Raw genomic sequence first — 52,546 nt, 5'->3', positions numbered from 1 at the left:
CGCTGTTTCACCAATCTCAGGTGATGTTGCGCTAATTGTTGGTGTTTCAACAATTTCAGGCGATGTTGTCGGAAGTGGTGCGATCGCTGTTTCACGAATCTCAGGCGATGTTGTCGGAAGTGGTGTGATCGCAGTTTCACCAATCTCAGGTGATGTAGCGGTAATTGTTGGTGTTTCGCCAATCTCAGATGATGTGGCGGTAATTGTTGGTGTTTCACCAATTTCAGGCGATGTTGTGGGAAGTGGTGCGATCGCTGTTTCACCAATTTCAGGTGATGTTGCGCTAATTGTTGGTGTTTCAACAATTTCAGGCGATGTTGTCGGAAGTGGTGCGATCGCTGTTTCACCAATTTCAGGTGATGTTGCGCTAATTGTTGGTGTTTCAACAATTTCAGGCGATGTTGTGGGAAGTGGTGCGATCGCTGTGTCACCAATTTCAGGTGATGTTGCGCTAATTGTTGGTGTTTCACCAATTTCAGGCGATGTTGTGGGAAGTGGTGCGATCGCTGTTTCACCAATCTCAGGTGATGTAGCAGTAATTGATGGTATTTCACCAATCTCAGATGATATAGGCGTAATTTTTGGTGCGATCGCAGTTTCACCAATCTCAGGCGATGTGGCAGTAATTATTGGTGTTTCACCAATTTCAGGTAATGTAGAGCGAAGTGGTGCGATCGCTGTTTCACCAATTTCAGGTGATGTAGCGCTAATTGTTGGTGTTTCACCAATCTCAGGTAATGTTGCGCGAAGTGGTGCGATCGCTGTTTCAGCAGTTTCAGGTAGTGCTAAGATGGGCTGACTTTCTGTAAACTCGCTACTACTACTCTCAAGATAGCTGTTACGTTGCAGTGAAGTCACATTTGCTGAGACATCTGAAACATTAACCGCCATAGCAGATTGTGACTCTAAAGTTACTAACTCTTCATTATTCTCAGAGTTTTTGGACAAACTAGGTGTGTCTTCAATCTCGGCTGAGGTAGGTGTTAATTTAACAGGCGTACTGGCTGGAAACTCACTCAGAACACTGGAATCAATTTCTTGTTGTATTGCAATAGGGCTTTTTGCAACTGAAGACTCAGAATTAGATACAGCAACATCCGCGACTACAGTATTTTTATCATTCGCCAAAGGAGGAAATGAACTAGGTGCATCATCAACATCAGGTGAAGTCAGTGCTGACGACAAAGTTAGAGAATTATCAACAATAGCATTATCTCTAACAAAATTATTTCCGATACTTTCTGATATTAAGTTAGGTTCAATGGCTGTAATTGCCTCAAAATTACTATTTGTATGTGGTGATTCTTCTGACTGCAATGGAGAGGTTACACTTGATGGCACCTCTTTTGCTTGGATTAAATTGGTTTGGGAAGCAGTATTTTTATTATCAACTATAGAAGCGGTTTGAGATGTTTCGATATCCTGTTCTGATCGTGTTGGGCTGACTGGGATATCTGAGATATTAACTACTTGTGATGCTTCAGGGATTACTTTATTAATCAAGTTGTTATCCGAGGTAAATATTTCCTCCACATTATTATCTAAAGGAAATTTTCTAGGCGAATTTTCGACTAATTCACTTGTATTATTCTCTAATCCAATCTTTTTTTGTAAAGGTAAAATGCTTTCTGTTAAAGAGGAATTTGCACTAGGCACCCTAGATGTCACCTCAGAATTTTCTTGTAAATCATTGTTAGCAATATTATTTAATAAACTCGATTGTTCTTCAACAATAGGCGAAGTTAATGCTGTTGTGCTAGGCATTGTACTACTAACATAATCACTATTGTTTGTAGTATTGCCTGAAGCAATATCCAGTTGTAAAATAGGGTTTTCCAAATTACCCTCAACAGACAGAGGCTCATCTGATGCTAATAAGCTATCTTCCTTACGATTAACAGTAATGTTGCTTTCATCAAAAGATTGCTCAACATTTTTAGCCGCAGATGATTTAGTAGGCTTTTTAGTTCTAGATTTTGATTTTGTTTCTGATGGCTGTTGAGATTTATTTGTTTTTTTTGATTTAGCTTTACCTTGAATCTTTGGTTTTTCTGAGATATTATTACTCGTCTTTTTATCAATACGAGTTGGCATTATCTCTGGAATACTATCTTTTACCGATTCCCTACTATTAGTATTACTATTTTCTAGTGGAGTGATTGAATCAGAAGAATCAAACTCAAGCAATGGAAACTCACTATTTATATCCTGAGTATCCCAATCTATTAATGGTTGTATCGATGGTTCCTGTTCACGAGACAAGAAAAATTTAGAGGATGTGACTAATGGTGGTTTAGTTTGTATGGGACTAATAAAATTACTTCGTGAATGCAGAGAATGAGACTCTTTTCTCAATAACATTCTCTGAGGATCGGATAAAGACGATATTACCCCAAGTGGATGAACATTATTTCCTAGTGGAGATTGATTAATTTGCATAATTATAGTTTTAAAATAGCCAATTAACTAGAAACGAAATATCCGGTTTTTTGATTTCGTTGTACAGAAATACCTCCTCCTGTAGCCCTTGCAACTTGTAAACCTTCATAAGCTAAAGTTAATTCTTCAATGACAACTGCGTTTCCATCTGCTTGGAGTGCAGGTGTTTTCCAGGCTATGGGAATAGCACCAATCAAAGTCCAACTCATCATTGTTTCACCAGCTTGATTGAAAATCAAAATATTGACATTCCATCGAGATGTCTTCTTTTTTTCATCAAAAACTGTACTCATCCAGTTCCAAAAACCTGGATGATCGGTAACTCCACGTTTAAGAGTTATATCTGCAAATTCTGTATGACCTAAATAAATTCTTTGCTGGTCGTTGACACCACCTTCATTAAAAACATTTTTCTTAATTTGAACACTTAATCCTGAACATTCAGTAAAAGATGCAGCAATAGTATTGTCTATCTCTACATAGAAACGATTAGTAGTGACATAATTTAGTTCGTGAGTAATATTGCCATTATTAGGGCTTGGAGCAACCTTGCCATTATTATTAAGGCTTGGAGCAACCTTGCTATTATTAGGACTTGGAGTAACCTTGCCATTATTAGGGCTTGGAGTAACCTTGCCATTATTAGCTTTTGGAGCCATTACAACCACCTCTGAGAAGTATAATTACCTATCCTTTCGCGCTGCGATCGCATATCTTCTAGCAAGAGTTTATACACATGCTCTGTGAGTTGGTTCAGCAGCAGTGAATCATTGAGGTATTTACTTGCTGTTTTAGCCATCTTGCTAGCATCAGATGCCGCCGAAATCCCGGCGTAGCCAGCAGTACCGCCAACATCTCCATCAAACGTGAAAAAAGTTTGTTGCTGATTTGAGTCCATAAATAAAAAAACTCTCCCTAAATCCAGGCTAAAGGTAGTGTATCAGAATCAAAAGTAGCCAAAAGTCGAACTTAGTAGGGGCGCAAGGCCTTGTGCCCCTACGTTCGCTGGAAATCCCTTACCTTAGAGGAATTGTGTTACAAGTGCGATCGCTGTATTCTAGATGTTAGTAACAGCAAAATATTCACCTAGCTACTGCTTGGGCAACAGGAGAAAAAAATGAGAGAACACGCCAGCCAAGGGAAAAAAACTACTACAGGCTTCTCAATTCCATCCCTGAAACACCCGATACGCGGCTTTGGTTTGGAGTCGTCGGCAATTTCACGCCAAGCAGTTCCTGAAATACAACCACTCCATAAATCACTTACTCACGATATCAGTCGCATACCCCTGCGTAGTCCCCAAGCAAAACTCTCAATTAGCCAGCCTGGGGATAAGTATGAACAGGAAGCTGATAGCGTTGCACAGCAGGTAATGCAAAGAATGGCGCAACCTGTAAATCGCCAGTCTATCCAACGAGAAGCATTGCCAGAGGAAGAAGAAGAATTGCAAATGAAATCTCTGGACATTAGCACATTGCAACGAGAAGTATTGCCAGAGGATGAGGAAGAATTACAAATGAAGTCGATGGTGCAGCGTCAAGGTGAGGCTTCTATGGCTGCTGCGCCAGACCTGGAAACGTCCATTAACCAAGCAAGGGGTGGAGGAGTGGCGATCGCAGACAACATCCGCGAACCGATAGAACAGGCGTTTGGCGCTGATTTTAGTGGGGTAAAGGTTCACACGGATGGTCAATCTGACCAGTTGAATCGGTCAATTCAGGCGCGTGCTTTCACAACGGGACAGGATGTGTTCTTTCGGCAGGGGGAATATAATCCTGGGAGTCGGGGTGGACAGGAGTTGTTGGCGCATGAGTTGACCCATGTGGTGCAGCAGAATGGGGGGGCGGTGATGCGATCGCCATTACCACCGCAGCCGTTACCGCAATACCCTTTATCAGGATCAGTGGGCAAAGGCTCGACCCAACCGAAAGGTAAATTACCAGGCAATAGCCAAGTCACATTCGAGGCAAACGGGCAAAATGTCGTCCAGCGCAAGATTGGTAATCCAGACAATGTAATTTTTGGTTTAGACGGGAAGAATGATAAAGCCATCAAAGATGCCGTCCAGGCAGGATACACTACATTTGACGGGGCTGACTCCTATGGGAACACCATTGAGAGTCTTGCAAACGCCATCAAAGAGGAGATGGAAAAAGGAAAATCCCGTAAGGATTTCGAGGTGATTTACAAAGTAGACGAGACAAAAGCAGAGGATTTGGAAAATCACATTAAAAAAGTCGCCAACATGTTTGGAGGTTACCTCGACCACGTTTTGATTCACAAGGTCACAGATCAGAACCAAGTTGCTGCCTACAACCCCATTTTGACCAAACTCAAAGCGGATGGTGTGGCAAGGGCTGTCGGGGCGGGCGATGTCAAGGGAGCGATGAAAGAGCAGTTTGATAGCAAGGACAGCTTTGAGGTAAATGCCATCGAACTTTTCATAGGAGACCATAAAACCCTCATTACTAATCTAAACGAAGCCGCAAAACCCGTGTTTGTATATAACGTGGTTGGAGCCTTAAAATCACTTCTTAAAATTGGCGAAGATCCCACCCAATTGGATCTCCAGGCTATGGTCGGCCTAATAAAGAACTCTGTGCCCAAAGCAGAGCCTATTCTCAGCAGCAGCAGCAGGGATAGGCAAGATTCCAATCTGAAAGTTTTTGATATAAAAGACTATAATGAGGAAGCTATGATCGGTGAAATTCGAGAAGTGATTGAAAAGGTCACTCAGGTTAATAAGGAGGGTGTGTCCATCAAAGATATACCGGATGGAGTGAAAAGCAAACTCACCGATATCCTGTTTGGCCAGTATAACTGGAATGCAGGTACAATTATATTTACTGAACCTGCAAAAATCAACAAGCTAAACAACTGCAGCAACGAAGAACTGAAGGTAGCTTATGAAACTGAAAAAATCGATAAGCTAAAGAACTTCACCAGCGAAGAACTGGCTGTAGAGTATCAGGGCGTTGGTGCCGATAAAGCAAAAACCTACAGCGTAGAACAATTAATCGGGAAGCTTTTCGACCATAGTAAGAACTGCAACCGTACCGAAGCCTCCAACTTTCTCAACCGTGGATTTGGATATTTGGAATAGATATAGATACATAAGGATTTGGTGCGTTACGGCGTAAACAACCAAATCGCCTGTCAAAATATCCAAACACGAAAGCCAAACGCACCCTACGAGATTAAAGGTGGTAGAAATTAATTGGGGTTATCGGGGAACAATACAAAAATATCGATATTGATTTTTATAACCCGTGAAATACGCGATCGCAATAAACATCATCGTCAATCGATCCGTCTTAAAGGATACGATTATGCGTCTGCTGGTGGCTATTTTATCACCATTTGCAGCCACCAACGAGAATGTTTGTTTGGTGAGGTAGTTGATGGGACAATGCAATTAAATGATTTCGGGCAAATTGTCGCAGAAGAATGGGAGCGATCGCCTAATCTCCGTCAAGAGATTAAATTGGATGCCTGGATTGTCATGCCCAACCATTTTCATGGGATTGTTTTTATTGAACCTGTCGCATACCTTGGGGCGAACAATCATGGCGTTGGGATCAATGACCACGCGGCGGTGGTAGGGGCGCAAGGCCTTGCGCCCCTACCGCGTGGTCTATTTACCTGAAAATAGCTGTAATTTATCACCCATTCATCGAGATCCTTTTGACAGAATTATTATCGCCACAGCCATTGAATATCAAGCGCGATTAACTAGCATTGATGGGTTTTTCCGTCAATATCCAGAACTGGCAACTTTGTTAATAATTTAGAATGCGTAGTGCGATCTCTAAGATATCCGCAAGGTGCGATCGCTGCTCTTGTAGAGTGAGTTAACGTGCGTGCGATCGCTGATCTTGTAGAATGCGTTAGCGATCGCCACTATTGTAGAGTGCGAAAACGTGCGTGCGATCGCTGACCTTGTAGAGACTGTCTTGAAAGTTAAGCGATCGTCATTTGCTGTAGAGTTTCCCCTTAAAGACTTCCAATTAAAAAAATATCCCATCGTTTTTATCGTAGAGGAGCAGGCTTGCCGTGAGCGTAGCCGAACGGGATCTCTTCGCAGGGGAAGAGAAAGTGATCACTGAGCGTCTTGCCTTGAGCGAACTTGTGCTGCAATGCCCTGAGCGTAGCCGAAGCAGATCAAAGGAGCCGAAGTGTCCTTTTAATCGGCGTGAAATTGGATGATTTATTTTTTGGAGTTCCCTTACTTGAAGACAGAAGTTACTTCCGGGAAGGCGGAAGTTGCTACAGACTGCGCGAAACACCCAAACGTGAAAGCAGAAGTTGCTACAGACTGCGCGAAACACCCAAACGTGAAAGCGGAAGTTATTTCCGGGAAAGCGGAAGTTGCTACAGACTGCGCGAAACACCCAAACGTGAAAGCGGAAGTTACTTCCCAGAAAGCGGAAGTTGCTACAGACTGCGCGAAACACCCAAATGTGAAGGCGGAAGTTAATTCAGGGTAGGCGGAAGTTGCTACAGACTGCGCGAAACACCCAAATGTGAAAGCGGAAGTTAATTCAGGGTAGGCAGAGTCTCTCAACAAAAACCCAAAGTTTATTAATAAGTTGCTGGCGATCGCTAATCTTATCAGTTGGGTTGAGTGCGATCACCCGATACTAGAAGTGAGTTTCCTGAAAATTTAGACTTTCGATGAATTGCTTGATGAATGCGATCGCAGTACTTTAGATGTTAGTGACAGCAAAATATTCACCTAGCTACTGCTTGGGCAACAGGAGAAGAAAATGAGAGAACACGTCAGCCAGAAAAAAACTACTACAGGCTTCTCAATTCCATCTCTGAAACACCCGATACGCGGCTTTGGTTTGGAGTCGTCGGCAATTTCACGCCAAGCGCCTCCTGAAATACAACCACTCCATAAATCACTTACTCACGATATAAGTCGCGTACCCCTGCGTAATCCCCAAGCAAAACTCTCAATTAGCCAGCCTGGGGATAAGTATGAGCAGGAAGCTGATGGCGTAGCACAGCAGGTAATGCAAAGAATGGCGCAGCCTGCAAATCCCCAGTCTCTCCAAAGAGAAGCATTGCCAGAGTCAAAAGAATTGCAAATGAAACCTCTGGCAAATTCCATCACGCCTTTGGTGCAACGAGAAGCATTGCCAGAGGATGAGGAAGAATTGCAAATGAAATCTCTGGATAATAGCACACTGCAACGAGAAGCATTGCCAGAGGATGAAGAAGAATTGCAAATGATGCCGATGGTGCAGCGTCAGGCTTCTATGCCTGCTACACCAGACCTGGAAACATCGATTAACCAAGCAAGGGGTGGAGGAGTGGCGATGGCGAACAATATCCGCCAACCGATGGAACAGGCATTTGGCGCAGATTTCAGTGGGGTGAAGGTTCACACGGATGGTCAATCTGACCAGTTGAATCGGTCAATTCAGGCGCGGGCTTTTACAACGGGACAGGATGTGTTCTTTGGGCAGGGGGAATATAATCCAGGGAGTCGGGGTGGACAGGAGTTGTTAGCACATGAGTTGACTCATGTAGTGCAACAGAATGGGGGGGCGGTGCAAAGAGAGATCAAGCTTGGAGTCAAAGAGGGGACACTTGGACTGGTGCAAAGGATGCCGAAAGAGATCGGAGGGGCAGAGTTATCATGGCAACCTGTGGTCGGGGAGAAAATGGTGCGTTATTGTGAGGGTTACGAGGTAACAGAATCTGGGAATAAGTTTACTTATAAAGGGCGGCAAGATAATAATGCAGCATGGTTCGTAGCGGCTTCGGGTAATTACGACCCTTCTATGAAGTCGTCAAGGAAATACGTAGCGACCTTGCCTGGGGGATGGACAGTGAGTCCGATGCCGCCAGGAGAAATTTTTATGAACTTTGAAGCGGGTGAGTTTAAAGGGGAAGCCAAGCATAGTAACAAAATTATAGTAAAAGAAAACGAAAGGGGAGCCTACGGGCTAGGCAAGAATGTATATGAGCCGTTGTTGAATCAGATTACCGTGAGCTTGAACCAAGAATACAAAGATCCAGGAGCTAACAAGAAAGGTAACAAAGGTAAGAAGAAATGAAATAACCCAGTGTCGAGTGCGATCGCTTGATCTTGTAGGGTGCGTTAGTGCGATCGCCCGACACTATAGAATAGGGTTCCCAAAAATTTAGACTTTGGGTTAATTGTGTTACAAGTGCGATCGCTGTACTCTAGATGTTAGTAATAGCAAAATATTCATCCACCTACTGCTTAAGCATCAGGAGAAAAAATCAGAGAACGCATAGGTCAGCTCAAAAAAGCTACCACTGCTTCCTTCTCAATACCTGCACTCAAACAACCAACACGTGGTTTTGGTTTTCAGAGTCCTCTGGTGCTTCATCCCAAGCAGCAAATGAGGTGCGATCGCAAAATTTACCTTTAATGCACGACATCAGTCGAATATCACTGCGCTCACAAACAAAACTCACGGTTAACCAGCCAGGAGATATTTACGAGCAGGAAGCTGATAAAGTAGCACAACAAGTGATGCAGACTATGAGCGAGCCTGTAAGTAAACAGTCTGTGCAACGGGAAGCATTACCAGAAGAGGAAGAAGAAGAATTACAAATGAAATCCCTGGCTGATGCCAATACTTCGCTGCAACGGGAAGCATTACCAGAGGAAGAAGAAGAATTACAAATGAAATCTCTGGCAGATGCCAATATTTTGCTGCAACGGGAAGCATCACCAGAGGAAGAAGAAGAATTACAAATGAAATCCCTGGCAGATACCAATATTTCACTACAACGTCAGGGTGGTGGGGTTGCAGCCACATCTGACTTGGAAACTTCAATCCAACAAGAACGGGGAAGTGGACAGCCACTCTCAGACGATATCCGCCAACCAATGGAGCAAGCCTTTGGGACTGACTTTAGCAGTGTCAAAATCCACACAGATAGCCGCTCTGACCAACTCAACCAATCTATCCAAGCTCGTGCCTTCACTACAGGACAGGATATATTCTTCCGTCAAGGAGAATATGCTCCTGAGAGTCATGGAGGAAAGGAATTACTTGCCCATGAGTTAACTCACGTTGTCCAACAAAATGGTAGTGCGCTTGGGCGTAAATTGCTTCCTGAACAGGAGATTAAAAAAAACAACATCCAAGCCAAACCCCTTCTTAACTCCTCTTCTGGGTATCAACCAGTAATCCAACGTAACCCTCTTGATAAGGTTAAAAAATTCTTTTCCAAAGACAGTGGCGATAAAGATAACGGTGGCGATGAAATAGAAGAAATACAGGTGAACGGGGAGGACTGGAAAAAATATATGGAGTTAGATATCTTGACGATGCAGCCTAGCGATATCATAACGGACAGGCAATTTGGGCATAATTTATATATAAATATCAGATGGTACAACAAATCGCAGAAAAGATTGCGCCTTTTGACACCGCCACCACTGGAATATTTTGAGGAAATAACAAAGATTACGACAGACAACGGCGGCAATAGAACTACGGAAACAGAATCGCTGGATCAGTACGCAAACAGACCAAATTCTAATACTTTCCGTAGCTACGCACTCGGAACTCAGGGCATGATTATAGATCCAGGTAAGTCGCTCACGGCAAGATTTCTTGATCCGCCGCAGATCACAATCACACAAGAGTATAAATCCCGCACTGTTAAGTTCAAAATCGGGTTACAGGGGTCGCAACAGTGGCTAACTGGTGTGCAGCGACTAACGTGCGAGAATAACAAGATAATAGAGCATGAGTTTATCCCAACAATACTCAGGGCTGGCTAAGAACCACAGCACAGTTAGTTTTTATAAACTATTAATTATCTTGCAAAAATCCCATCAGAAATTAAAGACTCTTGAATAATGACTAATAACGCTTAAGAAGCCGATCGCTGCTGGTCAATTTGCAGTGGGATATTTTCCTGCACGAGTTGCCAAAAGTGTTTGATGGGGGGAATTTGTAGACGGTCTTGAGTTGTTACCATAACTACCCGCCGAGTTAAACTGGAACCATCTGCTAAACCACTAGTATTATTGCTGGCTAAGGAACGAATCGCCAGGGTAGGGTCAAGACGAGCTTCCAGTAATGCTGATTGAGGTAGTAAAGCTATCAGTTCTCCCTGGCGCACCACTCCTCGGAAGGCATCTAGGGTATTTACCTCTAAAACCGACTGGAGTGTAGCCTCCATTCGCTCAAATCTATCTTGGATTAAGCGCTGCATCCCATAGCCATCTTTAAAAACCACTTGGGGATAACGAATTAGCTCCGACCAAGGGACAAATTCATATTGGGTTAGGGGATGATTGGCTGCGGTTAAAACTTCTATAGGTTCATCATAAAGTACTTCTACCACCATTTCTCTACTGGTGGTTAAAAAGCGATTATTCATCACAATTGCTAAATCCACCAATCCATCTTTGAGGACTTTCAAGGCGCGATCGCTTCCCAATGAAGTCACCCGCAATTGCACATTTGGATAATCATGACAAAATTTTTGCAACACAGGTGGTAAGTAAGATCCACATAGGGAGTGAATCACGGCAATGCAAAGTTCTGGTTGCTTTCCGGCGATTAAATCGGCTAATTCTTCTGTAGCAGTCTGCCACTCTTGGCAAATTTTGCGGACGCGGGGTAACAAACGTTCACCTCCTAGCGTCAGTTTGGCATGAGTGCTTCTGTGAAACAGTTCTATCCCCAAATCTGCTTCTAATGCTTGGATTTGGCGACTAATCGTCGATTGGGTAACACCAGATGTTCGCGCTGCTTGTTGAAAGCTGCCGGTTTGGGCGATCGCTAGAAAGGCTTGCAACTGCTCTAGGCGCATTTTTATGTAGCCTGAATTACATTTATCGGTTTCATTAAGTTAACGGATTTTTTTCCACAATTTAGTAGACTTTGTTACAGGTCTTTTTCTCTGATTTACATTTAAGTAAATCAAGTTTTACCTCGTTTGTCGTAAATTATCCGCTTTGCACCGATTTTTTCGGTAAATTTCGCCAAAAAAGAATTGACTATTTTTTGCTGAAATATATAAATTTTTAGATAATATTTTTAACGGTATCGCTCTGAGACGCTCTCCTGTGATTACAGAAGCTGATAGTTTAGCCGTAGCCAACTAATGAGTAGTTAGCTTGATCATATTATGCGACAGATTAAGTAGGTAGGCGTAAATATTTGTCGTTGGGAAAATGCAGGAGGCAGGAGCGAAGAGGGTTTTAGCCTCGTTCATTTTTGCTAACATAGTTTGGTTTTATTCTGCCGACCTACTTATATAGTAGTTTCCAAGTGCATGAAGTAATCATATCAAAACCTTCACCCCCAAGCCCTCTTTGTGAGTTTAAAAAGGGCTTGGGGGTGAGGTACAGTTTAACCTAACTCTTATTAAGAAACGCTATTAGGTCTGAGCAAGACAAAATTTTGTACAACTTACAGATACGGCTGCGATCGCATCAGATTTGTAAAAGATACAGAGGGCATTAACTACGGCTGTACCCTCCTAGAGTGTTGTGAATACTATTTTATGGGGCGAGAACCTGTGACTTCATCAGGATCGCGATAAGCCCGGACTTTTTCGCGATTACGTAGTCCTGCTAAACCGGCTAGACCAAGCAAACCTAGCCAACCCCAATCGAAACCGCGATCGCTAGTTCTTTCGGAAGTTGTGACCCCTGTATTCCTGTTAGTACCTGTGGCATCAGTGCCCGTGCCTGTGGAATCAGTGCCTGTTGTGCCAGTGCCTGTGGAATCAGTACCTGTAGTTCCAGTACCTGTAGTTCCAGTACCTGTAGTTCCAGTACCTGTAGTTCCAGTACCCGTTGTGCCAGTACCTGTAGTTCCAGTACCTGTGGAATCAGTGCCTGTTGTACCACCACCGCCTGTGATTCCAGTACCTGTGGAATCAGTGCCTGTAGTTCCAGTGCCTGTAGTTCCAGTTCCTGTGGAATCAGTGCCTGTTGTACCACCAGTGCCTGTGCTTCCAGTGCCTGTTGTACCACCAGTGCCTGTGCTTCCAGTTCCTGTTGTACCACCAGTGCCTGTGCTTCCAGTTCCTGTGCTTCCAGTTCCTGTGCTTCCAGTGCCTGTGCTTCCAGTGCCTGTGCTTCCAGTGCCTGTGCTTCCAGTGCCTGTGCTTCCAGTGCCTGTGCTTCCAGTTCCTGTGCTTCCAGTTCCTGAGCCAGTGCTACCACTAGAGCTTCCACTGCCAGAGCTTCCACTGCCGGAGCTTCCACTGCCGGAGCCTCCACCGCCGGAACCTCCACTTTGGGCAAAAACTGAAGGAGGTAAGGATACAGAAGCGAAACTGATGGCAAAGACAGTAGCTAAAACAGCTTTAGATAAATTTAAAGGCTTCATGCTTATGGTTCCTATTATGTTCTAGATTTCTGTGGTTGATTGATTTTCAAAAGCGATATTGTCTCTTTAATCCACTGCTAAATTAGGTAAATTCTGGCATAGTTAAAGATTGAGGAGTGTTTTACTTGGCTTCTTCTGGAAACGTTGAAAGGATTTGAAAATACCACAACAACTTACTATTCGCCCCATTCAACAAAATAACTCATAAACAGTAATTAATTCAGGATTAAGAACCCACGAGCAAAGTCGCTTGTTCAAAATAGAAATTAAATATTAAATTTACTTTTACCTATCCCATTTTTACTTGATTATTATGACTTATTTTGTTGTTGTTATTATCTAGCGTAAGTGTTATTTTTGCGGCGGACTTCTACCATAAGAGTAAAACTATTTATATCGCAGGAAATAATTTGGCATTGAAGTTAAGTTAGTTTATAACCGTAAAACATTTTAGAGTCTAGTAATTAGATAAATCGACTTACCTAAGAGGTACAAGCGATCGCTCATTTAAGCAGGATTTTCATTTCGGTAAATATAATTACTTTATTGACATGAGTTTTTAGTTATTTGGATATAAATAAACTAAAAACTTTAAACAGCCAGATGCTGCTAGCGGTTGAAACTTATAAACAATACTTCACAATACTATTTCATTTCAGAACTTATAACTTCATACTCTAGGAGTGTCTTACTTTAGACTTAAGGAATACTTTTATTGTCAGTTAAGTAGGATGGCGTAAATAATTAGAGGTTTGTAATTAATAAGGACTTTAGTCCTCTCTTCTGTACGAGAGGCTGCGCCAACGAGATGCTACGCAATTAAAAGTTAAGACTAAAATTTACCATTCGGCTAAAGCGATCGCTATTCCTTGTTTTAAATCTGGTGTGATTGCATCATTATTTGCTAACTGCTGCAATTGTTGATGTGTGGCTTCCTCATTCAGATTTTTCAGTGCTGCGATCGCATGTAGTCTCACCGATGTATTAGAATCGCCTAACAGCGAAATCAATGGTTCAATTGCCTGCATTTCGCCTAACTGTCCTAAAGATAAGGCGATCGCACTTTTGATGCTAGCAACCTCTGTGGCTGGATGCTGCGTTAGCGAAGCTCGCCGTTCGCGTAGCGTTCCGCAGGAAAGGCATCGCAGTATTTGCAGTAATATTTCTGCGGCTGGTGTAGTTAACTGGGGTTTTTGCACTCTTCCCAAAACTGTGATAATTTCTTGCCACACTGTTTCTGATGTACTTTGATTCAGTGCTGTTTGCAAATATTCCAAACTCGATAACGTCCCTACCCAACTTAAAGCACGGATGGTTTCTAATTGCAGTGTTGTCGGTGTCTGGGGTGAAATCAGCAAATCAAATAAGTATTTGGCGGCGTCATCACTACCAATCCGAGAAAGGGTAACTGCGGCTGCACAACAAACATCAAGGTTAAAGTCGTAAAGTTTGGGTTGCAGTCTCGTTATTAAATCTAATGCTTGGTGTAAGTCGGGGCGAAAACCTAAACCAAGCACTGCTGCACGCCTCACTGTGGCGGCTGTATCATCCAAAGCTTTTAACAATACTGGCAGTACACGTTCATCATGAAAACTGCTGAGAGCTTCAATTGCGGCGGCGCGGATTGCTGCTTGTGGATCTTGCACTACACTTAACAGTGGCGTGATGGTTTCTGGTTGCCGAATACAACAAAGCGATCGCACTGCTAACAATCGTGTATTTTCATCTAATAGAAGTTCAGTTAGTGAAGCAATAGCAACAGTACCCATTTGTCCCAGTGCTGTCGCGGCGATCGCTTTGAGTTCTTCATCCTGATCGTTTTTCAATAATTCAACTATTGACGCGATCGCTTCTGGGTGTTGAAATTCGCCCAAAGTCCTTGCTGCATACCAGCGCAATTCTTCTTCTGCATCTTCATCTTCTAATATTTCAATTAGAGGTGGGATGGCAATCTTACCAAAGTGAATCAATACTTTGGTAATTTCCCATCGTTCCTGAAAATCCCCCATCTCTAACATTGAAAGCGTTAATTTCAGGATATATTCTCGATTTTTAACTATCTCTGGATCTTCCGAGTCTGTCCCTAAAATTAACTGTTGCAAATATTGAATTAGTGATGACCAATCAGCCGCATAATATGCTGCCTCGGCTTGCACCAAAAGCTGTTTGATGTTACTCACAATATCTTGCTTTAATTATCATCTTCTACTCCCTGCCTCCTGCCTCCACTAGCTTGGCTTGACTACAATCGAATTACCCTCAATCTTGGCGGCGTAAGTTTTCAGGGGGTTTGTCGCTGGGCCTTTTTGCACTTTACCATCGGCTCCATATTCCGAACCATGACAGGGACAAGCGAATTTTTTTGCATCAGCTTTCCATGCTACAGGGCAACCTGCATGAGTACAAGTAGGGTCAACAGCAGTTAGATTTCCGGCTTTAGATGTGCCGACTACCAGCACAGGCCCAGCAGGTGAGTTTTTTGCCAGCAATTGACCTGTTTTATCCAATTCTGCTGATGTACCTACTGTTTGCCAATCTTTAGATGCTGGAGTTGTTTGAGAAGAACAAGCTGCGATCGCTACAGGTAGAGAACTCGCAATCCAACCCAAACCTACCCAATTAATAAAATCACGACGTTTCATAACTGCTGAAATAATATCTAAGTTTTAACTAACATTTACTACTCAATTTTGGATTTTAGATTAATTTATGGCAATCCAAAATTGCTTCAGTCATCTCAAATACCGTTGATTGAGGGTTTTACATCGTTCATTGGTGACTTTAATGTAAAAAATGCATAGTATTCATGTATTTTTTGCAGATTTTACCAAAAAACGTAACAATTTATACGATTTTAACAAAAATCTCGCCTTAAGTTATGAGTATCGAAATTGTTACATGAACATTATCTAAACCTGCTTGACAAATTCCCAAGATGTAAATGGCCACAAATTTTCTTTAAATAACCACGGATTTGAAGTTTCGCGTTGGAATGTTCTTGAGTAAAAATAATCAGCCGTAGTTAAATATTAAGTTTTTATTCCCTAACCCTCGTAGATACAGCACCTGATGTAACTACGGATTGATTGGTATTGGTCAATTACCACCGCAGTTCCCGATTATATCAGTAATTTGCAACGAGATTCAGCCTCATGACAGACACAGCAAATACCACTAGCCTTAATAAGTTCGAGAAATTAAAAGCAGAAAAAGATGGACTCGCCATCAAGAGTGAGATAGAGAAATTTGCCGCACTGGGTTGGGAGGCGATGAACGAAACAGATCGCGATCATCGACTCAAATGGGTAGGCGTGTTTTTTCGCCCAGTTACCCCAGGCAAGTTTATGATGCGGTTGCGGATGCCTAACGGTATTCTTACCAGCAGCCAAATGCGTGTTTTGGCCCAAGTAGTGCAGCGTTACGGTGATGATGGTTGCGCTGATATTACTACCAGACAGAATATTCAATTACGGGGGATTAGGATTGAAGATTTACCAGATATCTTTAATAGATTTCACGCAGTTGGTTTAACCACTGTGCAGTCAGGGATGGATAACGTCCGCAATATTACAGGCGATCCTGTGGCGGGGTTAGATGCAGATGAGTTGTACGACACGCGAGAGTTGGTACAGCAAATTCAAGATATGCTCACCAATAAAGGGGAAGGAAACCCAGAATTTAGCAACTTACCACGGAAGTTTAATATTGCGATCGCAGGTGGAAGAGACAATTCAGTTCACGCCGAAATTAATGATTTGGCTTTTGTTCCCGCATTTCAGGAGGGGACAGGGCAAGAATTTTCCCAATCACCAATATTTGGCTTCAACGTCCTTGTGGGTGGCTTTTTCTCAGCTAAACGTTGTGACGCGGCGATTCCTCTGAATGCTTGGGTGGCTCCAGAAGATGTGGTAGCTGTATGTAGAGCGGTTTTGGAAGTCTTTCGTGATCATGGGCCGCGCGCTAATCGGCAAAAATCGCGCTTGATGTGGCTAATTGATGAATGGGGTTTAGATAAGTTTCGAGCAGAAGTAGAAAACCGTTTGGGTAAATCATTATTACCCGCAGCAACAAAAGACGAAATCGACTGGGAAAAACGCGACCACATTGGGGTATATAAACAAAAACAAGCAGGATTAAATTACGCAGGTTTAAACATTCCTGTCGGTCGGTTGTATGCCGAAGATATGTTTGAAATCGCTCGTCTAGGAGAAGTTTACGGCAGTGGCGAAATCCGCTTTACGGTTGAGCAAAACATTGTTATACCCAATATTGCTGACTCACGTTTAGCAACATTTTTAACAGAGTCTTTGCTGGAAAGGTTTTCTATTGAGCCAGGTTTGCTGACGCGATCGCTAGTATCTTGCACAGGCGCACAATTTTGCAACTTTGCCCTGATCGAAACCAAAAATCGCGCCCTGGCAATGATAAAAGCCTTAGAAGAAGATTTAACCTTCACCAATCCAGTGCGAATTCACTGGACAGGTTGCCCCAACTCTTGCGGACAGCCCCAAGTTGCAGACATCGGCTTGATGGGAACTAAAACTCGCAAAAATGGCAAAACCTTGGAAGGCGTTGACATATATATGGGTGGCAAAGTTGGCAAAGATGCCCATTTGGGAACTTGTGTTATGAAAGGCATACCATGCGAAGACTTGCAGCCAGTATTGCAAGATTTATTAATCAAAAACTTTGGGGCAAAACCCAAACAAGAAGCCTTAGTAGTTAGTAACTGTTAGTACTTATCGGAGGTATTCGCCATTGAGCAAAACTCATACTTCAAGCTTAAAGGTGCAATTTCCGAGATAAAAGGCTCAACTTCTGAGATAAAAGGCTCAACTTCCGAGTTCAAAGGCTCAACCTTCGAGATAAAAGGCTCAACCTTCGAGATAAAAGGCTCAACTTCCGAGTTCAAAGGCTCAACCTTCGAGATAAAAGGCTCAACTTCCGAGATAAAAGGCTCAACTTCCGAGATAAAAGGCTCAACTTCCGAGATAAAAGGCTCAACTTCCGAGTTCAAAGGCTCAACTTCCGAGATAAAAGGCTCAACTTCCGAGTTCAAAGGCTCAACTTCCGAGTTCAAAGGCTCAACTTCCCCTCAATATGGTTCGGATAAGATCCCCCCGCCTGTGGCGACCCCCTTAAAAAGGGGGTAATTAGAAAAAAAAGCCCCCCTTTTTAAGGGGGGTTGGGGGGATCTCCGACGAATAAACACGTTAACCGAACCGTATTGCATCTTCCTCTACCTCTTCTCCGTATTTTATTCAATTAGAAAGACTGGAATGCTTAAAAACTTATTTTCATTCAGCGATCGCTACCGCATCTTACATCAGACTTGGTTTGCTTTTTTTCTCACCTTTGTCTGTTGGTTTAACTTTGCCCCCTTCGCTACAACCATTGGCAGAGAACTACATCTAGCACCAGAGCAAATCAAAACTTTAGGCATCTGTAACCTCGCCCTCACAATTCCCGCACGACTAATTATTGGGATGCTTCTGGATCGTTTTGGCCCCAGAATTACCTACTCAATCTTGCTGATGTTTGCGGTTATTCCCTGTTTGGCGACGGCGCTAGCGCAAGATTTTAATCAACTAGTCATCAGTCGTTTGCTGATGGGAATTGTCGGATCTGGGTTTGTTGTCGGTATCCGCATGGTGGCGGAATGGTTCCAGCCCAAGGAGATGGGAATTGCCCAAGGCATTTATGGCGGTTGGGGTAACTTTGGGGCTTTTGGCGCAGAGTTTGCCTTGCCGATACTTGCAGTTTCTACTAGCTTTTTCGCTGGTGGTGCTTCTAACTGGCGGTTTGCGATCGCACTTACAGGGATTATCGCAGCTATCTACGGCGTAATTTATTACAACAGCGTCCAAGATACGCCCACAGGTAAAGTCTACAAGAAACCTCAGAAAAATGGTTCTCTAGAAGTGACCAGTATTAAAAGCTTCTGGGCGATGATTGTCTCAAATTTTGGTTTGATTTTCGCTCTAGGTTTATTAGCTTGGCGTTTAGAACAAAAGAACATTCACTTCCTAACTTTGAGCCAAATGTATCTGGCTTGGTTGCTATTAGCAGGATTGTTTGCTTACCAAAGTTACAAAGCTTGGCAGGTAAATCGAGAACTTCTAATTGGTAAAAAAACCTACGCTCCATCTGAACGCTTTCAATTTGGTCAAGTAGCTTTACTGGAATTCACTTATATAACTAGTTTTGGCAGTGAATTGGCAGTTGTTTCTATGCTGCCAGCATTCTTTGAAAAAACTTTTGCTTTAGAGCATGTTATAGCTGGGATGATTGCCGCTACCTATCCGTTTTTAAATTTGATTTCTCGTCCCAGTGGTGGCTTAATTTCTGATAAATTTAGCTCCCGTAAATGGACAATGACAATTATCAGTGCAGGTATTGGTGTTGCCTATTTGATTGCACATTTTATTAGTAGTAACTGGCCGATTCCGCTAGCGATCGCAGTTACAATGTTTGCTGCCTACTTTGCCCAAGCTGGCTGCGGTGCAACTTACAGCATCGTACCCCTAATTAAGAAAGAAGCCACTGGACAAATTGCCGGTAATGTGGGAGCTTACGGTAATTTTGGCGGCGTAGTTTACCTGACAATTTTTAGCTTAACCGACGCTCCAACACTATTTAGCACAATGGGTATAGCTGCTTTAGTCTGCGCTTTCATGTGCGCCTTCTTCCTCAAAGAACCAAAAGGTTCCTTTGCTGCTGCTTATGAAGGTGAATTACCAGAAACCGCAACTAAAAACTCTACCTTTTTAGCGGAAGAATAAACTTCTTGCATAAATCAAAAATAAGAATCCCACCCCCGTTTTTGACTTACATCAAAGTCTCCTCTCCCCGCTTGCCTACAGTATCTTTTCACCTACAATACAATGCCAATGCATCGACCTGCAATGCCAATGCATCAACCTGCAATGCCAATGCATTAACCTACAATGCCAATGCATCAACCTACAATGCCAATGCATCAACCTGCAATGCCAATGCATCAACCTGCAATGCCAATGCATCAACCTACAATGCCAATGCATCAACCTGCAATGCCAATGCATCAACCTGCAAAAATTAATCCACTTTACGCAGTAGTAAGTTGGGTTGAGGAAGAAACTCAACAATTAGCCTTTAATTTTGGGATGAGAGGAGCTAAACCCAACTTACATATCTTTACAGCTATTTTCAGGTAAATAGACCATGCGGTAGGGGCGCAAGGCCTTGCGCCCCTATAACAGATGTGGTTCAAATACTTGAATTCTGCTGTAAGTGAACCGTATGGATATCTTTGATCCAGGATTAGCGTGCAACATATAAATTTCCCAAACTGTCGCTACATCTGAGGTTGCACAATCAAAATAACAAAATGGTACAACCGCCATGAGTGAATTTACCAAAACTCTCTGTCCTTACTGTGGTGTTGGCTGCGGTTTAGAAGTTTCACCTCCAGCCCAACTTGGCAAAGCAACTAATCGAGATAGCCAAGGAAATCCAACTTGGCGGGTGCGCGGTGATAAAGCCCATCCATCTAGTCAAGGAATGGTTTGCGTTAAAGGCGCAACGATCGCAGAATCTTTAGATAAAAATAGATTACATTACCCAATGGTGCGAGACTCCTTAGATCAAGAGTTTCGGCGCGTTAGTTGGGATGAAGCTTTTAATATCATCACGCAGCGCATTCAAACAGTACGCTTTACCCAAGGGCCAGAAGCCTTATGTATGTATGGTTCTGGCCAGTTTCAAACTGAGGATTATTACATAGCCCAGAAACTGATGAAAGGCTGTCTGGGTAGTAATAATTTTGATGCCAACTCTCGCTTATGTATGTCTAGTGCTGTGGCTGGATATATTCAAAGCTTTGGCTCAGATGGGCCTCCATGCTGTTACGAAGACTTGGAGTTAACTGATTGTGCATTTTTAATTGGTACTAATACAGCCGAATGTCACCCCATCGTTTTCAACCGACTGGAAAAGTATCACAAAAAGAACCGCAAAGTCAAAATGATTGTGGTTGATCCCCGTCGCACACCAACCGCAGAAGCCGCTGATTTACATTTAGCCATTCGTCCTGGTACAGATATCGACTTGTTAAATGGCATCGCACATTTATTAATGCGTTGGAACTACATTGATACGATGTTCATGGACGACTGCACTAGCAACTTTCCCGCTTATGCTGAAGTGATTCGCCACTATCCGCCAGAAATAGTAGCTCGTCAATGTGGAATCAGCATTGAAGATTTAGAAACAGCAGCTCGTTATTGGGGTGAATCAGAGCGGGTACTATCTTTGTGGTCAATGGGTGTCAATCAATCCTCAGAAGGGACGGCTAAGGTAAGAACTATCATTAACCTGCACCTGATGACTGGACAGATTGGCAAACCTGGGGCTGGCCCTTTTTCCCTCACTGGTCAGCCAAACGCAATGGGAGGGCGGGAAGCCGGAGGTTTGGCGCATTTATTACCGGGTTATCGGACGGTGAAAAATCCTCAGCACCGCGCAGAAGTTGAGGAGTTTTGGGGACTTCAGCCAGGACAAATTTCGCCAAATCCCGGTTTGACTGCTTGGGATATGATTACTGGGTTGGAAAATGATGCTGTAGAGTTACTGTGGATTGCAGCTACCAACCCAGCTGTGAGTATGCCAGATTTGGAGCGAACTAAGAAGGCATTGTTGCGATCGCCTTTTACTATTTACCAAGACGCTTATTATCCTACAGAAACCTCTGCTTACGCTCATGTTTTGCTACCAGCAGCCCAGTGGGGTGAAAAAACTGGTGTGATGACAAACTCCGAACGGGTGGTAACTCTGTGTCAAGCATTTCGCCAACCGCCAAGAGAAGCTAAAGCAGATTGGGAAATTTTTGCCGAAGTTGGACGTAGATTAGGTTTTGAGAGAGAATTTGCCTTTGCTAACTCTGCTGAAGTTTATGCTGAGTTTGTCAAACTGACACGCGATCGCCCCTGCGATATGACGGGTATCAATCACGCGCAATTACAGACACAAGGCCCAACTCAATGGCCTCACCCCCAAGAGAGCAGAGGAGCAGGGAGAGAAACCTTTGGAAAGCGATTATATACTGATTTGCGCTTCCACACCCCTGACGGACGCGCTCGATTTGGGGCATATTACTCCAAGGGATTGGCAGAACCACCAGACCCAGATTATCCGTTTGTGCTAACTAATGGACGACTTTACGGACACTGGCATACGCAGACACGCACCGGTCGAATTGAAAAAATTTGTAAAATGCATCCCGAACCGTTTATCGAAATTCATCCCCGTGATGCTGCTCGGTTAGGTATTGTCGATAGCATGGATGTGGAAGTGCGATCGCGTCGGGGTAAGGCTAAGTTTCCAGCGAAGGTAACAAAGGCGATCGCGCCTGGTACAGTTTTTGTCCCCATGCACTGGGGTTCACTGTGGGCAGATAATGCCGAAGCCAACGCCCTCACCCATCCAGAATCTTGCCCCGATTCGCTCCAACCAGAATTAAAAGCCTGTGCTGTGCAGTTGATACCAATTTCTGTAGAAGTTCCCATCAAAGATTATCAACTCCAGTCCTCACAATGGTAAGCTGCAAAGTATAGCTCGAAGGTGGTAATTCATAACCAGCAATAGGTAATTTCGTCAATAATCAATAGTCAATAGTTATTATCATTTTTTATGACTCTCTAATTTTGACTGTTACCAATTACTATATCTAAAGAGGTTAAATCTCTCGGAAGAAGAGGTTTTACTAGCGTCGATTTTAGCTATGGATAAAGAATAAAAAACTTACAAAGCTTTGGCAAGTCCTCTTTTTTTAATCCTCTAGATTTATCTATAGGATTTTATTTTATTTGAAAATCGGGTGCAGCATTATGAGAAAGCTACTAAGGCAAATTTTAGTAACTACCAAAGATGAGAACTTCATGCACATTATCGAAAACATAGAAGTGCTAGTTTCTAAAGCTCTATCTATTTTTATGGTAATAGTGATTTTGGTAGCGATCGGGGATTTAGGAATATTTATTTTTAAAGAGTTATTTACAGCGCCTTATGCAAAGTTTAACACAACATTGTATAAAATTTTTGGGCTATTTTTGAATATTTTAATTGCTTTAGAAATTTTAGAAAATATCACAGCATATTTACGAAAACACGTTTTTCAAGTTGAATTAGTTATTGTCACATCTTTAATTGCTGTTGCCAGAAAAATTATTATTCTTGACTTAGAAAAAGTCCCAGGTATTGATATAATTGGTTTAGGAATTGCTATTCTCGCCCTCTCAATTAGTTATCTCATAATTCGTCTAAGTAATTTAAAAAATTGAAGTTAAAAAGAAAGACGTAATATGCTGTATTCGGGCATAAATTTAGTTAAATATAGATTAAGATAATTTCTTCGTCAAGCAGATGTTATACTTGATACTTAAGAATAGCCTAAACAGTATTTTGGACAAATGATTAATGTGCGATCGCTAGATAAGTCTTATTTTTAATTCATAATTTATGTAACTTAGATATAAAAATTATCGATGATTAAAAACCCTTAATTTTGAATGCTCGAATTTTGAATACTTACTTATGGCAGATTTCTTTGAATTTGAAGCAGACTTTGTTGATTCCCTGCGCTGTATCCCCATGCAGGTGCGTTGCAAATTAGATACCTGTGGCATCAAGCTAAAATTGCCTGATTGGAATAAAATGACGACAGATGAGCGTCAAGCTTTAGTCGAATTACCTTGCACTACAGAAATAGAAATTCAGTCTTACCGCGAACATATCCAGCAATTAATTTTAGAACGCACGGGTATACCAGCTACAAAATTACCTATTGAGCCTCATCCTGCATGGCTAGACTCTGCCATTGTACCAGCCAGTATCCAGGAAAAAGCTCAAGAAATAGGTGTAACCCTGACACAGCAAGATTGGACAGGTTTAACACCGTTACAGCGTTTTGCCTTGATTAAACTCAGCCGCCCAGGACATGAAAACCAAAACTTTAACAGAGCGATCGCAGAATTTGATCTGTTTTAATTAGACAATAGTCGTTAAAAGAAAAAATCTGTAGAGTGCATTACACTTTGTTAACTTGCTGCCCTAAAATGATACATTACAACACAGCTAGTGTTGTAATGTATCAAAAATTTATGTAGATACTAACGAATAAAATAGCTGACTCTAAATTAATATTTACTTTATATAGCGTTTCCTAATACAGGTGGGGTTAAGCTGTACCTCACCCGGATAAAGCTGTGCTTTATCTCTCCTCTTTGCGAGTTCCCAGAAGGGTTTTAATATGTACTTTATGCACCTGAGAACCGCTATAAACAACTATTGACTAAAAGGTGAGGGTAACAAAAATATGGCTGCAAAGAAACTTTTGATGCTTGTTGGTGACTATGTAGAAGACTATGAAGTGATGGTTCCTTTCCAGGCATTGCAAATGGTAGGACACACTGTCCACGCAGTTTGCCCCGACAAAAAAGCTGGCGACAAGGTGCGGACAGCAGTTCATGACTTTGAAGGAGACCAGACTTACAGCGAAAAACCCGGACACGATTTTACTTTAAATGCTACCTTCGCAGAAGTAGAAGCCACAAACTACCATGCCTTAGTCATTCCTGGAGGACGAGCACCAGAATATATCCGCCTCAATCAGCAGGTACTAGAAATCACCCGTCACTTTGCCCAAGCAAATAAACCGATTGCTGCCATCTGCCACGGCTTGCAGTTATTAGCGGCTGCTGATGTACTGCAAGGCAAGAGATGTACTGGCTACCCTGCTTGTAGTCCAGATATCAAGAGTGCTGGAGGGATCTATGTTAATATCCCTGTCGATCGGGCAATAGTTGATGGTAACTTGGTGACAGCACCAGCTTGGCCTGCTCACCCACATTGGCTAGCAGAATTCCTCACAATACTTGGAACTAAGATTGAACATCCAGAATTGACTACAGTTGTTTGAGACAAGATACCAGAAATTTTTTGGTTCAATCTTCATAACAGTTTCTTTCCCTACTCCCTACTCCAAAAGAGCTTTGGCAAAAACAACTGACAACAGACGACTGAAAATTATATATTTTTGAAATGAAACTAAATGCAATAAAAAATACTATTTTTTAATAAATTGCGGTGGATTTAATTTGCCGCTACGATGTCAAAAGTACAGCATCGAGACAATCTGATTTATCCGCCTAAAAAGCCAGTTTTAGGACAAACTCTCAGTAGATGGAATACTTATTTACATGAGGTGAAACAATTTGAAATTTTGCATCAATAATTTTAAATTTCTTAGCAGTAAGTGAAGCTATAGTGGATTTAGCAATGCTGCTGTTAATGTGGCTAAGGTTAGTCCTGCTGCCAAATTATGTGAAGAATTAGTTTAGAAACGCACTTCTTATCGATGACAGGCAAAAACGCAAGACATAATGCATTTCTGCGGCTAGTGTCTGGTAATGGGGCAGCTTTGGGAGCAGAATCTCGCTACTCGCTGCCCCCCAGTAAAGAGATGGTAATTGGACGCGACCCCAGCTGCCAAGTTGTCTTGGATGCCATGATGTACCGAATGGTATCTCGTCGTCATGCAGTGGTTCGTCCCCTCTCTCTATCCCCAGATAGCAAATTTAGCTGGGTGCTTTGTGACTTGAATAGTGCTAATGGCACTTATTTAAATGGACAACGCTTATATGAATGTCAAGAATTGCACGCAGGCGATCGCATTTCTCTAGGTGCTGATGGGCCGCAATACATTTTTGAATACGAGTATACCTCACTGACTCCGGCGACGACAGTGAACCAAGTTACACCACTGCCTTCGGCGACTAACTACCACAACCACACGCAATTAAAGCAGCCAGATTCTGTTAGCTTCACTCAGCTTTTTCCGATTATTTCCACTGGTAAAGATTTAACTAGCAAAGCTTACCTCGTACCGGGAATACTGACCGTAATTTTTGTGGTGCTGATGTTTGCTACAGTCGGTCGCCCCCAAGCTAATCAAGTGATCGTAGCAAGTTACATCGCCTTCGCTGCCTACTATTTTGTTTACCAACTTTGCGGGAAACAGAAGCCTTGGTGGGTGCTAATGGCTACGTCATTGGGTACAATCCTGATTTTGCTCAGTCCGCTGTTGGATCTATTTATTTTTGTATTTCGCGGCATCCTGCCTGGAAGCTTGCCCACACCCCAAGAATCTATCACCTTCACAGAGTTACTGGTGCGGATGTTTTTTGGCGCTGGGTTGATGGAGGAATTACTCAAGGCATTACCTGTACTAGGGGCTTTTGCCATCGGTAGAATGTTGTCTTCACCTTGGCGAGAACGCATCGGCATCTGGGAACCTCTAGATGGTATTCTCCTGGGAACGGCTTCTGCTGTAGGCTTCACTCTCTTGGAAACCCTCGGTCAGTATGTGCCTGATATCACTCAAAATGTCACGCAACAGGTGGGTATAGGGGCTGCTGGTCAACTGGCAGGTTTACAACTGTTAATTCCGCGAATTTTAGGCTCTGTAGCCGGACACATGGCTTATAGTGGCTACCTGGGTTATTTTATCGGGTTGGCTGTTCTTAAACCCAGTAGAAGTTGGCAAATTCTGTCTATTGGTTATCTGAGTGCCTCTGCGCTCCACGCTCTCTGGAATGCTACAGGGTCAATCAATGCCTTGCTTTTGGTAGTTGTTGGAGTGTTATCTTACGCCTTTTTGATGGCGGCAATTCTCAAGGCACGGGCGCTATCACCGACGCGATCGCAAAATTTTGCTACCCGATTTCTTGGGCCAAAATAGAGGAGTATACAACTCTTGGAGAGGCTGCGCCAACGACTACGCTCAGTAACCAGGGGAGCAGGGGAGTAGGGGGGAGAACAAGCAATGCTTGAGTATTTACCTCTTGGGATAGATGGCCTAATTTGAAAATCAGCGTATTGTTAAGTTATTATGGGGTAAAGATACTTACAAAAATAAAAATCATTAAACTTCTTCTTGCAAAAGTTTTGATTTTCGACTCTATATCTTTGCGTAAGGAAAACCAATATCTTTGCAAAAAACACCTCTGAATAAAGTGAACGCAAAGCGTGGGTTACACGAACACAACGTATAATGAAAACTTTTTCTACTCCCTACTCACCATTCATAGTTCAGGTTGAGACTTGTTAAGTTCAGTAAAAGCATAAGAAGCGATCGCTAAACTAACCTTTGCTTTCTCTACTTCTGATAAAGCTGTCCACTCGCTATTTTGAAGATTACTGAGTGCAGATACCGCGTTTTGCGATTCGCTACTTCGCATAGCGTAAGCAAAAGGACGAGCCAAAACGATAAGATCCTCTGTTCCCCAGGTTGGTAGTACTGTCTGAACGCACTCAACCAGTTGCTCGCTGATTAATTGGCGAGCCGCAAATATCTCAGCAGCTTTGGTGGCGATGGTGTTGAGCAATATTTGGGGGACACAGGCAGAAAAATTCGTACGTAATGTTTCTTGAAGGTTAAATACTACTGCCTGTTGTCGGTTATCATTGTGGTCAGGTGTAGGAGTAATACTAGACCAAAGTGTATCTAAATGTCCGTAAAAATCTTGCGATCGCCTCATTAGTTCAACGCCCTGTAAATCTTCTATTCCGAACTGTTGTTCTAGTTCCTGAAAATAAGCTTCTGATTCCTCATCACCTGGATTCCAGGGATAGTTAGCATCCTCTGGTTCTAGTAACGCTTCTAATAACTCTAAATCTACTTGAGATGGCAAAGAAGAGAAAGTATCTGAGCCGTTAATTTTGTGAGGCATATTTTCTTACCTGATGATTATTTGGTGGTATTGACAGCTACAAGTTCTAAGAGGAGATTTCCGCAAAAAAAGTTGATTTTTTCTCCAAAAAAAACAGATTTTAAAAGCTGATGCTAAAGACTCAAATTCATTTACGCAATAGCTCTGCTATGAGTCTTCAATCACAAACTCCCAGGTTTCACCTCTAGCACTTCCAAACTTTAACTGCATTCCCGATTTTAAAGGGACTTCCTCTCGGAGGATTTGTTGCCAGCCATTAGGGCCTAAAAACCAGGTTGTTCCGTAAGTAGAAAAATCTTGCAAGTAATAAGTTCGCATCAATGTAGCATCAGTAAGAGTATTACGGCAGAAGATTTCGGCATGGCGTTTGGATACAGATGGTTCGGGGATGACGATATCATTGTCTCTCGTCGTGCGGCCGATGCGGGTAACTCCATAACGCAGTAACCAGGTTTTACCTTTGGGAGTGAGTGATCGTAAACTTGCAGTTGGAAGCGAGGAACCTGCATCAGGAATGGCTGTATCTGGTAGTTCCGTAATACCTTCATCCAGATTTTTAATTAGTTCCCCATTAAAATCTGGATGCAGGTAGAGAACAGGCAAAGTCCAAGCAGGTTGATTAAATTTATACAGTGTTAACAACTCTTGCCTAGCCTGTGCTACGGCTTCATCAATTGGCTTGTGCGATCGCAAAGCTTCGGTAAAGGCTTGAATAAAACTATGGCTTTCGTGGTCAGCGATTTCATCGCGCATCCCCAAAACCGCAGGCACACCATGACGAATCAGTACTTCTGCTAAACTGCTGGCAGGGATAGCTTGATGATTGATCGCGGCTGGTTGTGCCCCCCAACAAGCGTTGAAAACCGCTAGTTTCACACCCGTACGGGTCAATACTTGCGCCAATTCTATGCCATTAAGGGGCATATCTGGTCGCAAAAACAGTAACCCTCCATCTGGGTCTGGCAAACCATGTCCAGCGTAAAAGAAAACATTGTATTCTTTAGTTTCTAATTCATCAATCAACTGTTGTGGAGTTGGTTGAATGAGTTGATTCACTATACAAGGTGCATATCTTTGGGCATTACCAGGCGTATCTGCAAGAGCTTCCTGTAACATAGCGGCTTCTTGTTCTAGTTGCAGCTTGTCATCATGACCTACAACCAGCAGGATACTTAAAGCTTGGTCAGTTCGCAAATACGGTAACGCGTCAACTTCAGTGGTGGTGCGACTAAATAGCAAATCTTGCGAGAGAGACATCGCCGATTGACCAGGCTTGCGCTGCATAATTTCCCAAGGGAAAGCGATCAGATCCGGGTCGCGAATTTCTAGTTGAAAGCGCAAACGTGTATGCTCACCCATAGCCATACCGTGACTGCGTTCTAGACTACCAAGAATTTGCCCGTCGAATACCCAGTGCCATAAATTCATTCCCAAATATTGCATCAGACGACTGCTGTAGGGGCCAGTAGTTTGACCTGAAGGGGATGAAATCCAATCTATAGGCAATGGGTTGGCCTTTTGAGATGTTGAGTTTGGGGAAATATCTAGGCGACCATGACCAGCAAACATCTGCTGCCATTCTTGCCAGACTTGGGTCAGTTCAACAGGCCATACACAGTCACGTAAAACGTAGCCACTGGGATACGGAGCCTTGACCACCCAAATGGCGAAATTGTCAGTGCCAGTATTTATGAGACGGGCGATCGCCAAATTCAGGGATGGCATGGATTCATTAAACTAAAAGCTAAAAACAAATAATTTCAAGAGAAGAAGAATTCAGCTGAATTTTGTTTTGATAACAATTCTCCAAGGTGAAAATTTTCTACTTTTTTACCTTGTAAGTTTTTTACTTTGATTGTTACCTGTTATTATTCCAGGTTTTTACCAGTTTATCGAGTATTTTATTAAGTTGGACTGGTGTCAGATGGTTCGGTAACTGGCGGTTGCGTGACAGTTCTACATGGATTTGGTGCGTCTGATTGTAAAACAACGCCAAAACGGTTGACTTGGGAGGAGTTTAGCAATACTGTTGCTGGCAAAGGTTTTGAATTTGGTGGAACTGAGGTAGTTACAGTTGGGTTATTAGTATTAGCTGGAGTTTGTGTACTTTTATTAGCACAGACTCGCATAGATACCAAAAAACTCCCAGAAGGAGGATTTGGATTTGATTTTTTCTCAATAACTTCTAAAAAAGTCCCACGGGGGAGTGATTGGTTGTTTCCCAAGGAGATGTCATTATTGGTTTTAATTACCCAACCAGAAGAAAGATTAGCTAGCGATCGCAGTGCGGGTGTCGCTTCGATGGCAGGGTTTTGAGTTTGTAATGGATTGGAAAAAATTGGAGAGGCCCCTGATGGCGATCGCAGTTGCTTAACGAACAATCCTAAAAAACCTGCTGCTACTACAAATAATAATGGAACTATCCACTGTAGGGGGAATTGACGAGTAATAGCCGGCTCAGTGTCTGGAATCACCTGAGTCTTGTGGTTTGGGCTGCCTAAAAGTGTCGCATCTGTCGCCCTGGATGCTAAATCAACAGTTTTGGCAGAATAACTCTGGGGAATCACTGCTTGGATGGTGATTTCTGGTTCCCAATATTGGACTTGATAGTAAACTAAAGCGACGGTGACATTATCGTGTCCATTTTTAGTATTAGCAATTTCGACTAATCTATCGGCAACAGTTGCTATATTTGCTTCCCCAACTAAAATCGGCAAGATTTCTGTTTCCCAGTACTCCTCCACCCGATCGAAGTCACTCAAACCATCGGATGTGAGCAGAAAAACAGCATCTTCATCGAGCATAAACCGTCCCGATGTGGGATGCAATGAAGTGCTAGACCCCATCCCCAAAGCTTGGACGAGAGAGCCAGCGGCACTCTGTTGTACTGCCTCGCGGTAAATGGCATAACCTAGTCGCACTTCGCGGGAGGCGACATCATCATCAAGGGTAACTTGATAACAGCCGTGGCGTGTAATCCAGTAGGCACGACTATCACCGACGTGGGTGATGTACATTTCATGAGCAACAGGCAATGCCATGACTAAGGTCGTGCCCATGCGTTGACGCCCTTGGCGATTTTCACTGTCATTGCGCTGACTGATTTTGTCATTGGCCATTGCCACTGCCTTATCTAGGTCATTCAGCAGCATTGCAGGGTCTATGTGGTCGTAAGGAACCTTTGTTAGTTGCTGTACCTGCTGCTGGATCGTTTCAATGGCTAAATTTGAGGCCACATTGCCGCCCTCGTGTCCACCGATGCCATCGCAGACAATTGCTAAGGCTGTTGGCTGGGGTGGTTTGCTCACCAGAGTTCCACTGGGAGGGCTACAGGCATCTTCGTTACGTTGACGACTTGGCCCGGTGTCGGTTTTGGTGATAATTTGGATCGTGGGTGTTTGCGATCGCCCTAACCCAGCCAGTCCCCGATCTAAAACTTCGACTAATTGATCGGTTGAGTTAATCTCTCCCTGAATTAAAGCAAGGCTAACGCGATCAACAAATTCTGTGATCGCTGGTTTGGTAGTGCTGACCAACTGCTGCCAAAATTCACCTAATTGGGGCAATTCTGGTGATGTGGTGCTGTCAAAACGCAATTCCAACAACCGGACTAACGATCCTTCTACCCGTAATACATAAGAGTCAAGTAAGCTAGAGGCGACACCTTCACTCACAAGAGGTTGCCACAGATGAGCTATTTGCCATAACCAATTTAGTTGGCGCATTGATGTTGCATCACGCCAAGCGGTGGTTAACTCGCTGCCTAGATGTACTTGTTGGATAGTGTCATCTACTAATAGTGGCGGTTTTTCTAAGAGTAATATTTCTCGGTGGGAAGACCCGTCAGCAACAAAAAGCACTCCATATACCTGCGGTACGTGTAAACGGTAGGGAATGAGTCTGAGGTAGGCTTTTAGAGGCTGCAAATTATCTAACTCAGGCGTTAGCGCTAATAAACCAGGCTTCGTATCTAAAAGAACAAATTTATCAAGGATTAAATAGCGATCGGCTAATATTTCTCCAGGGCTACCCACACTTGGGCTATCTACCACAGCCCAGAGATAATTTTTGGGTAGGGGCGTGGAACATCGCTGGCAAAACTTGTGAGTCAGGGGGTTGGCAGCCTGACAATTTTCGTTTGGACAGTAGAGCGTTGCCGCGTCATTTTCCATAGTTTTCGCACCGATCAGCGATTGGCAATTTCTTTAATAGCATTAGTAGGGACAATCTAGACCGCTCATCTTTCTTAAACTTGACATACCCAGACTTTAGATGATGATTTTAGCTGGCGGATATCAGCAGGTGCTAATACAAAACTTATCCAAAAAATACGCTCCTAAGTCAACCCTACAGCCTAATCATAGCTTCTATTGCCCTGTGACTCTTCATCGCCAAAGCAACTAACTCCAACCCTGTCACCACAGCATAACCCAAGCATAACTGCGCGATTTGCTTTTGGTAAATTACCCTATCATCAACAGGCAGATAATGTTGGTATTTATTTAGTTTATAAGTAGGATAGCAAGAATTAACTTTAATTAAGAATTAAGAATAGCAAATATTAATTTTGGCAAAAGTACCTGATAAATGCAGTGACTCTAAAAATCTCTTTCGGACTGCTGTTATTGGCAGGGGGTTAGCCAGTGCTGAGTTAAGAAGTAAACTTACAGCTTGGTGAGGTACAGATAATCGTAGGGGCACAACGTGTTGTGCCCCTACCCGTGTACTTCATTTACCTAAAATACGTTAGATGAATTTTTCCACTCTCAGCCGAGACACTTTTAACTCAGCACTCTTTGTACAGAAGGGTTCAGGTAGCCCGCTACCAACTCATTGGCTTATTGTTTGTCGTCAATGGCAACTTGAGGGACTCCCATGCTGTAGTTAGTAACACGGGCAGAAAGATTGTAGCTGACTTCGCCGAGTTGCAGAAGCGATCGCAGATAATGCTCTAAGTCTGATCCCACACGGCGCAAGTTATAGTCTGTGAGGTCTGCGCCACTAGATGCTTCTACTAGTTCATCAAATTTTCGATAAATTTTTTGCAGTGCATCTTCATTCCAATTAAATTCGTTATCTGGGTCAACATCTAAGGTTAAGACTTGTTGACTAGGAACTAGATCGCCATCCCGGTCAATTTCACCTGCAAAAATGCGGATATGCCGGGTTGTGGACTTGAGCAGCATCGGGTTATCCATAAAAAGGTGTAAGATTTGCGTTGATTACACTGAAATTATTGTAGACGTTATATCCGAGCTTGAATGCTCTCAATTTAAAAGCTTTGAATGCTGTTTTAAGAGAGTATATTGAATGGGCATAAGTAAAAATATCACCTTTACTGATGAGTTTGCTACTTCTGTTATGAGTTGAAGATATATTTAACTGCTAGTACTGACAGTAGTCGAATTATTTTTCTGTAAAAATTAATTTGTAGAGTATTTTCATTTTGTCTACAAATCTGACTTACTGCTAAGATTTTTGGACTCAATCAAGCCTAAAAGACAGTAGGGCTAGGCACTCAGCAGGAATAATTTTATCTGTGTACTTTTTTTTATGGAGAACAAAAGTTTTGACATTAATAATTATGCCGATCAATTTATCCTGAATTTTCTATTGCAAAAAACGTACATCAAGTAATTTCACTGAATAGCGCTACATCGACCGCTGGCTTTAATAAACTCAAAAAAATTCAGCGGTTTTACTTACGTATAAACACCAAAATTAGAGTAACAAGTAAAACTGTTATTGACGTTCACATAAAGTTGATGTAAAAACCTTTAAAAAGGTTGAACAACTTCTTACAGAAACTTTATTGTGTAGAATCTTAAAAACTGAATAATAGTTATGGCTTACCATAAGCTACATCTGGCACAGAAACGTCAAAATCTAGACACTGAAAATCTAGCTTGAAAATACACCACAGGAGAGTGGAATGGAATACAAAGGTAATTGATGAAGAAAAATTCTTAATTCAAGCATTTTGGATTCAAAAGAGATATAAAGAATTTTTGCTGGACATCTACCTCCTTGCCCTCATGACAACCAAGTAAAGGAATCTCAATAGCTATGAACTCCAAAGCATTACCACGCCAGATAAATAATCTCGAAGTAGGTGTTTATGAGTGTGAAATACATCTCAAATTCCGGTTGATTGAGGAAAAGAGTCTATTAAGCGATCGCGAGCAACTCTTACAAGTGCTACTTGATGCTTTAACCGAAGGTTCCGATGACTTTCTAGAAACGCTACAAGCGTCTGTTAAAGCCCAGGAAGTGTCTGAGTTTAAAGCCTCACCTCAAATGCGGCGTCAGCTAATGCGCTTGCGTAATGTCGCGGAAAACTCTCCAACCTAAAGGTGTAATTTGATTAGTGAAAAACGTGAATTGGGCATCAAATCAAATGTTGATCCCATACCCCCGTTGCCATAAAAACTAAGCAGTCAGTAGATTTCATAAAATATTTTGATTTCTACTTTGTGAAAGTCTTATTTAGCAGCACAAAGTCCCAGGAATAGTTTCCGCTATTAAAAACTTTGTAGCAAAGGGTACTGGTAGAATCTAAAAGCAAATTCAGCCGGGTGCATTTTACCGAGTTTTTATCAAAACATTGCAGAATAATAAAACCCTGTGTCTTTACAGATGGGGAATTGGACAACAGGCGCAAATCAAATGAAAACCTAAAAGATCAAAGTAAAAATAAATAACCTTTCTTTTAGCTTTTTGCTTAAACTAAGTGCCTGATTTGCTGAAATACTTATGTTTTATCTATTACTGGTAATAGGTCGTGGTTTAGCAGCCAGTTACCTATTACCGATTACCCAGGACTAGGAGATAAGAGAGCAGAGGAGCAGGGGAGCAGGGGAAATCAATGCCCAATGCCCAATGCCCAATAATGCCTATTTAGCAAGACCATGTTCCAGAGCAAAACGAACTAACTCTGTACGGCTATTGGTGCCGGTTTTACTAAATAAACGGCTGACGTATTTTTCTACATTGCGGACGCTGGTTTCTAAGCGACGGGCGATTTCTTTGTTCATCAACCCTTCCGCGACCAAATTTAAAACACTTTGTTCTCTGGGAGTCAAATCAATTTTAAAAGGGGCTGGCGATTGGGAAATAGCATTTCTTTGAGTTAACAATGCTTTAATTTGGGCAATCTGATTGGCTAGTTCAGCAAGATCGGGGGTTTCAGCGTCATCTCCCGTACTCGCAGCCTTAGCGGCGCGACGGGCTAGCAAATTTTCGACTATAGCCACTAACTCGTCTGGATCAAAGGGTTTGGGTAGATAGGCATCAACACCAGCGTGATAGCCTTGAATGCGATCGCCTGTCATACCTTTAGCAGTTAAAAATACTACCGGTAGTGCTTGGAAGCGGGGGTCTTCTCGTAGTTGCTTCAGGAACTGATAGCCATCCACTTGAGGCATCATCACATCGGAAATCACTAAGTCAGGTGTATTCATCTGCATCCATTCCCAACCTTCAAGGGCGTTACTGGCGACTTGAACGCTGAAACCGCTCTCTTGCAAATAGTCTTTCACGGCTTCCCGTATCCCTGGTTCATCATCCACCAGTAACAATTGTGCTGACATTTAAAATTTCCTTGAGTTTTCCTTTTTCCAATTTAGCGAAAGTTGGTAGGCATTGAGCAATTTGAATTCACCTCTACCGCCTCTAAAGCTTTTAAAGTTCATATCTGTGACTCCGTAAACCCTGTCGCTGCATTAACGATCATGCCTTTATAGGGATGGGCTGGCCGCAAAGTTGTTTAACATTCCCCTGTAGCAAGATCCCAACAGTTGATAGTCTTTATCTTGGCTACCGCTGAGGAGAGTTTGCTCGTCGTGGCTCAGACTGAGCGACCATATAGTAAGGCAGTCTCCAGTAGCTATATGCCAAATTCTGATGGCGCGTAGGCTAGACAAAACTATGCTCGGATTTTAAATCACTCTTACCATTGAGGATTTTCCATAATTAATGCCTCTGTTGCCGAGCTATTTAACGGAACTGAGAAAAAATGTCCCTGGCCATATTGACACTTTAACTTTCTTAGAAGTAATAGTTGCTCTTTTGTCTCTACCCCTTCGGCAAGCACATCCACACCTAGCTTGTGGGACAAGCTGACAATTCTTCTCAATAATTTCTAAATTCTTACTATTAGTGCCCATCAGGCTGATAAAAGAACGGTCAATTTTCAACACACTAATCGGAAAGTTATAAAGACCACCTAATGAGGAGTAGCCTGTACCAAAGTCATCAATTGATAACTCAATGCCCATCTCTCGAAGTTGTAATATTGCGGCAGTTACCTTATCGCCATTTTCCACAATTGCGTTTTCAGTAATCTCTAGGATTAGAGTGCCAGCATCAAGGCCAGTTGAGTGCAAAATTTGCCCAATCTGCTCTATCAAATCCAGCTGAGAAAATTGCTTGACGGAGAGATTAACACTAAATACATCTAATCAGCAACGCCCTTTTTCTTCGTTACAGTCGAGCAATTATCTTGGCATTCTCTGGTAGCTTGGCGTCTCTTTGTCCAGCAGTACGCGCCCTAGCTGTGAACAAACCAATGGGAGTATTTAATAAATCTACAAGGGTGGCTTGACAAGCGATGCCTGCGGCGGGCTGCGCCAACGCCTTTTTAATATCTCTTGGTATTTCCTTCAAGAACCAACGTGCCAAACGATAGCCATATTCTTTGGGTGTCATCTCTCGCATTAAATCTACACCGTGCAGTTCGTGCAGATAGCGATTTGAACGTCCATAACGCCGCCATTGACTTTGTAGTTCTTGAAGTGTAGCGCGGTGGCGGTGCTGAACGATCGCATTTGGGGCAAATTCCAAACGCCCGATGTTTTCCCCCAAAATTCGCCAACAAATATCGGCATCGCCACCAGTAGTCAGATAGGGACGAAATAAACCCACTTTTTCTAAGGCAATGCGTCGAATCGCCAGATTAGCCGTTTGACCATAGGGACGAAAGGAATGGTTAAGAGTATGCTTTTGCGATAAAGTTTCTTGACGGTCTGCGTGTTGTTCTAGCAGAGTTGTGCCTGGCAGTGCCAAAATTTCACCAGCAACAATTACCACTTCTTTGTTGACAAAATGCTGTATTAATGCATTTAACCATTGCGGTTGTGGGCGACAATCTGCATCGGTAAAAACGATAATTTCACTCGTAGCGGCGCGAATCCCAGTATTACGAGCAGCGTAAGAGCTTTGAATTTGGGTTTCGCTCAAGGGGCGAATTGTAATTGGGCAATTTTCGGCAGATGTTTTGAGGATGGTGAGAGTGCGATCGCTACTGTTATTGTCCACCAACAAGTATTCTACCCGGTCTTTTGGGTAAGTTTGAGACAACAGACAATTGATTAACTTTGGTAAATCCGCCTCACCGTTATAAATAGGAACAACCACCGACACCATTGGTAAAAAGCTGGTGGTGGTGGTTGCATCAACTGGCTGATGATTCATAAATCTAAGATTTTGGAGATGGGATTAGTAGCTAGTATTCCCAAACCAAAATCCTGGAACGGCATATCAAGCAGTTTTCATAACTCCAAAAATCTGGATTTGGGAATACTACTATATAAACACCTGGTAACAAATCATTCGCGTCAATCTAAAATTTCAGGTTATCGGCGCGGCTCATCGGTCGAGTCGGTTGATTTGCTGGCGGCTGGGCAAAGTTGTTATTTGATAGAATTGCGATCGCTCGAGCATATTGGGGATCGCTCTTAGTTCCGATTAAATCTGGATTAGAAGCCAATTGACGCTCTTGTGCCTCTGTCAAGTCTAGCTTGATATCTGGTGTAATTCCTTTGTGGTTAATATCCGTTCCCGCCGGGGTATAGTAATGGGCAATGGTGACAGCCAAGCCGGAACCATCTGCGAGTTCATGAACTGACTGGACTAAGGCTTTGCCAAAGGTTTGACCACCCACGACTACCGCCCGCTTGTTATCCTTGAGCGCCCCTGTAAGGATTTCACTAGCACTAGCTGAATTACCATCCACTAAGACTGCCAAAGGACGATTTGTTAAAGCAGTACGATTGGCTTTAGTTTCCTCACTGCTGCCCACACGGTCTATTGTCTTGACAATTCCGCCGTTGTCATACCACATCCGAGCAATTTCAATACTCGCCTGCAACAAACCGCCAGGATTTCCCCGCAAATCTAAGACATAAGAATCAACTTTCTTAGTGTTCAAATCGCGGATGGCTCGTTGCATTTGGTCTGCGGCGTGGGCGCTAAATTCTCGTAAACGGATATAGCCAACGCGGCGGTTCCCTTCTTGTCTGAGGGTATAGCGTACTGTTGGGACTTCAATACTTGCCCTTGTCAGCTTCAAATCAAAGGCATTTTGGCCTGCGCGTCCCACTCGTATCTTGATGGGAGTACCCGCTTTGCCACGTATTAGCTTAGAAGCATCATCCACTTTCATTTTGAGAGTGGATTTGCCGTCAATTGCCAAAATTTCATCGCCTGCTTTGATCCCAGCTTTCAGCGCCGGAGAATTTTCTATAGCTTCGACAACGGTGAGCCGCTGAGTTTTTTCGTTCACTTCCATCCGAACGCCAATACCAGAGACTTCCCCAGATGTTTGGCTAGTCAGAGCTTCAAATTGTTGGGGGTCCATGAACCGAGTGTAAGGATCTCCCAACTTTTGTAAAGCTTCGCGGATGGCAGTGTATGCTTCTTCGCGAGAAGAGTAGTCTTTGCTCAACAGGCTTTGCCTGGTTGCTTGCCAATCTTGTTGATTAAATTTACCATCAACATATTCATGATTTACCAGTTGCCAAACTTGGTCAACTATCACTTTTGGGCTGTCTTGCAGGGCTAGAGCAGCACGGACACCACGAGTCCAAGCGGGGCCGAACACGGACATGGTAGCAGTTGTGGCGATCGCTCCACCAATCAAGGCTACTTGGAGCGGTGAGTAACTTTTCGCAGATTGGTTCATGTATACTTCGCTGGAATAATTGTGTTGTTGACAGTTTAGCAATCAGGCTTTCCAGAAATTTTTAAGTTTTTATACCCCAGAATTAACTATGCTTATTCATCATTTTTATCCTTAAATGATGCCAAAAGTGCCGCATTAGTTATTAACAATCATTTCTCACTTTGCTAGTCTTCTCCGGAAGGCTATACTGAGCGTGTGACACTTTAATTAGCGTCATGTTTGCATTTTAGATTACTTTTATAAGATAGCACTTTGCTCATTCAATTGCAGTATTGTTAAACAGCAGTAAAATCAGCTTTTCTTACTTAAGTCATGAAACGCAAATTTACCATCAAATCATTAATTTCTACTAAAAAAAAATTTACTAATCTGTGGCAATTGTTACAAAAACTAACTCGTGTATTCTATGTTGTCCTGGGTGTTTGGCTGATTTTTACTACTATAACCTTAGTTTTTGCTTCTTCGCAGCCAGTAGATGCCTTCTTTGTGCTTGGTGGCAGTATTCGTCGAGAAACTTATGTTGCTCAACAGGCAAAACAATACCCACAAACCCCAATTTTAATTTCTCATGGTTCCCCAGATCCCTGTATACGGTTAATTTTTCAGGCGGAATTAGCAGAGTTACAAAACGTTTGGTTAGAAAACTGCGCAAATTCTACCTTTGAAAATTTTTATTATAGTATTCCAATTTTGCGCCGTTGGGGAGTGCATAAAGTCATGTTGATTACCTCGACAAGTCATTTACCCAGAGCTAAATGGATGGCACAGATTCTTTTAGGCGCTCATGGTATTTGGGTAGAGCCAGAGATTGTTCAAGAATTGGGTATTCCTGGTAATCATGAATCTTGGACTAAAACTGGATTAGATGTAACACGCAGCTTATTTTGGGCGATTTTAAGTCAAATTATTCAACCGCAATGCTCAAATGTCACAAAACTTACCGATGTAGATATGCAAGCTTGGGAGCATCGAGGTTTTCATTGTGAACACCAAGGAGGGCTGAAGAGATAACTTACTCGTATGCGTCCACATGCAAATTATCTTGACTATTTGCTCGGATTCGATGACTTCATATACCAACCGATGCTGTATATTTATCCTCCGAGAATAAGCACTTGATAAGTCCCAACCAGCTTTTCATCAGGTGGAGGATTTTGAAAAGGATTTTCTTCAAGGGCTGCGAGTAATTCCTCGGCCTTTTCCTTTAAGTTACTATAAGCTCATTTCTTCGCGTCCTTTTGCACTTGTTTTGTGTAAATCAACCTCCAACTTGCTCCTTCGGGATTTAGAAGTGGCTCCTCAAGAGCTTGCTGACTCACCAATCCAACTATCCAACATCCCAAAAACAACACATATATCGTTGAATTTGTTGGAAATTGTTACCTATGAATTGGGTAACAGGTTTTTCCGATGAACCTCCATCATGCTTAACTTTGAAATAATAAGGATCGTCATCAAAAATCTTTCCTGCTTTTAAAGCAAGTTTGATTGCGATCGCTTCCTCAGAGGAGATTGTGCAAAAAATTTGGTGGTTGTAGATGACGTAGCTATAAATATCAGATGAAAGCGCAAGTAAACTAATAATTTCCTGCTGTAGAGGGTTTAATCTAACGCATCTATAATGGGCGAGAGAATCGACCACCTAAAGCCACTGAACTACTTGGAGTCGGAATGTCACCAGATGCAGCAGATTAGCCATCGCATTAACAGACTACGGGACGGTGGCAAGCTAGAAGAACCATTCTAGGCAGTTTTGAAGTGTTTGGGAGAGTTGAAACGCCCATATTTGACTGAGTTGGAGGAAAGGCTGTTGAGTGTGATAGAGAAAGAATACGGGGTTACAGATTAAAATATTATGCTTAACGCCTTACGGCATCAAAGGTTTGGTCAGTATAGGCAAATTATTCAGTACTGATAAAGAATTGACAAGTTAATCAAAGGATTCTTCATTGCGATCGCAGTTTACATGCCGTAAATTTTAAAACTGTTAGAAGATATTTAGTTAACTTTTTGTTTCCACAACATTTGAATTGTCTCTTTTCTAAAATAAGTTATATAAGTTACACAAATCAGGAAGTTTTTGGAATAATAAGATATTTAATAAAATTGAATTTGAGGATTTTATAAAACTTAAAAATTTTGGAAAATTGAGGTTTTAAATGGTACTGTGCTTATTCAACATATAGCTGGTTTAACTAGTTTTCACTTCAATTAATATTTGCTTAGATGCAGTGATAGCAACAGCACAGACCATATATACCTTTACTGGCAATTATCGCACTAATGTTAACATTCATCTGATATCAGACAATATTTTACAAATATTGGAGATAAATGTGAGTACAGCCGAATGGATTCTAAAACTATTTTATCTATTTATATACAAAGATTATCTAGGCAAATGCGGTTACAAAATTTAGTTTTTAATACCTGGAACAAAACTAGATATTGGCGATATGGGAAAAAAAGGATAAGACATGATTGACTTCAACCTGACTCAAGAACAGCAGATATTGCAAATACAAGCTCGTGAGTTTGCCCAAAATGAAATTCAGCCTATTGTTCGTATAATCGAAGAGTCTAACAATCTAGAGATAGAACCTTGGGAATTTTGCCAAAATTTGTTCTATAAGGGATCTGAATTAGGATTTACATCCTTGATGCTTCCAGAAAAGTTAGGAGGTCTGGGGCGAAAGTGTATAGATTTGGCTATAGTCTTGGAAGAAATAGGCGTTGTGGATGTCAGCATTGCTTGTAGTTATTTTAATCTCACCGCAGCAATGTCACTGTTTGTCACTAGGGCAGCAACCACAGAACAACAAAAACGAATACTATCTTTTGTCAATTCCGGAAAACCCCATCTGTTCAGCGCCGCAGAGAGTGAACCTAATGTCGCTACCTCTGATATGTTCTGCGCGCTCCCAGACTCCAATATTGGGATGAAGACCTTTGCAGCGCGTGAGGGCAATACATACATCCTTAATGGGACAAAATCCTCGTTAGTCACAAATGCTGGAATTGCGGATGCCTACTTCATTATTGCCCGTACAGCAATGGATAAACCATTGCGCGAAAGTTTGTCTATCTTTTTCGTTCCAACAGAGACACCTGGGATTAAGTTTGGCAAAAAGACACAGATGATTGGTTGGAAAGCCTCTCATCATGCTGAGATTAGCCTAGATAACGTCCCAGTCCCTGCACAAAATCTGATTGGACAAGAAGGAGAAGCCGGAAAACTACTAATGTTGCTTCCAGAAGTAGCTATTGGGCTGGCAGCTTCTTATGTTGGTTTGGCTCGTGCTGCTTATGAGTATGCTTTGAGTTATGCCAAGCAAAGAGTCAGTTGGGGTCGTCCGATTATCGAACATCAGGCAGTGGCTTTAAAATTAGCGGATATGATGATTAACACCCAGGCTGCACGACTGGTGGTATGGGATGCAGCAGTTACAGCAGAAACTTCTCCCCAACTTGCCGCCACAATCAAAGCACCAGCCGCCAAGACTTTTGCAGTGGATGTTGCAATCAAAAACGCACAAACAGCCGTTGAAATTCTTGGGGGCTATGGAGTGACAAAAGAGTGCTTGGCTGGCAAGTTTCTTGCCGATGCAACTATCGGTTATTCCTGTGACTTTACGCGAGAAATCTTGCGTCTGGGGATCGTGAACTTTTTGTAATAGATTGAGGGGTAGCTAGTTACTTCCAATAGCGGGCGTGCCAGGACAATACTCAGAGGTTTCTTAGGAGACATCGCTTGTGTTGATTAAACCTCTTGCAAAAGTCCCTAACACCCCACCCCCAACCCCTCCCCGCTTGCGGGGAGGGGAGACAAAGCGTAGCTTTGGCGGGGTGGGGTTCTTATTTTGGATTTATGCAAGAGGTCTATTGCATTCAAAGGAGAATTAATGCAAAAGTTCCCAATCTTGCAGCATCAAAATAGCATCTCTATACAAAGACAAATCCACCTGATGAACTTCTATTCCTTCTCCGATTCCTTGTATAAGGGTGATTGTTAATTTTCCTCCCAAGTGTTCGCGGAACTCGGTAAGTCCCCTAAATAGACAATGCGGATGGTCTAGTCGATCTAATTGCTCTGTTAATGCCGATACATACAAAGTAAAACCTAATTTATTGAGTGTAGTTAGAACCATTTGCCACTCAGATTGCAAGAGTTTACCTGTTAAATATGAATAGGTCGTGTCCAAAGCAATGCCGATCGCTACAGCTTCCCCATGACGTAGGCTGTAATTAGTTAAATGCTCTAGTTTGTGAGCAGCCCAGTGTCCAAAATCTAAAGGACGCGATGAACCCATTTCAAAGGGATCGCCACTACCAGCGATATGCTCTAAATGCAACTGGGAACAGCGATAGATTAACCTTTCCATTATGTCCATGTCTCGATTAACCAATTTCTCGGCATTAGTCATAATGAAATCGAAGAAATCTGCATCTTTAATCAACGCTACTTTCACTGCTTCTGCAATACCCGATCGCCAATCTCGATCGTCGAGGCTAGTAAGAAAATCAAAGTCATTCAAGACGGCATAAGGTGGCATGAATGTACCCAAAAAGTTTTTCTTACCGAAGGCATTGATACCGTTTTTTACTCCTACACCCGAATCATTTTGCCCTAATACTGTTGTCGGTACTCGTAGCAGTCGAATTCCTCGGTGAGCCGTTGTTGCTGCGTATCCTGCCATGTCTAGGACGGCTCCACCTCCAATTGCTAAAACGTAGGAGTGACGGCACAATCCAGCTGCATTGATCCGCTGATGAATTTGCTCTATAAATCTAGAATCGTTCTTGACTGCTTCTCCACCTGGAACTATTATCGGCTCACCGCTCAGTGTTAGTACATCTTGATAACATTGAGCATAGACTGATAATTTTTTTAACAGCCCATCTTGATACTGTAAAAATCCTCCATCTACCACCGCTAATACTTGTTTTGGGGTTGTCTCTCCATCTGCGGCGATCGCTTGTGCCAGTAAAGGATTATCTAACTGAAACAGACCTCTAGTGAAGTGAACATCATAATTGAAGGTAACACGGACGCATTGGTTAATTGGTTGCAGATTCAGAGCGCTTTTTTGTTGAATAATCATTTGAATATTATTGTTTTTAAGTAACTGTAAATAGATATACTCCTGCAATTTAAATTTATCCAAAAATAGGCATAATAAGTTCACTAAGTAATTCAAGCTTGAAAAGAATTACTAGATAAATCTATTTACTCAATTCATGATACTTTGAAGTGTCTTTGCCTAGCGGATAAAGTTAAAAATAACATTAACGTATAATTTTTATTGCTGTCTATATTTCATATCTGAGGTTAGTAATGGAGATCCTTCTTACATAAAATTCTAATTTTTTCCGTAAGATAATTTTAGGATTTATCTAATCAAAATGGTATCTTTACAGTATCTTCTTTAAAGTCAGGATATTTTTATAGATTCAGTGAAGTTATGATCTCAGTCGTATATTATCTAACTGCTTCAAACCCCAAAAATCAAGTTTAGTGGTATATTTTATACTTGGTTGTCACAAAAAAGTTGGGCAACTTATCCTGAATTTATCATGAGTAAAGTAAACCAATTACTGCATCACTGGCTGTTAAAGTCTGTTTCAGAAAAAGCTTTTACTTGGTTGTTACAAAAGCAGGCACAGATTGCTAGCGGCGCTGCTGAGAGAGTGTTTTTTACGGCTTTTAGTGCTGTGCCGCGTTATTTAGGTAAACAGGATTTGCAACTAACATTCCAGGACTTGGAAGCAGCAGAGGATGTGATTCCCGGCTGGTATCCTGGTAATTGGAGTGTAGATCAAGCAGGTCGCACACTTTTGCTTTTAGCATTGCCTCACGATGATCCCCAAGGCTATGTGCGATCGCTCGATCGAGTTTTCTCTACTGCCGATATGGGGGAATTAGTTGTCCTTTATCAAAGTTTGCCGTTATTACCACACCCAGAGTTACATCGCCATCGTACTGCTGAGGGAATTCGCAGCAATATGAGCAATGTATTCCAAGCCATAGCACTACGTAACCCTTATCCAGCGAATTATTTAGATAATGCTGCTTGGAATCAGATGGTGCTGAAGGCTGTGTTTGTCGGCAGTCCCCTGCATCTAATTTGGGGTTTAGATCGGCGTGCTAATCCTGAATTGGCGAGAATGTTGGCAGACTATGCCCATGAACGTTGGGCAGCTAAACGCACAGTTACGCCAGAACTTTGGCGGCCTGTAGGACGGTTTGCCGATAGCGCCATCATCACAGATTTGGAAAAAGTACTGGTTAATGGGGATATACACGAACAAGAAGCAGCAGCCTTAGCTTGTGCTGAGTCTCCTTTACCCCAAGCGCAAGCATTACTTTCTCATTACCCAGATTTACAGTCATCCATTCAACAAGGTAATCTGACTTGGAGCAGTTTTAGCCGCGATCGCCTCTTTGTTTACAAATGAAAAGGAGTGGGGACTGGGTACTGGGAAAAAATTATTTTAATCCTAATCCCCAATCCCCATTACCCCTTATCCCCAGAGGGGGCCCCACCTTCCCCAATCCCCAATCCCTAATCCCCAATCCCCAATCATTAAAACCATGATGTTTATCGATCCTCACATTCACATGTGTTCGCGTACTACTTACGATTACTTAGTAATGCGTGAATATGGAATTGTCGCCGTTATTGAACCAGCCTTTTGGTTAGGACAACCCCGAACTAACGCTGGCTCATTTAAAGACTATTTCAGTAGTCTTGTGGGCTGGGAACGATTTCGTGCTAGTCAGTTTGGCATCCAACACTATTGCACAATCGGCTTAAATCCGAAAGAAGCTAATAATGAAGCGCTAGCAACTGAAGTTATGGAACTGCTACCACTTTACGCCTGTAAAGAAGGAGTTGTTGCCATTGGTGAAATTGGCTATGACGATATGACAGAAGCAGAAGATAAGTACTTTTGTCAACAGTTAGAATTAGCCAAAGAACTCGATAGTTTGGTACTAATTCATACTCCTCACCGTAACAAGAAGGCGGGTGCTAGTCGAAGTATGGATCGTTGTATTGAATATGGCTTAGATCCTTCACAAGTAGTTATCGATCACAACAACGAAGAAACTGTTGAAGAAGTATTAGGACGGGGTTTTTGGGCGGCTTTCACAATTTACCCACAGACGAAGATGGGTAACGCTAGGATGGTTGAAGTTGTCCGTAAGTATGGACGCGATCGCATCATTGTAGATAGTAGTGCTGATTGGGGTATTAGCGATCCTTTGGCAGTCCCCAAAACGGCTCAGTTGATGTTAGATAGGGGTATTCTTGAAGAACATGTGCGAGCAGTCTGTTATGAAAACGCCCTAGCTGCTTACAGTCAAACTGGGCAGATGAAAGCTTCAGATTGGCTCAATCCTCAATCTATCGATCAACGTCAGTTGTTCAGTGGTAATTCTGTGCTGCGGGGACAAGAACCAGGAATCAAATCAGTTTCAGATTTTGTGTTGATTGAGTAGAAATTTGGGGGTGGAGAGTGGGGAGTGAGAAAAAGGAATTGCATAAATATCTGATTCATCTGTAGTATGCAGTTTATTTTGAGAAATTACTAGGCATGGAGGCAGATAAGTGAATGTTGCAAGCTTAAATTTTCAAGGCCGGCGGGGTTATCTGGAATTGATGCGTCCTGCTAATATTGTTACTGCTTGGGCGGATATTCTTCTTGGTTTTGCTGCTTCTGGCTCTGGAATAATTTTTACTAAATTAATTAATGGCGAAGCAACTTTTGCCATCCTAATTCCATTAGCTTGGTTGTTGTTAGCTACAACTGGTTTATACGGCGGTGGGGTAGTTTTTAATGATGTTTTCGATGCCGAATTAGATGCAAAAGAGCGACCAAATAGAGCAATTCCTAGTGGTCGCGTATCTCGTCAAAATGCTACTTTATTGGGGAGTCTACTGTTTGTAATCGGGATTATAGCTGCATTTCAAGTATCATTGTTGAGTGCTGCGATCGCTATTTTTATCACTCTTTCATGCCTCCTCTATAACTCACTCGCCAAACATCATCCTTTTTTCGGCCCTTTAAATATGGGTTTGTGTCGTGGCAGTAACTTATTATTAGGTGTAAGTGCTGTACCAGAAATCATCGGAGAACGTTGGTATTTAGCGCTGATTCCTATTCTTTATATTGCTGCTATCACCGCAATTAGTCAGGGTGAAGTTCACGGAGGTAAGAAGATTACGGGAGTACTCGCACTACTGCTAATTGCAATAGTTTTGACAGCAGTTTTAGCTTTAGGATTCTTAAAAGAGTATACAGCGATCGCAGCCCTACCATTCGCTATTTTATTAGCTATCCGAATCTTGCCTAACTTTATCACAGCTGCGCGGGAACCGATAGCCGAAAATATCCGAAATGCTGTGAAAATAGGCGTTTTATCTCTAATAGTCTTAGATGCAACCGTTGCATCTGGTTTTGCTGGTTTGTATTACGGTTTATTAGTTCTAATCTTGCTACCAATTTCGATGAAGTTAGCAAAAGTCTTTGCTGTGACTTAAATTTGAATGTGTACACTCAGTAATACGATTAATCGGCTGTAGGGGCGCATAAATGTGCGCCTCTACCCATGAATATGTAGCAAGTATTTTGTGAAACTTAAGCCCAAGAAAACAGATTACAATATACAAGGAATAGAGCTAGAAAATGAAAATTACAAACAACAATAATTTTCACTTAACTTATTGCAGCAATATTCATCCTGGTGAAAGTTGGCTAGAGGTTTTCACCAATTTAGAAAACTATATTCCCAAACTCAAATCACGTTTATCGCCTACAGAACCTTTTGGTATTGGCTTGAGATTAGCAGATGTTGCCGCCAAACAACTTTTAGAAAGTAATAACTTAGCTCAATTTCAAGCTTGGCTGACTCAAGAAGATTTATATGTTTTCACCTTAAACGGATTCCCTTATGGCGGATTCCATCGACAGGTGGTAAAAGACCAAGTTTATGCACCAGATTGGTCTACACAAGAACGGGTTAATTATACATTAAACTTAGCAAAAATTTTAGCTGCTCTGTTACCCGAAGGACTTGATGGCGGAATTTCTACACTACCATTATCCTATAAACCTTGGTGGGTAAAAGACCAAGCAACTTTCGAGATGGTTCGGAAAAAGAGTTGTTTGAATATAGCATCAGTTGTTGTAGAAATGATTCGCATCAGCGAAGAAACAGGCAAGATACTTCATATTGATTTAGAACCTGAGCCTGATGGTTTAATTGAAAATACCTCAGAAGTAATTGATTTCTATCAAAATTGGTTATTGCCAATAGGTGGTAGTTATTTATCAGAAAAATTACATATCGAGCCGGATTTAGCAGAGACTAAATTACTAGAACACGTTCGGATTTGCTATGATACCTGCCATTTTTCAGTTGAATATGAGCAGCCACAATCTGTATTTACGCGTTTGCAATCGGTAGGTATTAAGATTGGGAAAATTCAAATCAGCGCTGCAATTAAAGTAAAAATACCTGCTGAGGTTGAGAAGCGGAGTTTGATAGTTGAACGCTTACGTCCTTTTGCAGAATCTACCTATCTTCACCAGGTAATCGAACGTAGCAACGATGGTACACTCCATCATTATCCTGACTTGATAACTGCATTACCACATTTGGAGCAATCTTTAGCTGAAGAATGGCGCACTCACTTTCATGTGCCAATTTTTATTCATGATTATCAAATTTTGCAATCTACCCAAGATGATATTGCTACTGTTTTGCATCTACTTCAGACAAACGATGCTTGCTCCCATTTAGAAATTGAGACTTACACTTGGGATGTATTGCCATCAGAAATGAAGATAGATTTGCTGACTTCTATTCAGCGTGAATATGAGTGGGTATTAAAAGAATTTGCCGCAAATTAAGAAGGAACTAAGTTTATGAAAAAAACAGTTATTCTAAATGTCGTGGGATTAACGCCTAGCTTACTAGGAGAAAATACGCCGTTTTTATCTTCTTGGGCGGCTAAAGGGCAAGTGGTTCCCATCAAAAAAGTGCTACCTGCTGTAACTTGTTCTGTTCAAGCCACTTATTTAACAGGAAAATTGCCTGATGAACATGGAATTGTCGCTAATGGTTGGTACTTCCGCGATGAATGCGAAGTGAAGTTTTGGCGACAATCTAATAAACTCGTACAGGCTCCCAAAGTTTGGGAAATAGCTAAATCAATCGATCCAAACTTCACTTGTGCCAACCTTTTTTGGTGGTACAATATGTATTCTTCAGTAGATTATGCGATTACGCCGCGTCCGATGTATCCCGCAGATGGGCGAAAATTACCTGATATTTATACCCATCCTAGTGATGTGCGATCGCAAATTCAATCTGATTTAGGAAATTTCCCTCTGTTCGATTTCTGGGGGCCAAAAACTACCATTAGTTCTAGCCAATGGATTGCCAATTCAGCAAAATGGATTGAGGAACGTTATAGCCCGACATTATCACTAGTTTATCTACCACATTTAGATTACTGTCTGCAAAAATTTGGTAACAATCAAACACAGATTCAAGCAGATTTGCGAGAAATTGATGCTGTTTGTGGCGATTTAATTGAATATTTTCAAGCACGTAATACTCAGGTAGTTATTCTTTCTGAATATGGCATTACGCCAGTTTCTCAAGCTGTAGATTTAAACCGCGTATTACGGGAAAATGGTTTAATTGCTGTGCGAGAAGAATTAGGGCGAGAACTGCTTGATTTTGGTGCTAGCATTGCCTTTGCCGTTGCTGATCACCAAATTGCTCATATATATGTGAACGATCCGGCGTATATACCGAAAGTGCGATCGCTTTTAGAAGCGACTGAAGGCGTAGCGCAGGTATTGGATGACGAAGGTAAACAAGCTTACCATCTTGCTCATCCTAGATCGGGTGAGTTGGTAGCGATCGCTCAATCTGACGCTTGGTTTACCTATTATTATTGGCTTGATGATGCCAAAGCGCCTGATTTTGCTAGAACTGTAGATATCCACCGCAAACCTGGTTACGATCCTGTAGAACTTTTCCTCGATCCGCAAATAAAATTTCCTCAAGGAAAAATTGCTCTCAAGTTACTTAAGAAACAACTGGGTTTTCGCTACCTGATGGATGTGATTCCTCTGGATGCTTCTCTGGTGCGTGGTTCTCACGGTAACATCACCACTTCTCCATCTGAAGGGCCTTTATTTATCACCCATCAAACTCACCTGGTTGACGAACATCAAATTGAGGCGACAGATGTTTGCTCCTTGATTCTCAAACATTTAGATATCTCAAAGGCAGCATAGAGGCAATATATAGCCTCTATATATATCCTCCCAAAAAAAAATTTGTTGTAATTCATAATCATATTGAGTATGCTTTAAATATAAACTCGTTATGACTATGAATTAGTTCACTCTGTCAGTGAATATTCGTTTATCTACTGATTAAAATGTACTGTGGCCAATCTGAGTAACTTAATGGAGAGCTTCTTAACCCATGACTGAACCCCAAAGATTGACAACTGCTGACGGTATTCCTGTTGCTGATAATCAGAATTCACTCACGGCTGGATCGCGCGGGCCTTTATTAATACAGGATTTTCACCTCTTAGAAAAGCTGGCTCATTTCAACAGAGAACGTATTCCTGAAAGAGTTGTTCACGCTAAAGGTGCGGCTGCTCACGGTACTTTTACTGTCACGAATGACATCAGCCGCTACAGTAAAGCTAAACTTTTTTCTGAACTTGGCAAGAAAACGGAAGTTCTTCTGCGCTTTTCTACAGTCGGGGGAGAAAAAGGTTCAGCAGATGCCGAGCGTGACCCTAGAGGCTTTGCCATCAAGTTCTACACTGAAGAGGGCAACTGGGATATTACAGGTAACAATACCCCTATTTTCTTCATCCGCGACCCGCTGAAGTTTCCTGATTTCATCCATACCCAAAAGCGCAATCCCCAAACCAATTGCAAAGACCATAATGCAAGGTGGGATTTTTGGTCACTCAGTCCAGAATCGCTTCACCAGGTGACGATTCTGTTTTCAGACCGAGGAATTCCGAAAACCTTTCGACACATGGATGGCTTTGGTAGCCACACCTTCAGTTTAATTAATGCTGAAGGCGATCGCGTCTGGTGCAAATTTCACTTTAAGACTCTGCAAGGGCATCAAACCTTGACAGAGGAAGAATCCGCTAAGATTAAGGGCGAAGATCCAGATCATGCAACTCACGATCTGTTTGAAGCGATCGCTCAAGGAGATTATCCTAAGTGGCGGATGTCTATTCAGGTAATGACTGAGGAGCAAGCAGCCAAACATCCAGATAATCCCTTTGACTTGACCAAAGTTTGGAAGCACTCAGATTATCCTTTAATCGAAGTCGGGATATTGGAGCTAAATCGGAACCCTGAGAATTATTTTGCCGAAGTAGAGCAAGCCGCTTTTAGCCCTAGTGCAGTGGTTCCGGGCGTTAGTTTCTCTCCAGACAAAATGCTGCAAGCTCGCATCTTTTCTTACCCAGATGCTCAACGGTATCGCTTGGGTGCTAACTATCAGCAACTACCTGTCAACCAGCCCAAATGTCCAGTGATGCATTATCAGCGAGATGGCTTTATGGCGCCGGGGAACAACCACGGTAGCGCTCCTAACTATGAACCGAATAGTACTGAGGGTACGCCTAAAGAAAATCCAGCTTATGCAGAACCACCTAGTCATTTGGGCGATGTTACAGTTGATCGTTACAGTCATCGTGAAGGAAACGACGATTACACCCAAGCAGGTAATCTGTATCGGTTAATGACTCCTGAGCAGCAAGAGCGTCTTGCTGATAATATTGTTGGCAGTCTCTCTCAAGCGAGACAGGATATCCAAATGCGCCAACTTTGCCACTTCTTCCGGGCAGATATTTCTTATGGTCGTCGTGTAGCTGAGGGATTGGGAATTTCAATCGATCCTTCAATGTTTTCTGCGATCGCTGAACCTGTAGGTAGCTGGTAGCCTCATTCATGGTAGGGGCGCAAGGCCTTGCGCCCCTACTAACGCACCGAAAACCTAGATACTGGGTTACGTACTTAAGCTAGATTCAGATCCCCGATTTCTTGAAGAAGTCGGGGATTTAATAAATGAAAACAGACTCGTTGACGGAGCTAAAATACTCGTCAACGGAGATAAAATACTCGTTGACGGAGCTAAAAGCCTCGTTGACGGAGATAAAATACTCGTTAACGGAGCTAAAATACTCGCTGACGGAGCTAAAATACTTGCTGACGGAGCTAAAATACTCGTTGACGGAGCTAAAATACTCGTTGACGGAGCTAAAATACTCGTTGACGGAGATAAAATACTCGTTGACGGAGATAAAATACTCGTTGACGGAGATAAAAGCCTCGTTGACGGAGATAAAATACTCGTTGACGGAGATAAAATACTCGTTGACGGAGTTCAGAGGCTCATTAAGTAGATAAACAAAAATATTTACAGTCATTGCGATCGCTCCCTTCACAAAGCATATCGCAGAGAAGTAGTTCTAGGCGTTGCGATCGCTTTATTTCGCTTCACTGCATTTGCAATGACATTGTGTAATTAATTATGTTGCCTACTTATTAGACTGGGATTTGAATCCCAGGTGGGTAATGCAGCCGGTGCAGATTATCTAAATTACTGAAACCAACGCCAGATAAAAGCAACCATTCTCCTGAATCAAGGCTGACGATTCCGCCGCAAGTATTCTAGATTTTCACGGCAGGTTATTGTATTGGGATGATTTGCCCCCAGCAGGCGTTTTCTCATCGCCAAAGCTTCGATTAACAAAGGTTCGGCATCGCTGTACCTTCCCTGTGATTTGTAGAAGAGTGCCAAATTGTTCAGGCTAGTTGCCACTGAGGGGTGTTCATCCCCCAGCAGGCGTTTTCTCATCGCCAAAGCTTCGATGTACAAAGGTTCGGCATCGCTGTACCTTCCCTGTGATTTGTAGAAGAGTGCCAAATTGTTCAGGCTAGTTGCCACTGAGGGGTGTTCATCCCCCAGC

At 42.4% G+C, this 52,546-nt stretch carries 44 protein-coding genes and 2 pseudogenes; 23 read left to right on the top strand and 23 right to left on the bottom strand.

Annotated features, from left to right (window positions below; all coding sequences use genetic code 11):
* The 3 genes and pseudogenes from V7L12_RS17815 to V7L12_RS17805 form a co-directional block, all read right to left on the bottom strand.
* Positions 1-2,262, bottom strand: a pseudogene (locus tag V7L12_RS17815) (hypothetical protein); the annotation flags it as partial.
* A 200-nt stretch (positions 2,263-2,462) separates the two neighbouring features.
* On the bottom strand, positions 2,463-3,098 hold the full coding sequence (locus V7L12_RS17810; RefSeq protein ID WP_335086149.1) for a phage tail protein: 636 nt from the start codon (positions 3,096-3,098) through the stop codon (positions 2,463-2,465).
* Positions 3,098-3,337, bottom strand: coding sequence for a hypothetical protein (locus V7L12_RS17805; protein ID WP_335086147.1), 240 nt, complete (start codon positions 3,335-3,337; stop codon positions 3,098-3,100). Before V7L12_RS17805 ends, V7L12_RS17810 begins: the two co-directional genes overlap by 1 nt.
* Positions 3,338-3,556: 219 nt before the next feature.
* On the opposite strand from V7L12_RS17805, the gene V7L12_RS17800 reads away from it, so the two are divergent.
* The 3 genes from V7L12_RS17800 to V7L12_RS17790 all read left to right on the top strand — a co-directional run bounded on the left by V7L12_RS17800 (position 3,557) and on the right by V7L12_RS17790 (position 6,230).
* The gene (locus V7L12_RS17800; RefSeq protein ID WP_335086145.1) at positions 3,557-5,542 is read left to right on the top strand and encodes an aldo/keto reductase; all 1,986 of its coding nucleotides are present in this window, start codon (positions 3,557-3,559) and stop codon (positions 5,540-5,542) included.
* A gap of 150 nt (positions 5,543-5,692) precedes the next feature.
* Entirely contained in the window at positions 5,693-6,085 is a 393-nt protein-coding gene (locus V7L12_RS17795) for a hypothetical protein (RefSeq protein WP_335086143.1), read from the top strand.
* Complete coding sequence (locus V7L12_RS17790) at positions 6,069-6,230, top strand: hypothetical protein (RefSeq protein ID WP_335086141.1); 162 nt, start codon at positions 6,069-6,071, stop codon at positions 6,228-6,230. Before V7L12_RS17795 ends, V7L12_RS17790 begins: the two co-directional genes overlap by 17 nt.
* Positions 6,231-6,247: 17 nt before the next feature.
* Here the strand turns inward: V7L12_RS17790 and V7L12_RS17785 are convergent, their stop codons facing one another.
* Positions 6,248-6,463 (bottom strand): hypothetical protein, encoded by a 216-nt coding sequence (locus tag V7L12_RS17785; RefSeq protein WP_335086139.1) that lies wholly within the window; start codon positions 6,461-6,463, stop codon positions 6,248-6,250.
* A 205-nt stretch (positions 6,464-6,668) separates the two neighbouring features.
* Here V7L12_RS17785 and V7L12_RS17780 point away from each other — a divergent pair, with 205 nt between their 5' ends.
* The 3 genes from V7L12_RS17780 (at position 6,669) to V7L12_RS17770 (ending at position 10,216) form a co-directional block, all read left to right on the top strand.
* The gene (locus tag V7L12_RS17780; protein ID WP_335086137.1) at positions 6,669-6,926 is read left to right on the top strand and encodes a hypothetical protein; all 258 of its coding nucleotides are present in this window, start codon (positions 6,669-6,671) and stop codon (positions 6,924-6,926) included.
* Positions 6,927-7,205: 279 nt separating this feature from the next.
* On the top strand, positions 7,206-8,507 hold the full coding sequence (locus V7L12_RS17775) for an eCIS core domain-containing protein (RefSeq protein ID WP_335086135.1): 1,302 nt from the start codon (positions 7,206-7,208) through the stop codon (positions 8,505-8,507).
* A gap of 317 nt (positions 8,508-8,824) precedes the next feature.
* Positions 8,825-10,216, top strand: a complete 1,392-nt coding sequence (locus V7L12_RS17770) for an eCIS core domain-containing protein (protein ID WP_335086133.1) — start codon at positions 8,825-8,827, stop codon at positions 10,214-10,216.
* A gap of 92 nt (positions 10,217-10,308) precedes the next feature.
* On the opposite strand, the gene V7L12_RS17765 is transcribed toward V7L12_RS17770, so the two are convergent.
* The 5 genes from V7L12_RS17765 to V7L12_RS17745 form a co-directional block, all read right to left on the bottom strand.
* Positions 10,309-11,256 carry a LysR family transcriptional regulator gene (locus V7L12_RS17765; protein ID WP_335086131.1) on the bottom strand — a complete coding sequence of 316 codons (948 nt, stop codon included), beginning with the start codon at positions 11,254-11,256 and terminating at the stop codon, positions 10,309-10,311.
* A 689-nt stretch (positions 11,257-11,945) separates the two neighbouring features.
* A complete protein-coding gene (locus tag V7L12_RS17760) occupies positions 11,946-12,044 on the bottom strand; it encodes a hypothetical protein (protein WP_335086129.1) in 99 nt (32 codons plus the stop codon).
* Positions 12,045-12,046: 2 nt separating this feature from the next.
* Positions 12,047-12,676 (bottom strand): hypothetical protein, encoded by a 630-nt coding sequence (locus tag V7L12_RS17755; RefSeq protein WP_335086128.1) that lies wholly within the window; start codon positions 12,674-12,676, stop codon positions 12,047-12,049.
* A gap of 948 nt (positions 12,677-13,624) precedes the next feature.
* Complete coding sequence (locus V7L12_RS17750; protein WP_335086151.1) at positions 13,625-14,968, bottom strand: HEAT repeat domain-containing protein; 1,344 nt, start codon at positions 14,966-14,968, stop codon at positions 13,625-13,627.
* A 45-nt stretch (positions 14,969-15,013) separates the two neighbouring features.
* On the bottom strand, positions 15,014-15,427 hold the full coding sequence (locus V7L12_RS17745) for a QcrA and Rieske domain-containing protein (RefSeq protein WP_335086126.1): 414 nt from the start codon (positions 15,425-15,427) through the stop codon (positions 15,014-15,016).
* Positions 15,428-15,937: 510 nt separating this feature from the next.
* Here V7L12_RS17745 and V7L12_RS17740 point away from each other — a divergent pair.
* A complete protein-coding gene (locus tag V7L12_RS17740) occupies positions 15,938-17,521 on the top strand; it encodes a ferredoxin--nitrite reductase (RefSeq protein WP_335086124.1) in 1,584 nt (527 codons plus the stop codon).
* Here V7L12_RS17740 and V7L12_RS17735 read toward each other — a convergent pair.
* The gene (locus tag V7L12_RS17735) at positions 17,518-17,865 is read right to left on the bottom strand and encodes a hypothetical protein (protein ID WP_335086121.1); all 348 of its coding nucleotides are present in this window, start codon (positions 17,863-17,865) and stop codon (positions 17,518-17,520) included. The genes V7L12_RS17740 and V7L12_RS17735 overlap by 4 nt on opposite strands.
* Before the next feature lie 199 nt (positions 17,866-18,064).
* Here V7L12_RS17735 and V7L12_RS17730 point away from each other — a divergent pair, with 199 nt between their 5' ends.
* From V7L12_RS17730 to V7L12_RS17700, 7 genes are all read left to right on the top strand, one after another.
* The gene (locus tag V7L12_RS17730; protein WP_335086119.1) at positions 18,065-19,567 is read left to right on the top strand and encodes a NarK family nitrate/nitrite MFS transporter; all 1,503 of its coding nucleotides are present in this window, start codon (positions 18,065-18,067) and stop codon (positions 19,565-19,567) included.
* Between the two features lie 171 nt (positions 19,568-19,738).
* Positions 19,739-19,981 carry a hypothetical protein gene (locus V7L12_RS17725; protein ID WP_335086117.1) on the top strand — a complete coding sequence of 81 codons (243 nt, stop codon included), beginning with the start codon at positions 19,739-19,741 and terminating at the stop codon, positions 19,979-19,981.
* Positions 19,982-20,168: 187 nt separating this feature from the next.
* Positions 20,169-22,364, top strand: coding sequence for a molybdopterin oxidoreductase family protein (locus V7L12_RS17720; RefSeq protein WP_335086115.1), 2,196 nt, complete (start codon positions 20,169-20,171; stop codon positions 22,362-22,364).
* Positions 22,365-22,651: 287 nt separating this feature from the next.
* Positions 22,652-23,104 carry a phosphate-starvation-inducible PsiE family protein gene (locus V7L12_RS17715; protein WP_335086114.1) on the top strand — a complete coding sequence of 151 codons (453 nt, stop codon included), beginning with the start codon at positions 22,652-22,654 and terminating at the stop codon, positions 23,102-23,104.
* Positions 23,105-23,357: 253 nt separating this feature from the next.
* Positions 23,358-23,810, top strand: a complete 453-nt coding sequence (locus V7L12_RS17710; RefSeq protein WP_335086112.1) for a nitrate reductase associated protein — start codon at positions 23,358-23,360, stop codon at positions 23,808-23,810.
* A 328-nt stretch (positions 23,811-24,138) separates the two neighbouring features.
* Entirely contained in the window at positions 24,139-24,741 is a 603-nt protein-coding gene (locus tag V7L12_RS17705; protein ID WP_335086110.1) for a DJ-1/PfpI family protein, read from the top strand.
* 438 nt (positions 24,742-25,179) lie between these two features.
* Complete coding sequence (locus tag V7L12_RS17700) at positions 25,180-26,562, top strand: PrsW family glutamic-type intramembrane protease (RefSeq protein WP_334824885.1); 1,383 nt, start codon at positions 25,180-25,182, stop codon at positions 26,560-26,562.
* 343 nt (positions 26,563-26,905) lie between these two features.
* Here the strand turns inward: V7L12_RS17700 and V7L12_RS17695 are convergent, their stop codons facing one another.
* The 4 genes from V7L12_RS17695 to V7L12_RS17680 all read right to left on the bottom strand — a co-directional run bounded on the left by V7L12_RS17695 (position 26,906) and on the right by V7L12_RS17680 (position 32,751).
* Positions 26,906-27,553: a hypothetical protein gene (locus V7L12_RS17695; RefSeq protein ID WP_335086108.1), complete on the bottom strand. Its 648-nt coding sequence runs from the start codon at positions 27,551-27,553 to the stop codon at positions 26,906-26,908.
* Between the two features lie 147 nt (positions 27,554-27,700).
* A complete protein-coding gene (locus V7L12_RS17690) occupies positions 27,701-29,278 on the bottom strand; it encodes a CHAT domain-containing protein (RefSeq protein ID WP_335086106.1) in 1,578 nt (525 codons plus the stop codon).
* Between the two features lie 179 nt (positions 29,279-29,457).
* Entirely contained in the window at positions 29,458-31,725 is a 2,268-nt protein-coding gene (locus V7L12_RS17685; RefSeq protein ID WP_335086104.1) for a protein phosphatase 2C domain-containing protein, read from the bottom strand.
* Positions 31,726-32,391: 666 nt separating this feature from the next.
* A complete protein-coding gene (locus tag V7L12_RS17680) occupies positions 32,392-32,751 on the bottom strand; it encodes an NAD(P)H-quinone oxidoreductase subunit M (RefSeq protein WP_094350943.1) in 360 nt (119 codons plus the stop codon).
* Between the two features lie 868 nt (positions 32,752-33,619).
* Here V7L12_RS17680 and V7L12_RS17675 point away from each other — a divergent pair.
* Complete coding sequence (locus V7L12_RS17675; RefSeq protein ID WP_094350942.1) at positions 33,620-33,904, top strand: Npun_R1517 family heterocyst differentiation transcriptional regulator; 285 nt, start codon at positions 33,620-33,622, stop codon at positions 33,902-33,904.
* A gap of 542 nt (positions 33,905-34,446) precedes the next feature.
* Here V7L12_RS17675 and V7L12_RS17670 read toward each other — a convergent pair.
* From V7L12_RS17670 to ctpB, 5 genes and pseudogenes are all read right to left on the bottom strand, one after another.
* Positions 34,447-35,142 carry a response regulator transcription factor gene (locus tag V7L12_RS17670; protein WP_094328649.1) on the bottom strand — a complete coding sequence of 232 codons (696 nt, stop codon included), beginning with the start codon at positions 35,140-35,142 and terminating at the stop codon, positions 34,447-34,449.
* Positions 35,143-35,501: 359 nt separating this feature from the next.
* Entirely contained in the window at positions 35,502-35,645 is a 144-nt protein-coding gene (locus tag V7L12_RS33240) for a hypothetical protein (protein WP_442947896.1), read from the bottom strand.
* 106 nt (positions 35,646-35,751) lie between these two features.
* Positions 35,752-35,961 (bottom strand): annotated as a pseudogene (locus V7L12_RS33235) (EAL domain-containing protein); the annotation flags it as partial.
* 73 nt (positions 35,962-36,034) lie between these two features.
* Positions 36,035-37,024, bottom strand: a complete 990-nt coding sequence (locus V7L12_RS17660) for a glycosyltransferase (RefSeq protein WP_335086102.1) — start codon at positions 37,022-37,024, stop codon at positions 36,035-36,037.
* 148 nt (positions 37,025-37,172) lie between these two features.
* Positions 37,173-38,513, bottom strand: coding sequence for a carboxyl-terminal processing protease CtpB (gene ctpB, locus V7L12_RS17655; RefSeq protein ID WP_335086100.1), 1,341 nt, complete (start codon positions 38,511-38,513; stop codon positions 37,173-37,175).
* Positions 38,514-38,825: 312 nt separating this feature from the next.
* Between ctpB and V7L12_RS17650 the strand changes: the two genes are divergently transcribed.
* Positions 38,826-39,524 (top strand): YdcF family protein, encoded by a 699-nt coding sequence (locus V7L12_RS17650; RefSeq protein ID WP_335086097.1) that lies wholly within the window; start codon positions 38,826-38,828, stop codon positions 39,522-39,524.
* A gap of 316 nt (positions 39,525-39,840) precedes the next feature.
* Here V7L12_RS17650 and V7L12_RS17645 read toward each other — a convergent pair whose 3' ends face one another.
* Positions 39,841-40,155 carry a hypothetical protein gene (locus V7L12_RS17645; RefSeq protein ID WP_335086095.1) on the bottom strand — a complete coding sequence of 105 codons (315 nt, stop codon included), beginning with the start codon at positions 40,153-40,155 and terminating at the stop codon, positions 39,841-39,843.
* Between the two features lie 835 nt (positions 40,156-40,990).
* Here V7L12_RS17645 and V7L12_RS17640 point away from each other — a divergent pair.
* A complete protein-coding gene (locus V7L12_RS17640) occupies positions 40,991-42,187 on the top strand; it encodes an acyl-CoA dehydrogenase family protein (RefSeq protein ID WP_335086093.1) in 1,197 nt (398 codons plus the stop codon).
* A gap of 225 nt (positions 42,188-42,412) precedes the next feature.
* Here V7L12_RS17640 and V7L12_RS17635 read toward each other — a convergent pair whose 3' ends face one another.
* Positions 42,413-43,615 (bottom strand): 3-dehydroquinate synthase, encoded by a 1,203-nt coding sequence (locus V7L12_RS17635; protein ID WP_335086091.1) that lies wholly within the window; start codon positions 43,613-43,615, stop codon positions 42,413-42,415.
* A gap of 472 nt (positions 43,616-44,087) precedes the next feature.
* Between V7L12_RS17635 and V7L12_RS17630 the strand changes: the two genes are divergently transcribed.
* From V7L12_RS17630 to V7L12_RS17605, 6 genes are all read left to right on the top strand, one after another.
* The gene (locus V7L12_RS17630) at positions 44,088-44,969 is read left to right on the top strand and encodes an EboA family metabolite traffic protein (protein WP_335086089.1); all 882 of its coding nucleotides are present in this window, start codon (positions 44,088-44,090) and stop codon (positions 44,967-44,969) included.
* A 136-nt stretch (positions 44,970-45,105) separates the two neighbouring features.
* Complete coding sequence (locus V7L12_RS17625) at positions 45,106-46,014, top strand: TatD family hydrolase (RefSeq protein ID WP_335086087.1); 909 nt, start codon at positions 45,106-45,108, stop codon at positions 46,012-46,014.
* A gap of 109 nt (positions 46,015-46,123) precedes the next feature.
* Positions 46,124-47,056: a UbiA-like protein EboC gene (eboC, locus tag V7L12_RS17620; RefSeq protein WP_335086085.1), complete on the top strand. Its 933-nt coding sequence runs from the start codon at positions 46,124-46,126 to the stop codon at positions 47,054-47,056.
* A gap of 145 nt (positions 47,057-47,201) precedes the next feature.
* On the top strand, positions 47,202-48,428 hold the full coding sequence (gene eboE, locus V7L12_RS17615) for a metabolite traffic protein EboE (protein WP_335086083.1): 1,227 nt from the start codon (positions 47,202-47,204) through the stop codon (positions 48,426-48,428).
* A 15-nt stretch (positions 48,429-48,443) separates the two neighbouring features.
* The gene (locus V7L12_RS17610) at positions 48,444-49,829 is read left to right on the top strand and encodes an alkaline phosphatase family protein (RefSeq protein ID WP_335086081.1); all 1,386 of its coding nucleotides are present in this window, start codon (positions 48,444-48,446) and stop codon (positions 49,827-49,829) included.
* A 193-nt stretch (positions 49,830-50,022) separates the two neighbouring features.
* On the top strand, positions 50,023-51,516 hold the full coding sequence (locus V7L12_RS17605) for a catalase (RefSeq protein WP_335086079.1): 1,494 nt from the start codon (positions 50,023-50,025) through the stop codon (positions 51,514-51,516).
* 118 nt (positions 51,517-51,634) lie between these two features.
* Here the strand turns inward: V7L12_RS17605 and V7L12_RS17600 are convergent, their stop codons facing one another.
* A complete protein-coding gene (locus V7L12_RS17600; RefSeq protein ID WP_335086077.1) occupies positions 51,635-52,003 on the bottom strand; it encodes a hypothetical protein in 369 nt (122 codons plus the stop codon).
* Positions 52,004-52,218: 215 nt separating this feature from the next.
* Positions 52,219-52,546, bottom strand: a 328-nt coding sequence (locus V7L12_RS17595) for a tetratricopeptide repeat protein (protein ID WP_335086074.1), incomplete at its 5' end; no start/stop codon positions are given.

It is taken from the genome of Nostoc sp., from assembly GCF_036918245.1.
Classification (GTDB): Bacteria; Cyanobacteriota; Cyanobacteriia; order Cyanobacteriales; family Nostocaceae; genus Nostoc.
The sequence above is the reverse complement of the archived record's forward strand: the minus strand, read 5'-3'. Positions and strand labels throughout refer to the sequence as shown.

Bases quoted from the DNA above. Each gene is read 5' to 3' on its own strand.
- V7L12_RS17810 (WP_335086149.1), bottom strand. From the start codon at position 3,098: ATGGCTCCAAAAGCTAATAATGGCAAGGTTACTCCAAGCCCTAATAAT.
- V7L12_RS17805 (WP_335086147.1), bottom strand. From the start codon at position 3,337: ATGGACTCAAATCAGCAACAAACTTTTTTCACGTTTGATGGAGATGTT.
- V7L12_RS17800 (WP_335086145.1), top strand. From the start codon at position 3,557: ATGAGAGAACACGCCAGCCAAGGGAAAAAAACTACTACAGGCTTCTCA.
- V7L12_RS17785 (WP_335086139.1), bottom strand. From the start codon at position 6,463: ATGGGATATTTTTTTAATTGGAAGTCTTTAAGGGGAAACTCTACAGCA.
- V7L12_RS17775 (WP_335086135.1), top strand. From the start codon at position 7,206: ATGAGAGAACACGTCAGCCAGAAAAAAACTACTACAGGCTTCTCAATT.
- V7L12_RS17765 (WP_335086131.1), bottom strand. From the start codon at position 11,256: ATGCGCCTAGAGCAGTTGCAAGCCTTTCTAGCGATCGCCCAAACCGGC.
- V7L12_RS17745 (WP_335086126.1), bottom strand. From the start codon at position 15,427: ATGAAACGTCGTGATTTTATTAATTGGGTAGGTTTGGGTTGGATTGCG.
- V7L12_RS17740 (WP_335086124.1), top strand. From the start codon at position 15,938: ATGACAGACACAGCAAATACCACTAGCCTTAATAAGTTCGAGAAATTA.
- V7L12_RS17730 (WP_335086119.1), top strand. From the start codon at position 18,065: ATGCTTAAAAACTTATTTTCATTCAGCGATCGCTACCGCATCTTACAT.
- V7L12_RS17725 (WP_335086117.1), top strand. From the start codon at position 19,739: ATGCATCAACCTACAATGCCAATGCATCAACCTGCAATGCCAATGCAT.
- V7L12_RS17720 (WP_335086115.1), top strand. From the start codon at position 20,169: ATGAGTGAATTTACCAAAACTCTCTGTCCTTACTGTGGTGTTGGCTGC.
- V7L12_RS17715 (WP_335086114.1), top strand. From the start codon at position 22,652: ATGAGAAAGCTACTAAGGCAAATTTTAGTAACTACCAAAGATGAGAAC.
- V7L12_RS17710 (WP_335086112.1), top strand. From the start codon at position 23,358: ATGGCAGATTTCTTTGAATTTGAAGCAGACTTTGTTGATTCCCTGCGC.
- V7L12_RS17705 (WP_335086110.1), top strand. From the start codon at position 24,139: ATGGCTGCAAAGAAACTTTTGATGCTTGTTGGTGACTATGTAGAAGAC.
- V7L12_RS17700 (WP_334824885.1), top strand. From the start codon at position 25,180: ATGACAGGCAAAAACGCAAGACATAATGCATTTCTGCGGCTAGTGTCT.
- V7L12_RS17695 (WP_335086108.1), bottom strand. From the start codon at position 27,553: ATGCCTCACAAAATTAACGGCTCAGATACTTTCTCTTCTTTGCCATCT.
- V7L12_RS17690 (WP_335086106.1), bottom strand. From the start codon at position 29,278: ATGCCATCCCTGAATTTGGCGATCGCCCGTCTCATAAATACTGGCACT.
- V7L12_RS17685 (WP_335086104.1), bottom strand. From the start codon at position 31,725: ATGGAAAATGACGCGGCAACGCTCTACTGTCCAAACGAAAATTGTCAG.
- V7L12_RS17680 (WP_094350943.1), bottom strand. From the start codon at position 32,751: ATGGATAACCCGATGCTGCTCAAGTCCACAACCCGGCATATCCGCATT.
- V7L12_RS17675 (WP_094350942.1), top strand. From the start codon at position 33,620: ATGAACTCCAAAGCATTACCACGCCAGATAAATAATCTCGAAGTAGGT.
- V7L12_RS17670 (WP_094328649.1), bottom strand. From the start codon at position 35,142: ATGTCAGCACAATTGTTACTGGTGGATGATGAACCAGGGATACGGGAA.
- V7L12_RS17660 (WP_335086102.1), bottom strand. From the start codon at position 37,024: ATGAATCATCAGCCAGTTGATGCAACCACCACCACCAGCTTTTTACCA.
- ctpB (WP_335086100.1), bottom strand. From the start codon at position 38,513: ATGAACCAATCTGCGAAAAGTTACTCACCGCTCCAAGTAGCCTTGATT.
- V7L12_RS17650 (WP_335086097.1), top strand. From the start codon at position 38,826: ATGAAACGCAAATTTACCATCAAATCATTAATTTCTACTAAAAAAAAA.
- V7L12_RS17640 (WP_335086093.1), top strand. From the start codon at position 40,991: ATGATTGACTTCAACCTGACTCAAGAACAGCAGATATTGCAAATACAA.
- V7L12_RS17635 (WP_335086091.1), bottom strand. From the start codon at position 43,615: ATGATTATTCAACAAAAAAGCGCTCTGAATCTGCAACCAATTAACCAA.
- V7L12_RS17630 (WP_335086089.1), top strand. From the start codon at position 44,088: ATGAGTAAAGTAAACCAATTACTGCATCACTGGCTGTTAAAGTCTGTT.
- V7L12_RS17625 (WP_335086087.1), top strand. From the start codon at position 45,106: ATGATGTTTATCGATCCTCACATTCACATGTGTTCGCGTACTACTTAC.
- eboE (WP_335086083.1), top strand. From the start codon at position 47,202: ATGAAAATTACAAACAACAATAATTTTCACTTAACTTATTGCAGCAAT.
- V7L12_RS17610 (WP_335086081.1), top strand. From the start codon at position 48,444: ATGAAAAAAACAGTTATTCTAAATGTCGTGGGATTAACGCCTAGCTTA.
- V7L12_RS17605 (WP_335086079.1), top strand. From the start codon at position 50,023: ATGACTGAACCCCAAAGATTGACAACTGCTGACGGTATTCCTGTTGCT.
- V7L12_RS17600 (WP_335086077.1), bottom strand. From the start codon at position 52,003: ATGACTGTAAATATTTTTGTTTATCTACTTAATGAGCCTCTGAACTCC.